The sequence below is a fragment of the Flavobacterium sp. 270 genome (assembly GCF_004368785.1).
Classification (GTDB): Bacteria; Bacteroidota; Bacteroidia; order Flavobacteriales; family Flavobacteriaceae; genus Flavobacterium.
Window position 1 is genome coordinate 230,685 of the sequence record NZ_SODM01000001.1, and the last position, 57,671, is coordinate 288,355.

Annotated in this window: 46 protein-coding genes and 1 tRNA gene (1 of these 47 only partly in view); 24 read left to right on the forward strand and 23 right to left on the reverse strand. The window is 31.2% G+C overall.

Annotated features, from left to right (window positions below; translation table 11 throughout):
- The 3 genes in view from EV144_RS01055 to EV144_RS01065 are tightly spaced (at most 34 nt apart) and all read left to right on the forward strand, a layout consistent with a single transcriptional unit that may run on beyond the window.
- Positions 1 to 51: the 3' end of a type I restriction enzyme HsdR N-terminal domain-containing protein gene (locus tag EV144_RS01055; RefSeq protein ID WP_134145319.1), read on the forward strand. Its footprint begins 396 nt before the window's first position; the window shows 51 of its 447 coding nt (coding positions 397–447); its start codon lies off the left edge, out of view; the stop codon is at positions 49 to 51.
- Between the two features lie 24 nt (positions 52 to 75).
- Positions 76 to 1,095, forward strand: a complete 1,020-nt coding sequence (locus EV144_RS01060) for a glycosyltransferase family 2 protein (protein WP_134145322.1) — start codon at positions 76 to 78, stop codon at positions 1,093 to 1,095.
- 34 nt (positions 1,096 to 1,129) lie between these two features.
- Positions 1,130 to 1,963, forward strand: a complete 834-nt coding sequence (locus tag EV144_RS01065) for a flagellar motor protein MotB (RefSeq protein WP_134145324.1) — start codon at positions 1,130 to 1,132, stop codon at positions 1,961 to 1,963.
- Between the two features lie 239 nt (positions 1,964 to 2,202).
- Here EV144_RS01065 and EV144_RS01070 read toward each other — a convergent pair whose 3' ends face one another.
- From EV144_RS01070 to EV144_RS01085, 4 genes are all read right to left on the reverse strand, one after another.
- On the reverse strand, positions 2,203 to 3,246 hold the full coding sequence (locus tag EV144_RS01070; protein WP_134145326.1) for a carboxypeptidase-like regulatory domain-containing protein: 1,044 nt from the start codon (positions 3,244 to 3,246) through the stop codon (positions 2,203 to 2,205).
- Between the two features lie 81 nt (positions 3,247 to 3,327).
- Entirely contained in the window at positions 3,328 to 3,948 is a 621-nt protein-coding gene (locus EV144_RS01075; protein ID WP_134145328.1) for an L-threonylcarbamoyladenylate synthase, read from the reverse strand.
- A 106-nt stretch (positions 3,949 to 4,054) separates the two neighbouring features.
- Positions 4,055 to 6,391, reverse strand: a complete 2,337-nt coding sequence (locus EV144_RS01080; protein WP_134145330.1) for an ATP-dependent helicase — start codon at positions 6,389 to 6,391, stop codon at positions 4,055 to 4,057.
- Between the two features lie 194 nt (positions 6,392 to 6,585).
- The gene (locus EV144_RS01085) at positions 6,586 to 7,353 is read right to left on the reverse strand and encodes a sulfite exporter TauE/SafE family protein (protein ID WP_134145332.1); all 768 of its coding nucleotides are present in this window, start codon (positions 7,351 to 7,353) and stop codon (positions 6,586 to 6,588) included.
- A 122-nt stretch (positions 7,354 to 7,475) separates the two neighbouring features.
- Here EV144_RS01085 and EV144_RS01090 point away from each other — a divergent pair, with 122 nt between their 5' ends.
- Complete coding sequence (locus tag EV144_RS01090) at positions 7,476 to 7,997, forward strand: hypothetical protein (protein WP_134145334.1); 522 nt, start codon at positions 7,476 to 7,478, stop codon at positions 7,995 to 7,997.
- A 76-nt stretch (positions 7,998 to 8,073) separates the two neighbouring features.
- On the opposite strand, the gene EV144_RS01095 is transcribed toward EV144_RS01090, so the two are convergent.
- On the reverse strand, positions 8,074 to 8,973 hold the full coding sequence (locus EV144_RS01095; RefSeq protein WP_134145336.1) for a patatin family protein: 900 nt from the start codon (positions 8,971 to 8,973) through the stop codon (positions 8,074 to 8,076).
- A 155-nt stretch (positions 8,974 to 9,128) separates the two neighbouring features.
- Complete coding sequence (locus EV144_RS01100) at positions 9,129 to 11,192, reverse strand: M1 family metallopeptidase (protein ID WP_134145338.1); 2,064 nt, start codon at positions 11,190 to 11,192, stop codon at positions 9,129 to 9,131.
- 129 nt (positions 11,193 to 11,321) lie between these two features.
- Here EV144_RS01100 and EV144_RS01105 point away from each other — a divergent pair, with 129 nt between their 5' ends.
- Genes EV144_RS01105 through EV144_RS01115 form a run of 3 tightly spaced genes read left to right on the forward strand, consistent with a single transcriptional unit; the run spans position 11,322 to position 13,296 of the window.
- A complete protein-coding gene (locus EV144_RS01105; RefSeq protein ID WP_134145340.1) occupies positions 11,322 to 12,065 on the forward strand; it encodes a diphthine--ammonia ligase in 744 nt (247 codons plus the stop codon).
- A gap of 30 nt (positions 12,066 to 12,095) precedes the next feature.
- A complete protein-coding gene (locus tag EV144_RS01110) occupies positions 12,096 to 12,602 on the forward strand; it encodes a hypothetical protein (protein WP_134145342.1) in 507 nt (168 codons plus the stop codon).
- Between the two features lie 4 nt (positions 12,603 to 12,606).
- Positions 12,607 to 13,296: an aspartyl/asparaginyl beta-hydroxylase domain-containing protein gene (locus EV144_RS01115; protein WP_134145344.1), complete on the forward strand. Its 690-nt coding sequence runs from the start codon at positions 12,607 to 12,609 to the stop codon at positions 13,294 to 13,296.
- Positions 13,297 to 13,300: 4 nt separating this feature from the next.
- Here EV144_RS01115 and EV144_RS01120 read toward each other — a convergent pair whose 3' ends face one another.
- Positions 13,301 to 13,843: a DUF1697 domain-containing protein gene (locus EV144_RS01120; RefSeq protein ID WP_134145346.1), complete on the reverse strand. Its 543-nt coding sequence runs from the start codon at positions 13,841 to 13,843 to the stop codon at positions 13,301 to 13,303.
- Positions 13,844 to 13,970: 127 nt separating this feature from the next.
- A complete protein-coding gene (locus EV144_RS01125) occupies positions 13,971 to 15,251 on the reverse strand; it encodes a phosphatidylserine decarboxylase family protein (RefSeq protein ID WP_134145348.1) in 1,281 nt (426 codons plus the stop codon).
- A gap of 366 nt (positions 15,252 to 15,617) precedes the next feature.
- Here EV144_RS01125 and recG point away from each other — a divergent pair, with 366 nt between their 5' ends.
- Complete coding sequence (recG, locus tag EV144_RS01130) at positions 15,618 to 17,726, forward strand: ATP-dependent DNA helicase RecG (RefSeq protein WP_134145350.1); 2,109 nt, start codon at positions 15,618 to 15,620, stop codon at positions 17,724 to 17,726.
- A gap of 77 nt (positions 17,727 to 17,803) precedes the next feature.
- Here recG and EV144_RS01135 read toward each other — a convergent pair whose 3' ends face one another.
- From EV144_RS01135 to EV144_RS01145, 3 genes are all read right to left on the reverse strand, one after another.
- Positions 17,804 to 18,406, reverse strand: a complete 603-nt coding sequence (locus EV144_RS01135) for a PAS domain-containing protein (protein ID WP_134145352.1) — start codon at positions 18,404 to 18,406, stop codon at positions 17,804 to 17,806.
- Positions 18,407 to 18,639: 233 nt separating this feature from the next.
- Positions 18,640 to 19,494 carry a hypothetical protein gene (locus EV144_RS01140; protein ID WP_134145354.1) on the reverse strand — a complete coding sequence of 285 codons (855 nt, stop codon included), beginning with the start codon at positions 19,492 to 19,494 and terminating at the stop codon, positions 18,640 to 18,642.
- A 29-nt stretch (positions 19,495 to 19,523) separates the two neighbouring features.
- A complete protein-coding gene (locus EV144_RS01145) occupies positions 19,524 to 20,123 on the reverse strand; it encodes a TlpA family protein disulfide reductase (protein ID WP_134145356.1) in 600 nt (199 codons plus the stop codon).
- Between the two features lie 643 nt (positions 20,124 to 20,766).
- On the opposite strand from EV144_RS01145, the gene EV144_RS01150 reads away from it, so the two are divergent.
- The 5 genes from EV144_RS01150 (at position 20,767) to pheT (ending at position 29,893) form a co-directional block, all read left to right on the forward strand.
- Positions 20,767 to 21,825 (forward strand): efflux RND transporter periplasmic adaptor subunit, encoded by a 1,059-nt coding sequence (locus tag EV144_RS01150; protein WP_134145358.1) that lies wholly within the window; start codon positions 20,767 to 20,769, stop codon positions 21,823 to 21,825.
- 88 nt (positions 21,826 to 21,913) lie between these two features.
- A complete protein-coding gene (locus EV144_RS01155; RefSeq protein WP_134145360.1) occupies positions 21,914 to 25,009 on the forward strand; it encodes an efflux RND transporter permease subunit in 3,096 nt (1,031 codons plus the stop codon).
- Positions 25,010 to 25,077: 68 nt separating this feature from the next.
- Positions 25,078 to 26,388: a TolC family protein gene (locus tag EV144_RS01160; RefSeq protein WP_134145362.1), complete on the forward strand. Its 1,311-nt coding sequence runs from the start codon at positions 25,078 to 25,080 to the stop codon at positions 26,386 to 26,388.
- A 29-nt stretch (positions 26,389 to 26,417) separates the two neighbouring features.
- Positions 26,418 to 27,281 carry a bestrophin family protein gene (locus EV144_RS01165; protein ID WP_134145364.1) on the forward strand — a complete coding sequence of 288 codons (864 nt, stop codon included), beginning with the start codon at positions 26,418 to 26,420 and terminating at the stop codon, positions 27,279 to 27,281.
- A gap of 191 nt (positions 27,282 to 27,472) precedes the next feature.
- Complete coding sequence (gene pheT, locus EV144_RS01170; RefSeq protein WP_134145366.1) at positions 27,473 to 29,893, forward strand: phenylalanine--tRNA ligase subunit beta; 2,421 nt, start codon at positions 27,473 to 27,475, stop codon at positions 29,891 to 29,893.
- A 71-nt stretch (positions 29,894 to 29,964) separates the two neighbouring features.
- Here the strand turns inward: pheT and EV144_RS01175 are convergent, their stop codons facing one another.
- Complete coding sequence (locus EV144_RS01175) at positions 29,965 to 30,729, reverse strand: hypothetical protein (protein ID WP_134145368.1); 765 nt, start codon at positions 30,727 to 30,729, stop codon at positions 29,965 to 29,967.
- Between the two features lie 10 nt (positions 30,730 to 30,739).
- A complete protein-coding gene (locus EV144_RS01180) occupies positions 30,740 to 31,252 on the reverse strand; it encodes an adenine phosphoribosyltransferase (RefSeq protein ID WP_134145370.1) in 513 nt (170 codons plus the stop codon).
- A gap of 115 nt (positions 31,253 to 31,367) precedes the next feature.
- Here EV144_RS01180 and EV144_RS01185 point away from each other — a divergent pair.
- Positions 31,368 to 31,441 (forward strand) — tRNA-Arg (locus EV144_RS01185).
- A gap of 266 nt (positions 31,442 to 31,707) precedes the next feature.
- The gene (locus EV144_RS01190; protein ID WP_134145373.1) at positions 31,708 to 32,652 is read left to right on the forward strand and encodes a hypothetical protein; all 945 of its coding nucleotides are present in this window, start codon (positions 31,708 to 31,710) and stop codon (positions 32,650 to 32,652) included.
- Positions 32,653 to 33,053: 401 nt separating this feature from the next.
- On the opposite strand, the gene EV144_RS01195 is transcribed toward EV144_RS01190, so the two are convergent.
- Positions 33,054 to 34,211 (reverse strand): IS3 family transposase, encoded by a 1,158-nt coding sequence (locus tag EV144_RS01195; protein WP_134145375.1) that lies wholly within the window; start codon positions 34,209 to 34,211, stop codon positions 33,054 to 33,056.
- Positions 34,212 to 34,227: 16 nt separating this feature from the next.
- Positions 34,228 to 35,328, reverse strand: coding sequence for an IS3 family transposase (locus EV144_RS01200; protein ID WP_134145377.1), 1,101 nt, complete (start codon positions 35,326 to 35,328; stop codon positions 34,228 to 34,230).
- Positions 35,329 to 35,491: 163 nt separating this feature from the next.
- Between EV144_RS01200 and hsdR the strand changes: the two genes are divergently transcribed.
- From hsdR to EV144_RS01230, 6 genes are read left to right on the forward strand one after another with little or no spacing between them, the layout of a single operon-like run.
- Entirely contained in the window at positions 35,492 to 37,939 is a 2,448-nt protein-coding gene (gene hsdR, locus EV144_RS01205) for an EcoAI/FtnUII family type I restriction enzme subunit R (RefSeq protein WP_134145379.1), read from the forward strand.
- A gap of 2 nt (positions 37,940 to 37,941) precedes the next feature.
- Positions 37,942 to 39,723: a DUF262 domain-containing protein gene (locus tag EV144_RS01210; protein ID WP_134145381.1), complete on the forward strand. Its 1,782-nt coding sequence runs from the start codon at positions 37,942 to 37,944 to the stop codon at positions 39,721 to 39,723.
- Between the two features lie 3 nt (positions 39,724 to 39,726).
- Positions 39,727 to 41,163: an N-6 DNA methylase gene (locus EV144_RS01215; protein WP_134145383.1), complete on the forward strand. Its 1,437-nt coding sequence runs from the start codon at positions 39,727 to 39,729 to the stop codon at positions 41,161 to 41,163.
- Positions 41,163 to 43,091, forward strand: a complete 1,929-nt coding sequence (locus tag EV144_RS01220) for a restriction endonuclease subunit S (protein ID WP_134145385.1) — start codon at positions 41,163 to 41,165, stop codon at positions 43,089 to 43,091. The genes EV144_RS01215 and EV144_RS01220 overlap by 1 nt, the downstream gene beginning before the upstream one ends.
- A gap of 49 nt (positions 43,092 to 43,140) precedes the next feature.
- A complete protein-coding gene (locus EV144_RS01225; protein ID WP_166670520.1) occupies positions 43,141 to 45,093 on the forward strand; it encodes an AAA family ATPase in 1,953 nt (650 codons plus the stop codon).
- Positions 45,080 to 46,078 (forward strand): hypothetical protein, encoded by a 999-nt coding sequence (locus EV144_RS01230; RefSeq protein WP_134145389.1) that lies wholly within the window; start codon positions 45,080 to 45,082, stop codon positions 46,076 to 46,078. Before EV144_RS01225 ends, EV144_RS01230 begins: the two co-directional genes overlap by 14 nt.
- Before the next feature lie 92 nt (positions 46,079 to 46,170).
- On the opposite strand, the gene EV144_RS01235 is transcribed toward EV144_RS01230, so the two are convergent.
- Positions 46,171 to 46,497 carry a CRISPR-associated protein Cas4 gene (locus EV144_RS01235; RefSeq protein ID WP_134145391.1) on the reverse strand — a complete coding sequence of 109 codons (327 nt, stop codon included), beginning with the start codon at positions 46,495 to 46,497 and terminating at the stop codon, positions 46,171 to 46,173.
- 162 nt (positions 46,498 to 46,659) lie between these two features.
- On the opposite strand from EV144_RS01235, the gene EV144_RS01240 reads away from it, so the two are divergent.
- Complete coding sequence (locus EV144_RS01240) at positions 46,660 to 47,430, forward strand: hypothetical protein (protein ID WP_134145393.1); 771 nt, start codon at positions 46,660 to 46,662, stop codon at positions 47,428 to 47,430.
- A 201-nt stretch (positions 47,431 to 47,631) separates the two neighbouring features.
- Here the strand turns inward: EV144_RS01240 and EV144_RS01245 are convergent, their stop codons facing one another.
- From EV144_RS01245 to EV144_RS01260, 4 genes are all read right to left on the reverse strand, one after another.
- Positions 47,632 to 51,186 (reverse strand): hypothetical protein, encoded by a 3,555-nt coding sequence (locus EV144_RS01245; protein WP_134145395.1) that lies wholly within the window; start codon positions 51,184 to 51,186, stop codon positions 47,632 to 47,634.
- 124 nt (positions 51,187 to 51,310) lie between these two features.
- Complete coding sequence (locus tag EV144_RS01250; protein WP_134145397.1) at positions 51,311 to 51,589, reverse strand: helix-turn-helix domain-containing protein; 279 nt, start codon at positions 51,587 to 51,589, stop codon at positions 51,311 to 51,313.
- 93 nt (positions 51,590 to 51,682) lie between these two features.
- Positions 51,683 to 52,459 carry a hypothetical protein gene (locus tag EV144_RS01255; RefSeq protein ID WP_134145399.1) on the reverse strand — a complete coding sequence of 259 codons (777 nt, stop codon included), beginning with the start codon at positions 52,457 to 52,459 and terminating at the stop codon, positions 51,683 to 51,685.
- Positions 52,459 to 53,793, reverse strand: coding sequence for a phage integrase SAM-like domain-containing protein (locus EV144_RS01260; RefSeq protein ID WP_134145401.1), 1,335 nt, complete (start codon positions 53,791 to 53,793; stop codon positions 52,459 to 52,461). Before EV144_RS01260 ends, EV144_RS01255 begins: the two co-directional genes overlap by 1 nt.
- A gap of 335 nt (positions 53,794 to 54,128) precedes the next feature.
- On the opposite strand from EV144_RS01260, the gene EV144_RS01265 reads away from it, so the two are divergent.
- Positions 54,129 to 54,533 carry a helix-turn-helix domain-containing protein gene (locus EV144_RS01265; protein ID WP_134145403.1) on the forward strand — a complete coding sequence of 135 codons (405 nt, stop codon included), beginning with the start codon at positions 54,129 to 54,131 and terminating at the stop codon, positions 54,531 to 54,533.
- An 88-nt stretch (positions 54,534 to 54,621) separates the two neighbouring features.
- Here EV144_RS01265 and EV144_RS01270 read toward each other — a convergent pair whose 3' ends face one another.
- The 3 genes from EV144_RS01270 to EV144_RS01280 form a co-directional block, all read right to left on the reverse strand.
- Positions 54,622 to 55,032, reverse strand: coding sequence for a hypothetical protein (locus EV144_RS01270; protein WP_208326825.1), 411 nt, complete (start codon positions 55,030 to 55,032; stop codon positions 54,622 to 54,624).
- 91 nt (positions 55,033 to 55,123) lie between these two features.
- The gene (locus tag EV144_RS01275) at positions 55,124 to 56,215 is read right to left on the reverse strand and encodes a protein kinase domain-containing protein (protein WP_134145405.1); all 1,092 of its coding nucleotides are present in this window, start codon (positions 56,213 to 56,215) and stop codon (positions 55,124 to 55,126) included.
- A 3-nt stretch (positions 56,216 to 56,218) separates the two neighbouring features.
- Positions 56,219 to 56,632, reverse strand: coding sequence for a DUF3010 family protein (locus EV144_RS01280; RefSeq protein WP_134145407.1), 414 nt, complete (start codon positions 56,630 to 56,632; stop codon positions 56,219 to 56,221).
- A gap of 274 nt (positions 56,633 to 56,906) precedes the next feature.
- On the opposite strand from EV144_RS01280, the gene EV144_RS01285 reads away from it, so the two are divergent.
- On the forward strand, positions 56,907 to 57,236 hold the full coding sequence (locus tag EV144_RS01285; RefSeq protein ID WP_134145409.1) for a DUF3892 domain-containing protein: 330 nt from the start codon (positions 56,907 to 56,909) through the stop codon (positions 57,234 to 57,236).
- Positions 57,237 to 57,671: the final 435 nt, after the last annotated feature.

Consider the following 57,671-nt stretch of genomic DNA (forward strand, 5'->3'; position numbering starts at 1 on the left):
GAAAACGAAAAATATGAGTTTTTAAGAAACCTTCCTGATTATAAAGAATAGTATTAAACAAAAAAGAAAACACTTTTGGATAAAATAGCAGTTGTCATCTTAAATTGGAATGGAGTTAAATTGTTAGAGCAATTTTTACCTTCTATTATTCAATTCTCAGAAGAAGCAAAAATATATGTAGCAGATAATGCTTCAACAGATGATTCGATAAATTTTGTCCGACAAAATTTTCCCACTATAGAAATTGTTAAAAACAGTGGTAATCATGGCTTTGCAAAAGGCTACAATGACGCATTAAAACATATTGATGCAGAAATCTACGCTTTGGTAAATTCTGATATAGAAGTAACTCAAAATTGGTTACAGCCAATTATCCACACTTTTGATTCTGAAAATCAAACTGCTATCATTCAGCCTAAGATTCTTGATTTTAAGAATAAAGAATATTTTGAATATGCTGGAGCAGCCGGCGGTTTTATTGATAAATATGGTTTTCCTTATTGCCGAGGCCGTATTTTTGATACAATTGAAAAAGACAACGGGCAATACGATGATAATTGCGAATTGTTCTGGGCTTCTGGCGCTTGCTTTTTTATTAGAAAAACAGTGTATCATGAACTAGGTGGTTTTGATGAAACTTTTTTTGCGCATCAGGAAGAAATTGATTTATGCTGGCGTGCTTTAAACGAAGGCTACATCATCAAATACAATTCAGCTTCAGTAGTTTATCATGTTGGAGGAGCGACTTTACAACAGGGAAATCCTAAAAAAACTTTTTTGAATTTTAGAAATTCATTGTTAATGCTTGTCAAAAATCTTCCAAAAAAAGGATTGTTTTTTGTCATTTTCTTTAGAATGATTTTAGATGGAATTGCTGGTATCCGTTTTCTTACACAAGGAAAATTTCAACATACTTTTGCAATTTTAAAGGCTCATTTTTCATTTTATTGTATATCTTTAAAATATCTAAGAGAAAGAAAAGATTTCCAGATTCAGCAATACTATACCGTAAAAAGCGTCGTTTACTTATACTATATAAAGAAATTGACGATTTTTAAAGAAATCTTTAACACTATTCAAAATATTAAAAACTAAATTTGTAATCAACGTTTAATTAAATATAATACCTATGAGAAAAATAGTTGTCGCACTATCAGTATTAATGGCTTTAACGTCGTGTGTTTCAAAAAAGGAATATGCAGCTTTGGAAGCTAAGAACAAAGAAATTCAAGACTTATTAAACTCTTGCACAGTAAAACTTAATACATGTCTAGAAGAAAAAGCAGGATTGGCAGCTACAGCAGAAAGCTACAAACAACATAATCAAGACTTAATAAGCACTTCTAAAGACTTAACTGTTTTAACTACAAAAGGAGCTGAAAACCTTGAAAAATCATTAGAAAGTTTAAAAGAAAAAGATTTAAAAATATCTAGACTTCAAGATGCTTTAACTAAAAAAGACAGTGTTACACTTGCTTTGGTTACTAGCTTAAAAGGAGCGGTTGGAATTAATGATCCAGACATCGAAATCAATGTTGAAAAAGGTGTTGTATTTATTTCTATTGCAGACAAATTACTATTTAAAAGTGGTAGTTATGACGTAAGTGATAAAGCAAAATCTGTTTTGGCTAAAGTTGCAAAAGTTGTAAATGATAAACCAGATTTCGAATGTATGGTTGAAGGTCACACAGATGACGTTCCATACAAAAGTAATGGTGTATTGCTAGACAACTGGGATTTAAGTGTTAAACGTTCTACTTCTATTGTTCGTGTATTGTCTAATGAGTTAGGTGTAAACCCTGCTAAATTAATTGCAGCTGGTAGAAGTTCTTATGTGCCTTTAGTTGCAAATGATTCTCCAGAAAACAAAGCTCGTAACAGAAGAACTCGTATCGTTGTTATGCCAAAAATCGATCAATTCTATGATATGATTGAAAAAGAAATGAAAAAACAAGCGAAATAATTTCGTAGTTTTCTTTATTATAAAAACAGAAAAAGCAGGTCAATTGACCTGCTTTTATGTATTCCTAATTTTTTAATAACCAATTAAATATAAATCAAGAATAGCATTATTTTTAATTAACTAACTAAATTTTAACTATACTAAAGTTAGTTATTTATTTTTTACCAATTACACGTTTTCAGTTTTTTTTTACAAAATTACCACTTGATGTATATTCGCACTCTTTTAGAAAAATAATATTACTTCATATTAAAATTTAAAGGAAGCATATCACCTACTTTTTTTTCTGAAATTTTACCTGAAAAAAGCACACTTTCAATATCAGAATTGTTTCCGTATTTATAAATTTTAAAACTATCTGTCAGGAAAGTAATTCTAGATTCCTGATCTCTGTTATACATTAGAAAATAAGACGCTACGATACCAGTTACATTTAAATCGTCATATTTTACCTGATCTTTTGGTTGGGGAAGCAAATCAACTTTTACAAAATCATCCTCTTTAGTCACTTTAAAACATTTCTTAGGATCAAGACTATGCTCTTCTGTAAATAATAAAAACTTTTTTTTGTCCCATACCTCATTAGCTAAATTTCTAAAAAACTGAAGTTGAGACCCTTCAAAAGTTTTTTCTCTTCGTTCTAAAATCTCGGGAGTATTTTCAATTTCTTCAAATCTGCTTACGCCGCCGTAATAATTTTTAATAACATCTATAGGAGCGATACTTAATTTCTTAAAAGCAATCTCAAAATCAACCAATTCAAAATCAATTTTATATCCTAATAAAGAATTTACAATAACAAGGGGTTTATCAGAGTAAGCAGTAAAAATAAATTTATCTTTATCATATTTGAAACGAATTTCATCTTCATTTTTTATTATAGTGCCTTTTGCATTTTTTGTTTTACCTATAAAATATTCTCTAAAAAGTTTTAATTTTTGAGCTCTTGTAAACAATTCATTCTTAGTTATCACAACTTCTTTTAGTTCGTTTTTTGCAACTGTCATTAAAACATTAAGATCTTTACTTGTGTCAAACGAAGTAAGGTATTCGGTTTGATAACCTATAGAACTTATTACCAAAATGTTATTTGTATTAGGCTCAAGTTTTATCTTAAAATTTCCATTTTCATCAGAAACTGTTGAAATTGTAGTTCCATCAAAAAAAACATTTACACCTTCTAGCGGCTTATTATCTTTATTAGTAATTTTTCCTTTTAAAATATTTTGCGCAAAAAGATTTACTGCAGAAAAAAGGAATACGAAAATGGTTAGTTTTTTCATGAAAGCGAAAATGGTTTGATTAATTATGAGCTAATTAACCAAACCATTTTATATTATCCAAGATATTTAATACTTTATTTTTTACAAAATATCGATATCCCCTTTTCCTTCTCTTATTACAACCGGCTCATGTTCTGATAAATCGATAATAGTAGAACCAACATTATCTCCATAACCACCATCAATAACCATATCGACAAGATTCTGCCATTTCTCAAAAATTAATTCTGGGTCTGTAGTATATTCAATTACATCATCTTCATCACGAATAGAAGTTGAAACAACCGGATTTCCTAATTGTCTAACGATTTCCAGAATAATATTGTTATCCGGCACACGAATACCAACCGTCGTTTTCTTTTTAAATTCTTTTGGAAGATTATTATTTCCAGGCAAAATAAAAGTATAAGGTCCCGGTAATGCTCTTTTTAGAATTTTAAAAGTCGATGTATCTATTTGTCTCACATAATCTGAAAGATTACTCAAATCATGGCAAATAAAAGAGAAGTTTGCTTTTTCTAATTTTACACCTTTAATTTTTGCAATCTTTTCCAATGCACGAGAATTGGTTATATCACAACCCAAACCGTAAACAGTATCTGTTGGATAAATAACCAAACCGCCGTTTTGCAAAACCTTTACAACTTTTGCAATTGCAGCTTCGCTTGGTTTATCGGGATATATTTTTATAAATTCGGCCATTATTTTGTTTAAGGTTTATTTGTTTAAGGTTTATTTGTTTAAGGTTTATTTGTTTCAGGTTTAACGTTTACTAAAGTTACGAAATACTTTGGCTTTAAAGTTACATTTATCCCACAACATCAAGTTTAGCAAATCTCAAAAGAAGTTTTTTAATCCCACCGACTTCAAATTTAATTTCGGCTTTTTTATCAGCTCCCACTCCTTCTAAATTTACAACTTCACCTTTTCCAAAACGTTCGTGCATTACAATATTACCAACAGTCAGTTTGCTGTCAAATAAATTTGTAGCACCACTGCTTGGAGCATTTCCTGAAACTGGTTTTAGTTTACGAATATTTAAATCCGGTTTAGGCTCATTATCTGTAATATATTTTGGGGGCGTACCTCCTACTGGTTTTGCTAATCTCAGTTTCGATTTATCAACATCACCAAAAATATCACCGTCAATAGGCGATTTATATCTGTAATTGCTTTCTGCAGGCGTTAAATGCTCTAAATACTGACCATCAATTTCTTCAATAAAACGTGAAGGTTCACTATCAGTCAATTTTCCCCAACGGTAACGTGACTGAGCGTAAGTTAGATACGCCTGATGTTCGGCACGTGTCAACGCTACATAAAACAAACGACGTTCTTCTTCTAATTCACTTCTTGTACTCATACTCATCGCACTCGGAAACAAATCCTCTTCCATTCCGACAACAAAAACGTGTGGAAATTCAAGTCCTTTTGCTAAGTGAATGGTCATCAAAGCTACACGATCTTCATCGCTTGTATCTTTATCTAAGTCTGTTGCAAGTGCTACATCTTCCATAAATTCAGAAAGAGCACCTCTTGCACCGTCAATTTCTTTTTGGCCTTCTGTAAAATCTTTTATACCGTTTAGCAATTCTTCAATATTCTGAATTTTTGCCATTCCTTCCGGCGTAGCATCTTTCTTCAATTCTTGAACTAAACCCGTTTTTTTGGCAACGTGATCTGTAATATAAAATGCATCCTGATTCTGATCAATTACCTGAAAACTTTGAATCATCGTTACAAAATCTTTCAATTTATTTTTTGTACCAGCATTCAGTTTCAAATCGATTTTATCAATATTTACCATTACTTCCCAAATCGAGCGTTTGTAATGATTTGCAGCAATTGTAAGTTTTTCAACCGTTGTATCACCAATTCCACGAGCCGGATAATTAATCACACGAATCAATGCTTCTTCGTCTTTAGGATTAATTACTAAACGCAGATAACACAAAACATCTTTAATTTCTTTACGCTGATAAAAAGACAATCCGCCATAAATTCTATACGGAATATCGCGTTTTCTTAAAGCATCTTCCATCGCACGAGATTGCGCGTTGGTACGGTACAAAATAGCAAAAGAACCGTTATGAAGCTGATTCTGCATTTTCTGCTCAAAAATTGTACTCGCTACAAAACGACCTTCTTCGGCATCTGTTAAACTTCGGTGAATCTTAATCCTCGGACCAAAATCATTTGCCGTCCAAACAACTTTATCCAGTTTCGTTTTGTTATGTTCCATTATGGTATTAGCCGCTTCAACGATATTTCTGGTCGAACGGTAATTTTGCTCTAAACGAAACATTACCACACCTTCATAATCCTTCTGGAAATTCAAAATATTGTTGATATTCGCACCACGGAATGCATAAATACTTTGTGCATCATCTCCAACCACACAAATATTCTGAAATTTATCAGACAAAGCCCTAACAATCAAATACTGAGAGTGATTGGTATCTTGGTACTCATCAACCAAAATATAGCGGAAACGGTTTTGATATTTAGCCAAAACTTCTGGAAAACGAGTTAACAATTCGTTGGTTTTCAATAATAAATCATCAAAATCCATAGCGCCTGCTTTAAAACAACGCTCTACATATTGTTGGTAAATTTCTCCCAATCTCGGCTTTTTCGCCATAGCATCGGCTTCGACCAATTCAGGATTATTAAAGTACGCTTTTACCGTAATCAAACTATTTTTATAACTCGAAATTCTACCTAAAACCTGTTTTGGTTTATAGATATCGCGGTCTAACTGCATTTCTTTTATAATAGAAGAAATCAGTCTCTGAGAATCCTGAGAATCGTAAATCGTAAAATTGGAAGGATATCCCAAATGCTCTGATTCTGAACGAAGAATACGCGCAAAAATGGAGTGAAAAGTTCCCATCCAAAGATTTTTTGCTTCAGATGCTCCCACAATATCCGAGATTCTGTGCTTCATTTCACGCGCCGCCTTATTGGTAAACGTAAGCGACAAAATATTAAAGGCATCAACTCCCTGAGCCATTAAATAAGCAATTCTAATTGTTAAAACACGGGTTTTCCCCGAACCTGCACCAGCAATAATAATCATTGGCCCGTCTTTCTTTAAAACAGGCGCTCTCTGCGCTTCGTTGAGCTGGTCAATATATTTCTGCATGTAATTTATCTCCTTTTATGCAAATTTAGCAATTAAAGATGGAAAAAGAAAGCTACTAAGATGCTAGCAGCTAAGTTTTTTTGAAAGGCTCAAAGCTTCAAAGGTTCAAAGTAACAAAGTAAAATTTTGCAAAATATTTTTTGGCTAAAAGAAGAAAACCTCTGAATCTCAGAACCTTTGAAGGTTAATACCTTCTAAGAAAAAAACACATCATAGCCAAAACGAATCAAAGTCCCAACTACAACAACCAAGAAGAAAACCCTAATAAATCCGTTTCCTTTATTAATCGCTAGTTTAGCTCCGACCCAACCCCCAAGTCCGTTGCATACGGCCATCGGAATTGCAATTGACCAAATAATTTTTCCTTTAATCATAAACAGGCAAATCGAACCAAAATTCGTTGCCAGATTTACCATTTTAGCATTTGCAGAAGCGTGCAAAAAATCAAAACCCAAAAGCGCAATAAAAGCCACAACGAAAAAACTGCCCGTTCCCGGACCGATAAATCCGTCGTAAAAACCAACAATTATACTTATTACAACTACATAAAATATTTGCGTTTTAACCGAATGATCTTTAGCTGAATGCTGTCCAAAATTTTTCTTTGCGTACGTATAAATAAAAAGTAACGATAAAACTATCAGCAAAAGCGGTTTCATAAAATCGTTGCTGACAAGAGTTAAGACTGTCGAACCTAAAAATGCAGACGGAACCGCCAGACACATCATAATCAATAATAGTCTCCACTGAATTACAACTTTTTTTAAATACTGAAAAGCAGCAAAAGCAGTACCGCTAAAAGCCGGAATTTTGAGTGTCCCGATTACTGTAGAAACCGGAAGATTAGGCAGTAAAATTAATCCCATTGGAGTTTGAATTAATCCGCCGCCACCAACAATAGCGTCAATAAATCCTGCGGCAAAAGCTGCCAGACAAAGTAAAATAATAATGTATGATTCCATTTATATTGGGTATCAATCGATTTTGAGATTGAAAAACAAAAGTAGGATTCCAATTTGTTATTACAACAAAATTAAAGTGGATTTCTCCTCAAAAAGTATATTTTTGTTGAAAAATTACTAAAATGGATTTTAATAAAATTATAGAATTAGCAAGTTATACTTTACCAGCCATTGTTACCGGATTTGTGGCTTACAGTTTTTTTGAATTGCACATTAAGAACAATGATAAAAAACGTAATTTTTTATTAAACAGAGAAGCGCACAAAGAATCATTACCAATACGTTTACAAGCTTACGAACGTATGACTTTGTATTTGGAACGCATCAACTTAACTAAATTATTGATTAGAATTGCTCCAATTTCTAACGAGAAAAGTGTCTATGAAAATTTTTTAATTGACCAAATCGAACAAGAATTCGAGCATAATTTGACACAGCAAATCTATATGTCAGACGAATGCTGGACAATCATTACAACAGCTAAAAACTCAACGATACAAATGATTCGCAAAGCTGCTATGAGCGATCGCGTTGAGAGCGCTGATAAATTGCGTGAAGTAATTTTGAATGATTTATTAGAAAAACAATCACCAAGCAATGCAGCTTTAGCATATATAAAAAATGAAGTTGCAGAACTTTGGTAACTTTTATATTTTAGAATGTAGATTTTAGATTTTAGATTTTTTGAGCAATCTAAAATCTAAAATCTACATTCTAAAATCATCTATTGTCACTCATAACTTCAGACTTATTCTGAGCATATTCGTAACCTTGTTCCCACCAATCTTTCATCACTTCTTTATTAAAAATCAGCGCATTATCAGTAAGTTTTGTCGGAGTATAATATAAGTTAAGCTTGACATTTTTATTGTTTGCCATAAGTTTTCCTATAGCAATGTCATGTTTTTCAACTTGATCTAAGGCAATTCGAAACAAATCAATCATTAGTGAAAATGGGTTTTTACCAATAACCATTTTATCCATATTCACCTCAGTTTCAAGTATAATTACATCAATTTCTGTTGCGCCGCGGTTGATGGCTTCGCGAATAGGAACTAAACTTGAAAATCCTCCATCACCATATTCATAATTATTTTTTTCGACCAAACTCATAAACGGAACATAATTACTGGAAATCCATGACCAATCACAGAATTCCTCATAAGTACAATCTTTTACAGATTTATATTCTGATTCATTTTTAGTAAAATTGGTTACGGTAATCACAACATCATTATCCAGTTTCTTTAATTTATTAAAATCGGATAACGAAAAATTATTCCTAATGTATTTTTTAAGTCCTTTGCTTTCGCCAAAAGTTCTTTTCCCTTTCAAAAACTGGCGCAGTACATTAAAATGATTAATGGTTACGATATCTACTCCATCTTTATTTTTAACTACAAAAGGGCAGATATTAAAAATACTGGCCATCGTAACATTGGTGTAAACGGAGTGAATTTTTTTGATATGCCCTAAAGCCAAATGCGGAATTAGAAGGCTTCCTGTCGAAGTTCCTAAAAATAAACCATATTCATGATTTTTTTCTTCTATTAAATACTGTGCAACACCACCAGCAAAAGCGCCTTTACTGCCGCCGCCAGAAATAACCAATGCTCTCATAAATTTAATCTAGGTATTATTTTTTTGTTTTTGGGGCTGAAAAGAAAATAGAGTAAAGAAAATAGATAATAGACCAAATCTATATTCTATATTCTATATTCTATATTCTATATTCTATATTCTATATTCTATATTGTATATTGTAAAATTAAACTCTAAACTTCTTTCAACAAACGATTCAATTGAAACTGCTCATCGGGTGTCAAATTAGTCAAAATTCTTTCAAACGATGCACGCATTTCAGGATTTTTTAATAAAATTCGAATTGTATCTCTTCCGAACTTAGAAAACTGCCACATATGATGCGTTGTCGAACTAGCTAAATTCGTTAGAACCTGATCGTTTATAATTTTAAAAGCAATTAATTTTTCCAGTGCATTTTGTCGCGTTCCAGCTTCATATTTACTGGAAGAAAAAGCAATCAATTCAGCAATTAAACCTTCTGGATTATCCGTATAATTTGGAGTTGACAACGCTAAAGAAAGCCATAAAGTACGAAGATTATAATCGTTAAAACCAATCCAGTTTTTTGATTTATTTAAATATTCTGTGCGATGATCTGGAAAATTTCTCCACAACCAATATAATGCAACTTCTTGTGTCTGATAGGATTTATCATCCAACAGCGTTTCATATTCCATTCGAAAATCTTCTGGAATTTTGGTCAGAGTTTCGGCAACGGTTTGACGAACCTGAACATTATTGGTATGCATTGCCAAAAGCAGTAAATCTTTTTTTGCTTCGTATTTTTCATTTTCTAATTGATCAACAATTGCTTCTTTTGCAGCATAAAAAACATCAGAATTTAAAGTCTTACTAAAGAAATCTTTTTTATCCGCCAAAGATGTTTTTTTCAATTTATCAACTTCTAATCTAAGCTGAATTGTTTTGTTTTTACTCAACAAAGCATTTGCTGTCGGTGTATCAAAAGCGGTAGATTCTAACCATGTTTTCTGGAATTTTTCCAAATCAAAATCAGATACTTTTTTTATTTCGCTAAAAAAATCGGCAGTGTTTACTGTTTGATAAGCGTATTTTTTGAGGTAGCTTTTTATTGCTTTTTTAAACGCTTTATCGCCGATAGATTCGTGCAAAACAAACAATGTCCAAGCGCCTTTTTCGTAAAAAGTAAGCGAACTTGCTTTGGCATTTAAAACAGGAATCGTATCTGTTCTTGAAGCAAATTTTATCTGCTGCGCCGTATCATATAATTTGGAATAAAAATAATCATCTCCATAAATATCCCGCTCTGCAAGAAGTGCAAAATAAGTTGCAAAACCTTCCTGAAGCCAATGATGTGTACTGCTTTCGGCTGTAATTAAATCACCAAACCAATGGTGAGCCAATTCGTGAGCGTCTACATTAGTGTAATTTCTATCCGTAAAACCAATTGAATCAACGACATATCGTGTTGCAAAAAGTGTAGATGTTGTATTTTCCATTCCGGCATACAAAAAGTCACGAACGGGAATTTCTCTGTAAATTTCCCAAGGATATTTAACTCCAATTTCTTTTTCTAAAAAATCAAAAATGCGTTTCGAATAACGATATGTTGGTTCAAAACGAGCCAAATCTTTGTTTTCCAGATAATATTCTAACGGAATATTCGATTTTGACTTTAATTCTTTTTTATCATATTTACCAACGGCAAGCATTAATAAATAAGAACTCATTGGTTTTTCCATTTGATACTGCCAATGAAATAAATCACCAATTTTAGTTTTTTCTTTTAAAATTCCGTTTGAAACTACTTGATAACCTCTGTCATAAGATATCCCTAAATTAAAAATTACTTTTTCGTTTACGTCATCAAAACTCGGAAACCAATTGCTGGTATATCTTCCCTGCCCTTGTGTCCAGATTTGCACTTCAGAATTCTCAATATCAACAAAATACAAAGCTTGTTTTGGCTTTACAGAATAATCAAAAGTTAAATGCTTTTTGCCTTTTCCAAAATTATTAATGATTTGCAATTGCTTGCCTGTGTTTACAAAAACTGCTTCTTTGCCATCAATTTTCACTTTCGTGAATTCCATGTTTTTAGCATCAATTTTAATCGTATCAATTGGCTGTAATACTTCAAAATCGTAATCTACAGCACCAGAAACTGTTTTTTCTTTAGCGTTTAATGATAATTGTGCAGAAACAGATTTAAAATCAACAAATTGGGTTTGTTGGGCAAAAGCAAAAGTGGTAATAAAGAGAAGAATATATTTCATTATTAATGTTTTGTTTTTTGACATCGTTATTAAACGTCATTTTTCGGCGCATAATATCTCCAAAGTTACAAAGGTTTGATCAACAAATCGAAGGATTTTTGTATGTTTACTATATAAAAATCTAAAATTGTGTCAACACCAATAAAAGCCTTATTCAACTGGAGCAGTGGCAAAGATTCTGCACTTGCTTTATATAAAATCCTGCAAAATCCTGATTATAAAATTGAATGCTTATTGACAAGTGTCAACGAAAAATACCAGCGTATTTCTATGCATGGCGTTCGAGTTCAATTACTTGAAGCACAGGCTAAAAGTTTGGCTTTACCTTTAAAAATTATGCAGGTCCCGGAAATGCCAACTATGGAAGTTTATGAAAATGTAATGACAGAAACTTTAAACGAATTAAAAAACGACGGCATTACACATTCTGTTTTTGGTGATATTTTTTTGGAAGATTTGCGAAAATACCGCGAAGATCAATTGACAAAAATTGGCTTTAAAGGTATTTTTCCAATCTGGAAAATCCCAACAAAAGAACTAATTCAGGAGTTTATACAATTAGGATTTAAAACCATTGTGGTTTGTGTAAGCGAACGTTATTTAGATAAAAGTTTTGTTGGCCGTGTTATCGATCAGGATTTTATAAATGATTTACCTGAAAACGTTGATGTATGCGGTGAAAACGGAGAATTTCATACCTTTACTTTTGATGGGCCGATTTTTTCTGAACCTATTGATTTTGAGATTGGTGAAATTGTTTATCGTAAATATGAAAAACCAAAAACCGATACTTCATCAAATACTGCCTGCGACACAAGCGCCTCGGATGCTTTTGATTTTGGTTTTTGGTATTGTGATTTGATTGGTAAATAAAAACTAATAATTAAATAAAATTATTTGATTATGATTGCACAAAAGCAATGTCTAGAAGTAAAAAAAGTTCTATCTTTCCTTGACGAAATTGGCATTCAAGTTATTGAAAAAGAATTAGAAACAAGTTTTCTGCCAGGTCTGGATTTAGGCCCAAATTGTATTTATATCGATTTTGAAAAATTATTATATCCTGGAGATATTCTGCATGAAGCCGGACATTTGGCAGTTACCACAAGTTTAAACAGAAGTTTGGCGGGAACTGGTAAAATTGAAGAAGAATGGCCGACAGCGGGAGAAGAAATGGGTGCAATACTTTGGTCTTTTGCCGTTGCAAAACATTTGAATTTACCTCTGGAATTTGTATTTCATCCTGATGGTTATAAGAATGAAGCAGATTGGCTGATTTCTAATTTTAGCAGCGAATGTTATATCGGACTGCCTTTTTTGGAATGGATTGGACTTACATTATCAAAAGAACGCGCCTTAAAAGAACAAAAAGAAGCATTTCCTGTAATGCAAAAATGGATAAGAGACTAATATTATGGATGAACTAGTGCGTTATATTAAATTTTCGATTGCTTTTGATACTGATAAACTTAAAAGTGATCTTGCCAAGATAATTAATAAAAACTGGATTGACCATTATAATACCAATGGTTACAGCGGCAAATGGACTTCTGTTGCGCTGATGTCTAAAGATGGAAAATCAGATTCTATTTATGCACTTCCTTCCGATGATGATAAAATGATGGATACTGAAATTTTAGATTCCTGCACTTATTTTAAAGAAGTTTTGGATGGTTTTCTTTTCGAAAAAACTGCTGTAAGATTATTACAATTGGCAGTTGGCGCCGAAATCAAACCACATTCTGATCATTGTCTGGGGTATGAAGACGGTTCGTTTCGATTGCATATCCCGATAATTACGAATCCCGATGTTGAGTTTATTTTAGATGATAAGCGTTTGATAATGAATGAAGGCGAATGCTGGTACATCGACGCTAATTTCATACACTCCGTTGCTAATAGAGGAAAACAGGACCGAATACATCTTGTTATTGATGGTATTAGAAATGATTGGAGCGATGCCTTATTTTTTAAAGAAGCTGCCGAAAATCGGTTTTTAAAACCAAAAGCAAAAATGAGCGAAGAACAGAAAGAATTAATGATTGCCGAACTTAAACGTATGGATACAACTGTAGCTCAGGAAATTCTTAAAAATTTAGAATAAATATTTATTCTTCGTACATTTTCAATAAATTGGTTACCGTATTCCAGTTTCTAATTGTGGCAGAAACGTTTAATTTTTTCTCAATATATTTTCCTTCCAATCTTGTTTTTCCTGCCCCTACAGCGTATTTAATAAAAATCCTGTTTCCGTCAATAGTGGCTTCATCTGGCTTAACCTGACTGATTTTTAGATCGTTTATACTTTCGCTTTTTAAAGCTATAGAAATAAAAGCTACATACAACTTTTTGGTATCAATATCTTTTTCTTTTAAATAAGGATTATTTTTAAAACACAATTCCAAGTCTTCTTTTGTAATGACAATTACAGGAACTTCATGACCAAAAACTTTAAAAATTTCCTGTTTGATCATAAATCCTACTTTTGATGCGCTTTCTTCTTCAGTATCAACAAACACATTTCCAGACTGCAGATAAGTTCTAACGTTTGTAAAACCAATATTTTCCAGCATTGTTTTTAATGCTTCCATTTTCATCATATTGTGTCCAGAAACGTTGATGCCGCGTAAAAGTGCTAAATGTGTTGTCATTTTTAAAAATTTTATTCAAAGATATTATTTTCTAAATTAACGTTTCAAAAATAAATTTCTATTAAAAATAAAAAACTCTGCCTTCAATTCAAGACAGAGTTTAATAGTGGAACTGCAATTAATAAATTTACAATACCGTCGCAATTTTAGATTTTAAAGGAATATTACTAGAATTAAGTCCAGGTTTTTGCCCGTGCATATCAAATTCAAGTTTTACTTGTGGTCCAAAAAACAAACAATGTGTAGAACCTCCAAAGTGGAACATTCCCAATTGATCGCCTTTTTTTACGTGCTGACCTTCGTAAACCGTAATATCACAAGACGAAACTTCTGCCATTCCAACTGGCATAAAGCACATTAAACCAATTTTCGGATTATCTGCCTGAATGTAAATAATCGCTCTCGCCGCCAATTCGGTAATGTATCCTTGTGAATCGTTTGGTCCCGCATCATCATAACCTTCAGAAATGGCTTCTGCATAATATGTTCCATCAACCGTATAAGCTTTTACAATGGTGCCGCTTATCGGGCTGTGCCAGCGGTGATAACTCAAAGCGCTCAAAAAGGCCTGATAAATCGTACCGCCAACAAATTTTTCAGTAAAAGGATCTCCAGCCATCATGTGTTCCAGAGAATAAGGCTGTGCTTTTATCCAAAATCGATCTCTAAGCTGTACATTTTTTGCAATTCTGTATGGAGCAGATTCGCAGGCATTTGTAATTACATTGTCATCGTTTGGACTTGCCAGCGGACGTTGCCCTGGTCTAAATTCGCGTGTGAAAAAGTTATCCCAAGAAGTAAAACCGTGATATTCCTGATCTGGCTGACAAATAAATTCGGTATCAAAATTAGGCATTGCTTTCATGGCATCTCTTCCTAACCAGCCACTTTTTGGATCTTTGTTTAAAACAGCGCGCGAATCTGCAGATTTAAGAAAAATTGCCCATTCGTTTAGCATCTTTTTTAATTGTTTATTTACTTTTTCGCTAAGAAAAGCAGCATAACCGGCTTCGGTTCCCATTGACCAATCTAAAATGGCATTTATCGGAAAACCAACAACTCCAGTGGTATTAAATTCAGGCGCATGAGTCATTATCGTATTGAATAACTGCAGCATATGATGATAATCACGAACCTGTCTGTGTCCGCTTGGGTCTTTTCTGTATTTCTTCGGCACTTGACTAAACATCAGATTAAAATACATAAAAGCCTCAGGATCATTTTCGATAAAAGCTTTCAGGTCTTCAATAACCGGCAGTAAAGCCATTTGTTTTTTATCTGTCACTTCAATCAAATTATTCATCCAGTCTTGAAGGATTTTTTGATCAGAAGGCAGCCAGCTTCCAACTCTAAATGGAGTTTCAATTCCATTATTTTCAACTGTTTCGGTAAATTGGGTTGTTTCCATAATTAAAGATTTAATGTTAGATTTAAAATGTTTTGAGTTTTTTGGGGCAAAAAGAGGTTTATTTTTTTTTAGCTAAAATCTTATAAAAACAAAGATACAAGTGATCAAAATTATAAGGAAATTTTTACAGTTAAATTTTTAAAAATCAGGTATTTATACCTGCCAAAAACAATAATGAACACAAAAAAACATTCAAATTATTTTCATTTTAAAAACAAAAAAACGCACTAATACTCTAAAAATATTACATTTTAAAAATTACCAGCAAAGAGTTATCTTCGCAATCCAAATAATCGATTTCAATAGCAATAGCAATATCAATTTCAAAAATCAACAATCTAAAATCTAAAATCTAAAATTCAAAAAATGTCCAATAATCTCCTAGAAACTCCTATTGAATACCTTAAAGGTGTTGGCCCAAGTCGTGGTCAATTGCTTCGTAAGGAATTGGGAATTCATAAATACGAAGATTTGGTTAATTTTTTTCCGAATAGATATATAGACAGAACGCGTTATTATAAGATAAACGAACTTCAAAATACGGGTTCTGAGGTTCAGATTATTGGAAAAATAATCAATATAAAAACCGTTGAATTTGCGAAAAACAAAAAACGTTTGGTTGCCACTTTTGTGGATGATACAGGACAGATTGATTTAAATTGGTTTCAAGGTCATAAATGGATTCGCGAAAGTTTAAAATTGAATGAAGCTTGTGTGATTTTTGGAAAATGTTCGTTGTACGGCAGCCAGTTTAGTATGGCGCATCCCGAAATTGAATTGTTGAGCGAGCATGAAAGAAGCCTTCGTTCTGCAATGCAGCCCGTTTATCCTTCTACAGAAACGTTGATGAACCGCGGTATTTCAAACCGAACGATTAATAAATTGATGGAGCAATTGTTTATTGAAACACAAAATTTATTTACAGAAACTTTTCCTGCCTATTTGGTTGAAGAATTGAAGTTAATTTCAAAAAAAGCAGCTTTATTCAATATCCATTTTCCGAAAAGTACTGAGATTTTAGCGAAAGCGCAATTCCGATTAAAATTTGAAGAATTGTTCTTTATCCAATTACAATTAATCACCAAAAATTTAATTCGAAAGCATAAAATAAAAGGGCATCCATTTTCTAAAGTAGGGGAATTTTTTAATGAATTTTACCAAAATCATCTGCCATTTAGCTTAACAAATGCCCAAAAAAGAGTAATAAAAGAAATTCGTTCAGACATGGGCAGCAATGCCCAAATGAACCGTTTACTGCAGGGAGATGTAGGTTCGGGAAAAACGATTGTGGCTTTTATGAGTATGCTTTTGGCGATAGACAATGGTTTTCAGGCTTGTTTGATGGCGCCGACAGAAATTCTTGCCAATCAGCATTTTATTGGTTTATCAGAATTGGCTCAAACTTTAAATCTTAATATCAAAATACTAACGGGTTCTACCAAAACTGCGGCGCGCAAAATTCTTCACGAAGAGCTGGAAAACGGAAGTTTACATATTCTAATTGGTACGCATGCTTTATTAGAAGACAAAGTTAAGTTTCAGAATTTAGGTTTGGCTGTAATTGATGAACAGCACCGTTTTGGAGTTGAACAACGTTCTAAATTATGGAAGAAAAACGAAATTCCACCTCACGTTTTGGTTATGACGGCAACGCCAATTCCGCGAACTTTGGCGATGAGTTTGTATGGCGATTTGGATATTTCGGTTATTGATGAATTACCGCCGGGAAGAAAACCGATTCAAACTGTACATCGTTTCGACTCGAATCGTTTGAAAGTCTGGAAGTTTCTGCGTGACGAAATTGCTTTAGGAAGACAAATTTATATTGTTTATCCTTTGATTCAGGAATCTGAAAAAATGGATTATAAAGATCTTATGGACGGTTACGAAAGCATTTCTCGTGATTTTCCTTTGCCTCAATATTCGATTTCGATTTTACATGGAAAAATGAAACCGGCAGAAAAAGATTCTGAAATGAAACGTTTTTCTGAAGGCAAAACCAATATTATGGTGGCTACAACGGTTATTGAGGTTGGTGTAAATGTGCCAAATGCAAGTGTTATGATTATCGAAAGTGCAGAACGTTTTGGTTTATCGCAATTACATCAATTACGCGGACGCGTTGGTCGCGGCGCCGAACAGAGTTATTGTATTTTAATGACAAGCCATAAATTAAGTCCCGACAGTAAAACCCGAATGGAAACGATGGTAGGAACGAACGACGGTTTTGAAATTGCCGAAGTCGATCTTAAACTCCGCGGTCCTGGCGATCTTATGGGAACACAGCAAAGTGGTGTTCTTAACCTGCAAATTGCTGATATTGTTCGCGATCGTGATATTTTATCTCTGGCAAGAAACTACGCTATGAAAATTTTGAAAGAAGATGCTCCACTCCAAAAACCGGAACACGCAATTTTAAAAGCGGTTTTTATAGAACTTACGAAGAAGAAAAATATTTGGAATTATATTTCTTAAAGGTGCTAAGGTTCTAAGCTGCTAAGCTTCTAAGCTTTTTAGCTCCTTAGAACCTTAGCACCTTAGAACCTTAAAAATCACTTTTTTGGTGGATTTTTCTTTTCAAAAATACCACTCAAAAATCCTTTACTTATTTTATTTTTATCGTCTTTTCCTGTTGCTATAAGATGATCGATGTATTCCATGTAGGTTTTCTTGCGTTCTTCCAGAAAGCCAACCAAATATTCTTCGGAAGCGTTTATACCGCTTGCTTCTTCTATTTGAAGCAGTTTTCTATATAAAGGTTCGATAAATTTGGTAATAATTTCTTCCGGAACCGATTTTCTCGTTCCGAAGTAGCCTACGATTTCGCCGTCGGTATCGGCTATGATTTTAAAATCGGTTACAACCCAATAATATCTTCCAGTTTTGGCCATATTTTTGAGGATCACATGAATGTTCTCACTTGATTTTATACTGTCCCACAAGAACTTAAAAATCACTTTTGGCATTTCCGGATGACGTACAATATTGTGTGGCTGACCAATCAACTCAAATTCGTCGTATCCAGAAACATCAATAAAATCTTCATTCGCATATAAAATTGTCCCCTTTGTATCTGTTTTACTCAATAATACTTTGTTTTTGTTCCAATCAACTTCTCTGTCTGATGGAGTTGGGCGTGTAGTTCTGGTGTCCATAAACTTTGCGTTTAAAATTAATATTCAATTATATCTCCTATAAAATGAATTGTTTTTAAGTATTATTTTAAATTATCGACTGTAATTCTAAGATCATTAGAAACACATTTTTTTTACCATATAAGTGATATAAGTTCATTTAAAAACATTATCTCAAAGCTTATATTGACTTATATAACTTATATGGTGAAATTTAACGTTCTTAAACTATATGCTTATAATAACAGCTATATTTAATTTCTGCTGTTGGTTGATTTCACATGAATATCGTTCACCAAATCATCAATTTTTTTGGCACTTTCTCTCATCATTTCCAGATAGGCAAGCAGTTTATCATTGTCTGTATGCCCTTTAGAAACATCAATAAGTTTTAAAACCGAATTTACAGGCAGTTTTAAGTCTAAAGTCGTTCTATGAATAAAATCATTGTAATCTTTGGTTGCAGACATTGAACTGTATTTCGCGGAAGCGAGCTTCATATTTTCCAATTCATATTCATCAGAAATTTTAGAAATATGATTCTGACTGTGCGTTTTAAAATAATAAGCCCAATAACCATTCATAAAAAATACAACGGCTGCCAAAACAACGTGCACGAGAAATGTTTCGACATCAAAATTTACCTGCGAAAAATAAATTTGAGGTCCTGCTGCTTCATTATAAACGTAGTTTTGTAAATACGCTAAACCTCCGTGATGCAGGATTACCAAAAGCGTAAGCGGAATTTGAAGTTTCCAGTTTTGATAAATAATTAAAATTGTACTGGCAATAAAAACGGTAAAGTGCATTTCGAACAAACCGTGCATCTGATAAATATACTGCGCCATAAAAACAGCTAATATTACCGATAAAACGTACTGATAAAATTTGGAATTTTTAAGGAAAAATTTTGCCGAATAATAGGCCAGCAAATTTATAGTACCCACGCCTACTCCAATCTCAAAAGTATCGTACTTAAAGGCCAAAGCAATTCCGAAAAGAAAATAAGCGACAAGAACATAATTAATAATTGTATCTGATTTTTGTGTCATTGTAGACATAAAATTGTGCAAGTAATCTTGCTCATTCAAACTGGCTTTTGTTTTCATAGATTTAGGTAATTTAGGTTAGTTTAGATTTATTTAGTGCATTTTGGTAATGAACATCCGTAGGCTCTTAGAGCCAAAGCATCAAATGAAGGGGCATTTGTTTTGTCGAGTAAAGAATCTATTGCCATTTGAGCATAATTACTGTCGGCATTGGTACAATATCTGGTTTTATTGTAATTGCCTCGATAATATAAGTTATGAGAAGCGTCTATAAGAACTGCCTGAGGCGTTGAGAATACTCCACATTTTTTGGCAATTCCATCATCAAAATAGACAGGAATTTTAGCATCAAATTTTTTCTGGATTTCTTCAATCGTAAAATTTTTCTGTTTGTTTAAAACAACAATTTTAAAATTGATTTTATCTCCGTACTTTTTAATCAGGCCGCTTACATGAGGTACATTAAATCGGGAACAAGGACAATCCGGATTAAAGAAATGTACAAAGACTGGTTTATTATCTGCAGCACAGCACGGCCCTAAATCGATTCTAGAACCCATGGCAATGTCATGATAATTTTTAGGAATTGGTGTTGGCAGGCTGTATTTAAATTCGTTCTGCCAGAACAAAACAGAAATTGCGGCAACTAGTAATGAAAACCATAAACCCAGGAGTAATTTTTTCGCCATAAATAAGTAGTTTTTGGGGTGTGATGCAAAACATATTTAAACAATTGTTAATTAATCTATTTTTTAAACCCGTAATTTTAACTTAAAAACAAATAAAAAACCTACATATTTTTACGCTTAACCACCAAAAACATTATTATTCTCACAAAAAAACTTTCATTTTGTTTAAGCTTATCAATGTTACGAATAAAATCGATAAACTGCAAAAAAAATCAGACAAAATGCAAATAATAAATTTAAAGTCAGAATTCATAGGAATTAGAGCTAACTTTCGCGCAAAAAAACGTGCGTAAAAACACACGAAAGTGACTCAAAACGGTCTCTACATTCTAATTTTTAATTAAAAATTAAAAAAAATCACTTCCTAATTAAACCTTTATTAAAAACCTGTATCTAACGATACAGACTTTAACATTTTTATAAATACCAATAATCTTTACAAATGATCCAAAATCAATCTTTTCACTTCAAAAAATCCATTATCAAAAATAAATAAAACATTGATTTACAACAGATTAAACACAATGTAAAGATTTGTACATACAAATGTTAAATAAACGCTAACGTCTTTAGTATTCAATACAAAAAGTTAATTTTGTAGACTTACTAAAAACACAATACCCAAAATACATTACCTAATTTTATGAAAGTAAAAAACCTAATTTACGCTCTTCTAATTATCGCAGTTGGAGGATTTATTGCCTACAGAGTCGTCTCTAACAAAAGTAAAAACGATGATTCTAAAAAATCCGGAGATAAGGACGCGCCAACAACTGTAACTGGAATTGTTGTAAAAACATCCACTTTTGATAATAATTTATCTTTATCAGGCTCTATTGAAGCAAACGAACAAATAGAAATTCACAGTGAAGTTTCTGGAATTGTTGAGGGGATTTATTTTAATGAAGGTACAAACGTAACTAAAGGTCAGGTTCTTTTTAAAGTTAACGATATCGAATTAAGAGCACAGCTTAGACAAGCTCAGACTAAAGAAAATTTAGCAGGCGAAAACGAAAGAAGAGCCAAATTACTGCTTCAGAAAGAAGCCATAAGTCAGGAAGAATTTGATGTTGCTAATGCAGATTACGCTTCCGCGAAAGCCCAAAGCCAATTGATAACTGCTCAGATTGCAAAAACTTCTGTAAGAGCGCCATTTTCAGGAAAAGTTGGTTTACGCTCTATTTCGCCAGGAACTTATATTACACCAACTGTTGTTGTGGCAAAATTGGTTAATACAGGAAAACTAAAAATTACTTTTTCAATTCCAGAAAAATACGCATCTCAGGTAAAATCCGGAACTTTTATACAATTTAATGTTTCAGGATCTACAAAAGTTTACACTGCAAAAATATACGCTATTGAGCCAGAAGTTGCTGTAGCGACTCGTACTTTACAAATTCGCGCCATTGCAGACAATGCCGACGGAAAACTTTTCCCGGGAACTTTTGCCGATGTACAACTTCCTTTAAATATTATTCAGGATGCTATTGTAGTTCCTTCACAAGCAATTGTGCCAGTTCAGAGCGGTAAAAAAGTTTTTATCGCCAATATGGGCAAAGCCAAAGAAGTTATGGTTGATGCTACTACAAGAACAGACGCTTCTATCTTGATTTTATCTGGATTAAAAGCCGGAGACACCTTAATAACAAGCGGTGTAATGTCATTAAAAAATGAGGCTCCAATAAAAGTTAAAGTTAAATAATTGTAGATTTTAGATTTTAGAGTTCAGATTTCAGGTAGAAGTATCCGAAATCTAAAATCTAAAATCATAAATCTAAAATCAAAAATATATGAGTTTATCTACTACAAGTATAAGAAGACCTGTTTTAACCATTGTACTGAATCTTTTGATTATTTTATTCGGTTTTATTGGTTATACGTTTTTGGGTGTTCGAGAATTCCCTTCTATTGACCCGGCGCAGGTTTCTATTAGAACCAATTACACTGGAGCCAATTCAGATATTATAGAATCACAAATTACAGAACCGTTAGAAAAAGCCGTAAATGCTATCGACGGAATTAGAAATATTACTTCGTCTAGTAACCAGGGAAGCAGCAGTATTACAATCGAGTTTAATCTGGATAAAAATCTGGAAGAAGCTGCAAATGATGTTCGTGATAAAGTTTCGCAGGCCGTTAGAAGTTTACCGCAAGACATTGATGCGCCGCCGGTAGTTTCTAAAGCCGATGCCGATAGTGAATCTATTATTTCGATGACGGTTCAGAGTGACACCAGAAGCTCTTTAGAATTAAGTGATTATGCAGAAAATGTTATTTCGCAGCGTTTAGAGACAATTCCGGGCGTGAGCGGTGTTCAGATTTGGGGACAAAAACGTTACGCAATGCGTTTGTGGATTGATCCAATAAAATTAAATGCTTACAATTGTACGGTTTCTGATGTTAGAGATGCTTTAAACGCACAAAACGTAGAACTTCCGTCTGGAAAATTGACAGGAAACAATACCGAATTAACGGTAAAAACAATCGGAAATCTTTCTAAACCAGAAGAATTTAACAATATTATCATTCGTACAGACGGAGATAAAATTGTTCGTTTAAGTGATGTTGGAGGTGCAGAATTAGGACCTGAAAATATCGAAACTTCTTTGACTTCATCAGGACTTCCTATGATCGGTTTGGCAATTGTACCGATGCCGGGAGCGAATTATTTAGATATTTCTGCTGAATTTTACAAAAAATACGACGCCTTAAAAAAGGATTTACCTAAAGATATCAAACTTAATATTGCTCTTGATAATACCCAATTCGTAAAAAAATCGGTATTAGAAGTTGCCGAAACTTTAGGGATTTCGATTATTCTTGTAATCATTATTATCTATTTATTTTTTAGAGACTGGGCAATTGCGTTTAGACCTTTAATTGATATACCGGTATCTTTAATTGCTACGTTTTTTATCATGTGGCTTTTCGGGTTCTCGATAAATGTATTAACCCTTTTGGCGATCGTTCTGGCAACTGGCTTGGTTGTGGATGACGGAATTGTGGTTACCGAAAATATCTTCAAAAAAGTTGAAGAAGGAATGTCGCCAATCGAAGCTGCGATTAAAGGCTCTAATGAAATTTTCTACGCTGTAATCTCGATTTCTGTGACTTTGGCTGCGGTATTCTTACCTGTAATTTTCTTAGAAGGATTCGTAGGCCGACTCTTTAGGGAATTTGGGGTCGTTATTGGTGCAGCGGTATTAATTTCTGCCTTTGTATCCTTGACTTTAACACCAATGTTGAACGCTTATTTAATGAAAGGCGGCGAACAGAAAAAATCGAAATTCTACGTTAAAACAGAACCATTTTTTGAAAAATTAAACAGCGGTTATGCAGAGGCATTATCTGGTTTTATGGCTAAAAAATGGATAAGTTTCCCGATTTTGATTGCGTGTTTTGGATTGATTTATTTGTTTTTTACCATACTTCCAAAAGAAACAGCTCCTTATGATGATCGTAGTTCTGTAACCATGCGTATGACTACGCCAGAAGGTTCGTCTTACGACTATACGAACCGTTTTATGCAGGAAATATCACAATTGGTTGATGATTCTATTCCGGAGAAAAAAGTAAGTTTAGTAATTACTGCCGGAGGTTCTGGAGGTTCTGCAACAAATTCTGGTTTTATCAGACTTTCATTAAAAGAACCAGATGAAAGAAAGAGATCTCAAAAAGATATTGCCGACAAATTATCAAAATGGACTAAAAAATATCCAGACGCAAAAACTGCTGTAATTCAGCAGCCTACAATTTCTGTAAACCGACGTGGAGGATTGCCGATTCAATATATTATTCAGGCTCCGAATTTTGAGAAATTAAGAGAAAAAATTCCTCAATTTATGGATGAAGTTGGTAAAAGTGATGTTTTCTCTACAACCGATGTGAATCTGAAATTTAATAAACCCGAAATCAACGTAAGTATTGACCGTGCAAAAGCCGAAAGTTTAGGGATTTCTATTATTGATATTGCGCAGACTTTACAGCTTTCTTTAAGCGGACAGCGTTTTGGTTATTTCATTAAAAATGGAAAACAATATCAGGTTATTGGGCAATTTGATCAAAAAGACCGTTCGAAACCATTGGATTTAACTTCGATGTTTGTAAAAAACAAAAAAGGCGAATTGATTCAGATGGATAACGTTGTAAATATCGAAGAACAAAGTAATCCGCCGCAATTGTACCACAATAACCGTTATATGTCTGCGACAGTTTCTGCAGGTTTAGCACCGGGAAAAAGTATCAGTGACGGTATCGAAGCTATGGATCAGATAAAAGCCAAAGTTTTAGATGAAAGTTTTACAACCGATTTAAGTGGAGAATCACGAGATTTTGTGGAAAGTAGCTCGAATACTTCTTTCGCATTTGGATTGGCTTTATTATTAATATTCTTGATTCTTGCAGCTCAGTTTGAAAGTTTTATTGATCCGTTAATTATCATTTTAACTGTTCCAATGGCAGTTGCCGGAGCATTATTTTCATTATGGTTATTCAACCAAACCTGGAATATTTTCAGCCAGATTGGAACCGTAATGCTTATTGGTTTGGTAACTAAAAATGGTATTTTGATCGTAGAATTTGCGAATCAGTTACGAGAACAGGGTAAACCGAAATTAGAAGCAATTTTAGAAGCTTCAGAGGCACGTTTACGTCCAATCTTAATGACGAGTTTGGCTATTGCTTTAGGAGCTTTACCAATTGCAATGTCGCTTGGTGCAGCATCTACCAGTAGAATTGGTATGGGAGTTGTAATTGTTGGGGGAACTATTTTCTCTTTAGCATTAACTCTTTTTGTAATTCCGGCAATTTATTTAATGTGGTCTAAAGCCAGAAAACATTATCCGGAATTTGACCATATCGAAGAATACGAAAAAGAAAGTAAATAATTTATTAGCCTGAAATTCAGTAATTTTAATTCGATTAATTATTGAATTTCAGGCAAAAGAAAACAAATATGAATACTAAAATTTTATTCCAAAGTTTAATATTATTCTTCCTTTGCCTTGTAAGTGTACAAGCACAGGAAGTTTTAACTATTGAAGATGCTATGAAAATAGCCTTGGAAAATAACTTTGACATTAAGATTGCCAAAAACAATTCTACAATAAGCGAAACCAACGTAACTATCGGAAACGCTGGTATGCTACCAACTGCAACAGCATCGGTTACAGATAACAACAGCATTCAAAACTCATCGCAGACACGTCAGGACGGAACTTCTACTACATTAAACAATGCCAAAAACAACAATTTAAATTATGGCGTAAGTTTGGGCTGGACTGTTTTTGACGGAATGAGAATGTTTGCGCGTTTAGATCAATTAAAAGAACTTCAAAAATTAGGCGACGCGCAGCTTAAAAGTACCATTTTGGCTAAAATCGGGCAGGTAAATTCTGCTTATTATGATTTGGTGCAGCAACAACAGCAATTATCTGCATTAGATACTACAATTGTAATTTCTAATCAGAGATTAACATTAGCCAAAAACCGTTTCAGCATTGGTAAAGCTTCAAAATTAGAGGTTTTAAATGCTCAGGTTGATTTAAATTCAGATCAGGTAGCTTTATTGAGACAAAAAGAATCGTATGCCAATGCTAAAATTTTATTGAATCAATATTTGGCGCGTGATCCACAAATCAATTTTAAAGTAAGTGATTTGGTAGCTGTTGATAATAAATTAGTTTTGGCAGATTTACTTTCTCTGGCCCAAAAACAAAATCCGGTTTTAGAATCGCAAGTGATAAACAAACGGATCGCCGAATTACAGCTAAAACAAGTTAAAGCAGATCGTTATCCGACTTTAAGATTAACTTCCGGATATAATTTTGCCGAAAGCGAATCGAGTTTAGGTTTTACAAGCTCCACTTCTGCAAGAGGTTTTAATTACGGTTTCAATGCTACTTTGAATATTTTTGATGGTTTTAATCAACATAGAAATGAAAAGGTTGCAAAACTTCAAATCGAGAACACACAAATCGCAATTGACCAGCAAAATCTAATTCTGAACACACAATTGAACACCGCTTTTCAGACGTATTTAACCAATTTAGAATTAATTGATTTAGAAGAAGATAACGAAGCAATTGCCAAACAAAACTTAGAAATCACTTTAGATAAATTCAGAATCGGTACTATAACAACAATCGATTTTAGAACCGCTCAGCTTAATTATGTAAACGCAAAAGTGCGTTACAGCAATGCACAATACGAGGCAAAATTATCTGAAATTGCTTTAAAAGAATTAGCAGGAAATATTAATTTTTAATTTAAATTTGTTTCAAAAAACAAATTTAAATGATATCATACGATACCAAAGAGTGGTTCACTTTTATATTTCGCTTTCATAGATCAGACACGATTAGGCAATTATTTCCAATAATGGTTGCTATTGGCGTTTACGCCGCAACAATCGGTTATTTTGAAGTCATTTATTTAGGAGTTGATGAAAACCATTACATTAAAAATATTCCGATTATGCACGGAATATTGGGTTTTGTGATTTCATTATTATTAGTTTTCAGGACCAATACTGCTTATGACCGCTGGTGGGAAGCCAGAAAATTATGGGGCGCTTTAGTCAACAACAGCCGTAATTTTTCGATTAAACTTTCGGCAATCTTAAAAGATGAAAACGACCGAAAGTTTTTCAGGAAATTTATTCCCGCCTACGCTTCTATTTTATACAAACATTTGAATAATTCTGAAACTGCAAAACAACTTTTTGATGATGTAGATTTAGAATTAGATCATCATAAACACAAGCCAAATCAGGTAAAGCGTATGATGTACCATAAAATTAATGATTTGTATGAAGCCAAAAAAATAACTGGCGATCAGCTTATTATTTTAAATAATGAACTGGTTGCTTTTACTGATATTTGCGGTGCCTGCGAAAGAATTAAAAACACACCTATTCCCTACTCCTACAGCGCTTTTATCAAAAAATTCATATTTTTTTACACGATGACACTCCCTTTTGGTTATGCCGTAAGTCTGGGTTATTATGCAGCTCCGGTCGTAGTTTTTATCTTTTATGTTTTGGCAAGTTTAGAGTTAATTGCCGAAGAAATTGAAGATCCTTTTGGTGATGATGAAAATGATCTGCCAATCAAAAAAATCTCAGAAAACATTAAAAAGCACGTTGAAGAACTTATTTAATCTCTAAACCTTTTTTGTCGCTGTTTTTTATAAATTCTGCTTTAGAATTAATCCTAAAACAGTAATAAATATCCTTTAAAGAATATTCAATTACCAAGGAAGTAAAACAGTTATAAAAAACCAAATAATTCTTTCTTACTCCAACGCGCAATCCTTATATTTGTATCCTTATTCAAGAATTAAAAGTTAACATGAAAATATCTTACAACTGGTTAAAACAATTTATTAAAACAGATTGGACATCTGAGCAGACTTCTGAATTACTAACAGATTTAGGTCTTGAGGTAGAGGTTGTCGAAAAATACCAATCTATTAAAGGCGGTTTAGAAGGTGTAGTTGTAGGACACGTACTAACTTGCGAAAAACATCCAGATGCAGACCGATTAAATATTACAACTGTAAATATAGGTTTGGAAGCTCCTGTACAGATTGTTTGCGGTGCATCTAATGTTGCTGCCGGACAAAAAGTACCTGTTGCGACTATCGGAACTGTTTTATATGACAAAGAGGGTGTTGAATTTACTATTAAAAAAGGAAAAATCCGCGGACAGGAAAGCCACGGAATGATATGTGCTGAAGATGAATTAGGCTTAGGAACAGGTCATGACGGAATTATGGTTTTGGCAGACGATTTAGTTCCTGGAACTGCTGCTTCAGAAGTATTTCAAATTGCAAATGACGAGGTTTTTGAAATTGGACTGACTCCAAACCGTGCCGATGCCATGAGTCATTTTGGAACTGCTCGTGATTTAAGAGCCGGAATGCTGCAACGCGGTGTAAACGTAGAATTGATTACGCCATCTGTAAGCAATTTTAGAGTGGATATGCGTACGCTTAAAATTGACGTAAATGTTGAAGAACCACATTTAGCGCCAAGATACTGTGGTGTTACCATTTCTGGAATTTCTGTACAAGAATCTCCAAGCTGGTTACAAGATCGTTTAAAAGCTATTGGATTAACTCCAAAAAACAATATTGTTGATGTTACTAATTATGTTTTGCATGAATTAGGACAACCTTTACACGCTTTTGATTCGACAAAAATCAACGGTAAAATCATTGTAAAAACACTTCCGGAAGGAACAAAATTCACCACTTTAGATGATGTTGAAAGAACATTACACGCTGAAGATTTGATGATTTGCGACGAAAAAGGACCGCTTTGTATTGCAGGTGTTTTTGGTGGAAAAAAATCTGGTGTTACAGACGGAACTACTTCTATTTTCTTAGAAAGTGCTTATTTTGATGCTGTCAGCGTACGTAAAACAGCAAAAAGACATAATTTAAATACAGATGCTTCTTTTAGATTTGAAAGAGGAATTGACCCAACCATTACAGAATATGCTTTAAAACGTGCTGCGCTTTTAATTCAGGAAGTTGCCGGCGGTAAAATCACGTCTGATGTTGTGGAAGTTTATCCTAAAAAAGTGGAAGATTTCTCTGTTTTATTGAATTTCAGCCACGTTTCTAAAATTATCGGACAGGAAATTCCAAAAGATACCATCAAAAAAATATTAGTTTCTCTGGATATCAAAGTAAACAGCGTTTCTGATTCTGGTTTAGGACTAACAATTCCAGCTTATCGTGTTGATGTACAACGCGAAATTGATGTTATTGAAGAAATCTTAAGAGTTTACGGTTATAATAATATCGAATTCTCTAAGAAATTTAATGCTACAGTTGCAAACTCACCAAGAACAGAAGATTACAAAGTACAGAATATCATCGCTTCGCAGTTAAACTCACAAGGTTTTCACGAAATGATGGCCAATTCTTTGACAACTGCTGCTTACGCGAAGTTATCTACTGTACTTAAAGAAGAGCATAATGTAACGATGCTTAATCCTTTGAGCAGTGATTTAGCAACAATGCGCCAGTCATTATTATTTTCCGCTTTGGAGGCTGTTTCTTATAATATCAACAGAAGAAATTCTGATTTAAAATTATTTGAATTCGGAAAAACATACCACAAATATCTAAACGGCTACGAAGAGCATAAACATTTAACCTTATCAATTTCTGGAGATAGAAATAAAGAAAGCTGGACAAACCCGCAAAAAACTACTGATTTCTTCTTATTGAAAGGATATGTAAAATCAATTTTGTCTCGTTTAGGAATTGATAAAGTATCCAATGCCCCTGTACAATCTGATGTTTTTTCTGAAGGAACCTCAATTTGCTACAACAATGATACTTTGGTTGAAATGGGTGTTATTAAAAAACCGATTTTAAAACATTTCGGAATCAAACAAGATGTTTATTATGCTGATTTTAACTGGGATTTGATTTTAAAAATCATTACCGGAAAAATTAAATATTCTGAAATTCCGAAATACCCGGAAGTTCGTAGAGATTTAGCGTTGCTGATTGATCAAAAAACAACTTACGAGAGTATTTACAACTTAGCAAAACAAACGGAGAAAGCACTCCTTAAAGACATCAATCTATTTGATGTTTATGAAGGAAAAAATCTTCCGGAAGGCAAGAAATCATACGCGTTGAGTTTTACGATTCAGGATAACACAAAAACGCTTACAGATAATCAGATTGACAAAATCATGTCTAAACTGCAGCAAACTTTTGAAACAGAGCTTGGAGCAACTTTAAGATAATCTGTTTTAAATTACCAATAAAAAAATCCCGATTCTTAATTGAATCGGGATTTTTTATTTTGAACTCTTCGTTATTTAAATTCTATAAGTTTTTCATTTGCAAGATCATATTCGTATAAATTTCTATTTTCACTATCCAAATACAACCATTGAATTATGCTGGTACGGTTTTCAAACTCATTTGAAATTCCCAAAACCGTATAAGAATGTCCGCCTAAATTTCTATCTTCTATGGAATAAATAAGTGAAGCATTTGGATCTTGGATAGTAGATTTTACAAGGTCTTTTTTAGAATTTGCCAAATAATATTCAACCTGCGTATAAAGATAATCTTTATAATCTGTAGAATAATGATCTTCTTCTCCCCAATAAAATTTGATCGGTTTTTTATATTTTTTTCTAAATAAACTAACCGGTCCGTCTTTTACTTTTTTAGCACTAACAAGCCATTCTGTAAAATCAAGTTTTTCTCCCTCTCCAGCAATAAAAACACTGTCAATTTTCCATTTTACATCAATTATATCACCTCTTTTATACAAAGAATCGATTGTCTCATTGGTTGTTAAAGCAATTGTTTTATTGTCTTTTTTGATTGCAACATACGCATAATCGCCTTCATTATTAAATTCAACAAATTCTGCAGTATCAGTATAGACTTGTTCTAGTTTCAACTTTTCATTCGGTCTGATGTCACTTTTATAATCCTTTGCTGATTCTACAACTTGATTGGTTGCTTTTTTTTGAGAAACAGTATCTGCATTTGTGTTTTCGTCTTTACTTTTTTCATTACAAGAAGATAATAATACTAGAAAAGCTAGAGAATAGAGTACTTTCATTTATTTCAACTTAATAGGTTAGAACAGCAAATATAGGATTATCCTTTATTTTTTCTCTACCGTTTAAGAAAGTTAGTTCCATTAAAAAATTGCACTGTACAATTTCGCCGCCAAGTTTTTCTACCAACTCACAAACGGCTTTTGCAGTTCCGCCTGTAGCCAAAACATCATCGTGAACTAAAACACGATCTCCCGGCTTAATCGCATCAGTATGCATCTCTAAACTGTCTGAACCATATTCGAGTTCATACGAAGCCGAAATAGTCTCGTACGGAAGCTTTTTTGGCTTACGCACAGGAACAAAACCAGCATTTAGTTCCTGTGCAAGTAAAATTCCGAAGAAAAAACCACGACTCTCCGCTCCTACCACTTTATCAATTTGCTTTCCTTTTAAAGAATCAACTAAAATTTTCAGGCATTCTTTTCTTGCAATTGGATCATTTAACAACGGAGTGATATCTTTAAACAAAATTCCTTCTTTAGGAAAACCCTGAATATCACGCACATAATTTTCAATCTTCATTTTTTTTTATTTTTATGTTATTTTTTGTTTGCGTATCTAACATTTATGCCTATATTTGCACCCGCTAACAGCAACCAACAAAGCTACGAAAAATTAGTGAAGTTGAAAAAAATAAGGCCTCGTGGCGCAACTGAATAGCGCATCTGATTACGGCTCAGAAGGTTACTGGTTTGAATCCAGTCGAGGTCACAGAACAAATCCCTAAACACTTGACAATCAAGGTTTAGGGATTTTTTATTTTTCTATCTAGTCCATATTTAGTCCACTATTCAAAATTGGATCAATGCAAAGAGTTGTATGGAGCATTAAAAATTAAATAAAGTTCATTTCTCCATTAATTTTAAATCTTTTTAATCAAATATCATTTCACCCTTCATAATTTTAAAATAGCAACTACATCTTTATACTTTTTATTTTCAGGTAAAATAGACGATTATTTTTGTAGATTAGCAATTATGAAATCGAAATTATCGGAAATACAGAAAGAATTTAAAAGTAACCCTGTATTATTTATTAGAGAAAACCTAAGTCTGATCATTATAGTACCTACATTATTGGGAGGTTTGTGGCAAGTCGTAGAATTATCTAGATTATCATTTTCGTTCTTACGCTTTTTTTCGATTTCACAAATTGTACCAGATGGACTTTTAATTATTATTGTAACAATAATCATATTGTTAGTTTTCCTCTTTTACATAAAAATTTTAAAAGTTGAGGACGCTGAAAAAATTAATGAGAATGATAAATTCTTAAAAGAACATTTTGAAAGAAAACGTCCTTTTTCAATTTACATTATAGTGTTTCTCATTTTGATCTACTGCACTATAATAATTTTCAACTTAATTGCAATTTATAAATTTAAAATCAATAGTATATTTGATCTTATAATGACTATTTTGTTTACCATTATGGTTTCTACAATTGCATTTTCAATTATAGAACTTGCCTCGATAAGAGCTCGTAGTGAATATAAAGAAAATATATCTATACTAAAGGGACTTATTACTATTCCCTTATTATTTACATGTTATTCATTATTAATTGGCTTTCATGATATGTATATTTTTCCTAAAGAACTTACTAATATGGAAAACATTAAATGCTACGTAGAAAATTCTAAAAATGTGAATGTTAAAATTAAAATAAAATATCTCAATGATAAATATATTTTTCTGGATGTTACTCAATATGACTTCAAAGAAAACAAGACTGATACATTATTTTTCCCTAGTAAATACCAAATAATCTCATTTGAAACTATTCTTGATGAAAGTTCATGCTTAACTTTAAGGAAAGAGAAACTAAGAATTCAAGATAGTATAAAATTTAGAATACAACAAAATGAATTAAGAGCAAAAAAGAATTTAATATTACTAGATTCAATTAATTCAGCTAAGTGATTATAAATAAAAATTCTTAATTATAAATATATCTAAAATGTTATCCCTTACAAAATGCAAGAAAATCTTAAATAAGAATGGAATTATCTATACTGATGAAGAAATTATCATGATAAGAAATGTACTTTATAAATTTGCTGAAGTATATTACAAACATCAGATAAAAAAAGAAAGTTACACTAACACTTCGAAATTGCAACAATAACATTATTGTGACAGTACATCAAGGATTTTGATAACGTATTTAGACTTCGTTTGAATGATAATGATTACAAAGGCTGAATCAAATTGATCTTTACTTTAGTATTTTATTAAAAGTAAAGATCAATACTAATTATATTAATATTTATAAATTCTACTTAAACAAAAATGATCTAACTATAATTAATCTACGTAGCTTTTTATATTAAATTAAATTTATCAAACTCTTCTATTGTTTTATAACCGAGATATGAATGTCTTCTCTTTTTATTATACCAATTTTCAATGTATTCGTGAACTTCGATTCTCATCTGTTTTCTAGATAACAGTTTATTCCCAACAAGTAACTCAGCTTTAAAATGCGTAAAAAAGCTTTCACAAACAGCATTGTCAGCGTGGTTTTCTCTACGGCTCATACTTCGTTTAACAAATTCATTGGAGTCTAATGAATTAGTGAACAGTTTATTCGCGTATTGAACACCTCTATCGGAATGGAATATTAACTCTTTAGTGATTTTTCTACTATTAACTGCCATTTCCCAAGAAGGCAAAGTTGTTGCTTTAGTACTCATGTTGGAACTTAAATTCCATCCTACTATTTTCCGATCAAATAAATCCATAACAATTGTAAGATATAAAAAGCCTTTAACTGTTTGTATATATGTTATATCTGAAGCCCAAACTTTAGCAGGATCATTAACTTTAAATTCCCTGTTTAAAAGATTTGGAACTACATAATGATTATGAAAGGAATCAGTAGTGACTTTAAATTTCCTTTTAATTTTTCGACGTAGGCCTAACATTCTCATGTATTTTTTTACTGACGAATTTTTTATTTTAAATCCTCTGTTTTGAAGCTCTCTCGTAATTTTGAAACATCCATATCTTCTCTTAAATTCATAATATATGGAGGTAATTTCTTGTTTCAATAAAATTACTCGAGATTCTGTATCTGTAAGTTCCTGTTTTTTTGTTCTATAATATGTTGTTTCTGACACTTCTAATACAGTTAACATTTTAGCAATTGTAAATTCAGATTTGTTGTTTTCAATGAAATTTTTAGACGGTATTTTTCCTTGCGAAACGTATTTAGTTCCTCTTTTTAAAATTTGAAGAGAAATTTTAGAATCTTTAATTTTTCTTTCAAGCTCTCTAATGACGGCTTGTTCTGGAGTTAAATTTGGATGACCAGCTCCTGAAAAGCTTCCTGCGCCAAATTTTTCAAAGTCTTTTCGCCATTTATACAAATTATCTGGACTTATTCCCAACTCTCTTGCAAGACACGCTAGTTGTCCTTTGCCTCGCTCGTAACTTAATTTAACTGCATTCACTTTGAAAGCACGTTCGTATGTTTTCATAGGTTAAACTTTATGGTCAAAGGTTTTCAAAATATTCAGAAACTTTTTCTTGCATTTGTTTTCTGGTAAGAAGCATATTTAAATTAACCAGTTCAGATTTAAAGGATTTAAAAAAACTTTCTGATACAGCATTGTCAGAATGATTGCCTGTTCGACTCATACTTCTTTTAATAAACTTATAAGAGTCTAATTTATGACTGAAGATTTTGTTAGCATATTGAATGCCTCTATCGGAATGAAATATTAACCCCTTCTCTGGTTTTCTATTTTTGACAGCCATTTCCCATGCTGGCATTGTTGTTTCATTTATAGTTAATCCATTACTAAGGTTCCATCCAATAACTTTTTTGTCATATAAATCCATAATAATTGTTAAAAACAAAAATCCGTTGGCTGTTTGGATTCGGGCTATGTCACATATCCATGCCTTATTTGGTTCTTCGAATGTAAATTGCTGATTTAAAATATTTGGAAACTTATATGGGCTATTAAGTGAATTTGTTTTAAGTCTGTAATTTCTTCTAATCTTACTAACTAGACCTAGTTTTCTCATATGAATACATACTTGACCTGTTTTTATTTTAAACCCTCTACTCTGCAATTCTGCGGCAATTTTTGCTCCACCGTATAGCTCTTTATATTCATAAAATATGGAAGTTATCTCTTTCTGCAACAAATTTACTCTATGTTGTCTTGGCGAAATTGCCTGACTTTTCCATTTATCAAATGTAGTTTTATCTGTACCCAAAACTTTACACATTTTTGTAATTGTGTATTTGTCGGAATGGTTTTTTATAAAGTCATAGATGGTAAGGTTTGCTTCAGAAGTGTATTTACTTGCATTTTTAAATATTTCAAGCTTAAGTTCTGATTCTTTAAGCTCATTTTTAAGCTTCCTTTTTAGTTTGGAAAATTCTGTTTGTACTTGATTTAATCTCCAATTGCCACGTCCACAGAAACTTGTTTTTCCAAATTCAAGAAACTCTTGTCTCCACCGAGTCATAAAGGAAGGATTAATACCAAGCTTTATTGCACCTTTTGTAAGACCTATTTCGTATCCCAACTGGACTGCTTTTTCTTTAAAATTACGGTCGTAAATTCTTCTGTCTCTTTTCATTTCTTACAGTTCAGATTTTCTTTTAGTGAATTTAAAAAATATTAATTACTTAAATAAAAAATGCACTGGAATAAAGGATATGTTCTTATTTCCATATTAGTTAATCAAAAAAATATTTTTTTCAATATCTTAGCAAAAATTCTATTTACGTAATATAAATCTTATGGGCAAAAAAGATCTTTCAGAAAGGGATATTTGTACAAAATTTATAACACCTGCTTTAGTAAAAGCGGGTTGGGATTTGCAAAAACAAATTTTGGAAGAAGTCTTTTTTACAGATGGTAAAATATACGTAAGAGGAAAACTTACTGCAAGAGGTGAACGGAAAAGAGCTGACTATATTCTTTATTATCAAGATAATCCAATTGCAATAATTGAAGCAAAAGACAACAAACATTCTATTGGTTCGGGAATTCAGCAAGCTCTAGGTTATGCAATTATTTTAGATATTCCTTGTGTCTTTAGCAGTAATGGTGATGGTTTTTTATTTCACGATAAAACTGCAAATGACTTCAAAATCGAATCTGAATTATCTCTTGACGAGTTTCCATCACCTGAAGTGTTATGGAATAAATATAAAAAGTATAAAGGAATTGTAAATGTTGAAGGTGAAAAAATAGCTTTACAAAAATATTTTTCTGATGGTTCCGGTAGAAAACCTCGCTATTATCAACAAAATGCTATTAATAGAACTGTTGAAGCAATTGCGAATGGTCAAAATAGAATTTTACTGGTTATGGCAACTGGTACAGGAAAAACATATACTGCTTTTCAAATCATTTATCGTTTATGGAAATCAAGAAGTAAAAAGAGAATTTTATTTTTAGCCGACCGAACTGCATTAATAGATCAAACAAGAAAAGGTGATTTTAAGCATTTTAAAGATAAAATGACCATTATTAAAAAGAAAGTTTTAGAATTTAATAATGGAAAAGAAGAATTAATTAGTAATAAAAAAAGAGGCATTGATACTTCGGATAAAGCCTATGAAATATTTTTGGGACTTTACCAAGGTTTAACCAACAATGAACCAGGAATTGAAGATGCGTACAAAGATTTTTCTCCAGATTTTTTTGACTTAATAATAATTGATGAGTGTCATCGTGGAAGCGCAAATGAAGATAGTTCTTGGCGTGAAATTTTACGTTATTTTAAAACAGCTACTCATGTTGGTCTAACAGCTACACCCAGAGAAACTAAAGAAACCAGCAATACCGAATATTTTGGTGATCCAGTTTATACTTATTCTTTAAAACAAGGGATTGATGATGGCTTTTTAGCTCCATACAAAGTAATTCGTGTTGCACTAAATGTTGATACCGAAGGTTATCGACCGCAACGAGGAAAAACGGATAAAGAAGGAAATCTTATTGAAGACAGAATTTACAATCGAAGAGATTTTGATAAAAAACTTGTCATAGATGAACGTACCGATATCGTTGCGCAAAAAGTAACTGAATATCTAAAAGGTCTAGATCGTTTTGCTAAAACTATTATTTTTTGTGTAGATATTGACCATGCTGAACGAATGCGTAATGCAATTGCTAAACACAATGCTGATTTAGTTTCTGAAAATTATAAATATGTAATGCAAATCACAGGAGATAATGACGAAGGAAAGCGTGAACTAGATAATTTCATAAACCCTGAAGAAGTTTATCCTGTTGTAGCTACCACTTCTGAATTGATGACAACTGGTGTGGATGCACAAACCTGCAAAGTAATTGTTTTAGATACTAATATTAATTCGATGACCAAGTTCAAGCAAATTGTTGGTCGTGGCACAAGAATTAATGAAGAGTTTGATAAACTTTATTTTACCATTTTAGATTTCAGGAATGCAACCGATAACTTTGCTGATCCAACTTTTGATGGTGATCCATTGAGAGTTAAGCCAATTACTGAAGAAGCTGATTTAACTCATATTATTGATGAAGAAGAAAATGATTACTCTCCAATAATTGATGATATAAGTGGTGAAGAAATCGTGTTGGAACCGAAAATTAGAAACCCATTAAATGAACCGGAAACAGAATACAAAAAAAGAGAAAAGCAATACATAAATGGTATTGACGTATCTGTTTTAATAAGTCGTGAATTGTATTTTGATTCTAATGGCAAACCTATTACTGTTAGTTTACAAGATCACACAAAAGAAATTATTAAAGGAAAATATGCTTCTTTAAATGATTTTTTACTGATCTGGAATCAAGCTGATCGAAAGGAAGCCATCATAAAAGAATTACAAGAACAAGGTATTTTAGTTGAAGCTTTATATGAAGCCGTTGACAAAGATGTTGATTTATTTGATTTAATTTGTCACGTCGCATACGACCAAAAACCTTTGACAAGACAAGAGCGAGCAAATAATGTAAAGAAGCGAAATTACTTCACTAAATATGAAGCTAATACACGTAAAGTTTTAGAAACATTATTAGACAAATATGCTGACGAAGGTGTAGAAAACATTGAGAGCATTGAAGTTCTTCGTGTAAAACCTTTTGATGATTTTGGTTCAACATTAGAAATTGTAAACGGAATTTTTGGTGGTAAAAGCAGTTATATGGAAGCAGTAAAAGATTTAGAAACAGAATTATATAGAAAAGTTTAAAAATGATATCACCTTTAAAACAAATTGAAAGTGGCAAAATGTTTATCCAAAACGTTTTTGGAAATTACAACAACCACGAAATGTGGTACAAAATTCCCGAATATCAAAGACCATATGTTTGGGAAGATGATCAAATTATTGCCCTACTAGAAGATATTTCAAGTGCTCAGCAATTTACACAAGATTCTGAATATTTTTTAGGTTCTATTGTATTTCATAGTAAATTATCAAAAAATGAACAATATAGAGATAATGAATTATTAGATGGTCAACAAAGACTAACAACTCTTTATATGTTAATGGCTGTTATAAGAGATTTGTCTGGCAATGAGGATTTAAAGAAAACTTGCAGAGATGCTATATTTCAAAAAGAAAATAAATTTAAAGGAATTCCTGAAAGGATGCGTTTAACTTTTGATATACGTGAAGAAGTTCAGGATTTTGCAGAAGAATTTATCAAAATTGATGAAAGCACTACAAGAAAAGACCATTTAGCAAATATTATTTCTACCAGTCAAGATATCAACATAAAAAATATGGCAAGAGCCATTATAACAATGAGAGAATGGTTCTTAAAGAATGATTCCATTGATGTTGAAGATTTTTTCATTCATTTAATGAATAATGTTTTATTGATTTTTGTTTCTAGTCAAGAACTAGATGATGCTTTCCGATTATTTACCGTACTTAACGATAGAGGTGTAAAATTAAGAAATAGCGACATTTTAAAAGCAGAGAACCTTAAATTTGTAACAGATGATAATAAGAGGAAAAATTATGCCATATTTTGGGAAGAGCTTGAAGGCGAACTACAAGAAGATTTTGATCAGTTCTTATCTTATATCAGAACAATTTTAGTTAAGGATAAAGCTAGATTAAGTTTACTGAAAGAATTTGAGCAAAATATATATAATCCAAAAGAATATAATAGAGAAACAAAACAATCGATTCCAAAAACTCCTTTATTAAAAAAAGGTATAGACACTTTCGAATACATAAAAAGGTACAAAAAGCATTACGATTTTATTTTTAATAATACCAATTCATCTCTTGGAAGCACTTTCGAATTTGAGAATTTGATAGCATTATTACAAGACAATAGCATTGCAGATATATGGATTCCACCATTATTAAGTTTTAGAGAAAGTTTCGGGGATATTCAAATTTTTAATTTTCTAAAAAAACTCGACAATAAGTTTTCTGCTGATTTAATTTCAGGAGAATCGCCTACAGCCCGAATTGAATCAATGAATAGTATTATTAAAGAAATTGAAATTTTAAAAAATAAAGAAAACCTCAATGATGATGAAAAAATAATTTTATTGTTAAACTCTAAAGTTTTTAATTTTAATTCTTCATCGTTTCTAAATGAAATTCAATCGGGACAAATTTATAAAAGAAAATTTGCGCGCTATATCTTATTGAAACTGGATTATTTAAATAGTGGAAATACTCAAAAATGGAATACTCCATCCAAAATTAGTATTGAACATGTTTTACCGCAAAGACCCGCTCCAAATAGTCAATGGAACAAAGATTTTACTAGCGAAAAACATGCTGAATGGATCAACAAACTAGGAAATTTAGTTCTTATTAGTCGAGCCAAAAATTCTTCTCTAAGTAACTTAGATTATATAGACAAAAAGAAAAAATATTTCAACACAACAATGGATGTTTTTCCTAATTCATTAAAAATGATTCAGAATACTCATTGGGATTTAACAACACTAGATACAAATCATGAAAGAGTTGTACAATTACTAAAAGATCATTACCAAATATAACACATGTCCAACATTTCAAGCATACTAAAAAGCATACAAAACATAATGAGGCAAGACACCGGTCTAAACGGTGATGCACAAAGAATCGAACAATTGGGTTGGATGCTTTTTCTTAAAATATTTTCAGATAAAGACAAAGAATTAGAACTTCTAGACGACAATTACACCTCACCAATTCCTGACTTATTTCATTGGGTAAACGAAAAAGGAAATTGGGCTGGAGATCCAGAAGGAATAACTGGTGAAGAATTATTGGAATTTATTGACAGACAATTATTTACTGCACTTCGCAATATTGATGTTAGCACAGGAAATCGTCGTGCCTTGATAGTTCGTGAAGTATTCGACGGTAATAATAACTATATGAAAAGTGGTACAAACATTCGTAAAGTTTTGAATAAACTGAACGAAATGGACTTCAACATAGCCAAAGATCGCCATGCATTTGGGGAATTATATGAAACAATTTTAAAAGGACTACAAAGTGCAGGAAATAGTGGAGAATTCTATACACCTCGCGCCATTACAACATTTATTACTGAAATGATTAACCCACAATTGGGAGAAAAAATATTAGATCCTGCATGTGGTACGGCGGGGTATTTAACTTGCGCAATTGAACATTTAAAAAAACAAGCTAATAGTATTGAAGAGAGTCAAAGCATTGGCGAAAATGTAATTGGTTGGGAATATAAACCACTACCCTATTTATTAGCTACAACCAATTTAATTCTACATGACATAGAAGTTCCAAACATTCGTTTTGGCGATGCATTAGATCAGCCTCTAAGCAATTTTACAGAAAAACATAGAGTAAATGCCATTTTAGCAAATCCTCCTTTTGGAGGTATTGTTGCTAATAATAACGAAACAAACTTTCCTCAAAACTTTAGAACAAAAGAAAGTGCTGATTTGTTTTTAATTTTAATGATTCATTTATTAAAAAAAGACGGTCGTGCTGGTATTGTTTTACCTGACGGTTCATTAACTGGTGATGGTGTAAAGCAACGAATTAGACAAAAACTTTTAGAAGATTGCAATTTGCATACTATAATAAGATTACCTAATTCCGTTTTTCAACCTTATGCTTCGGTATCAACCAATTTATTATTTTTTATAAAAGGAAAACCTACTAAGGAGGTGTGGTATTACGAGCACCATTTGCCTGAAGGACAAAAAGCGTATAATAAAACCAAACCTATACAAGTCAAAGAGTTTGATCCAATTAAATTATGGTGGAATAATCGAAAAGAAAGTAATATCTCTTGGAAGGTAAATATAAAAACTATTATTGACCGTAAGTACGACTTAGATATAAAAAATCCAACACAGCCAAAGGAAACTCATGAATACAATAGTGATGAATTGATAGAAATGTTGCATAAATCTTTTGGAAAAAGCAATTCATTATTAACTGATTTAAAAAACAGAGTAAAGTAATGAGCTGGAAAAAAGTAAAATTAGGACACTTTTTAAAGAATCGTGAAGGAAGGTACAAACCAAATGATATTGCCATTCAAGGTCTCAAACGTATCGATAAAATCAATTTTTCAGGAACTATTTTTTTATCTGATAAGCCATCTAATACCGATATGATATTAGTAAAGAAAGGTGATCTAGTTATCTCTGGAATAAATGTTGAAAAAGGCGCAATGAATATTTATCAAGGAGATGAAGATGTTGTTGCAACAATTCATTATTCATCTTATCATTTTGATGAAAAGCAAATTGACATCAATTTTTTAACTAATTTTTTAAAAAGTTTAGAGTTTAAAAAAGCGCTTAAAGATCAAGTGCCTGGAGGAATAAAGACAGAAATCAAGCCCAAACATATTTTACCTTTATTAGTTGAAATTCCAACTGATGTTAAGGAACAAAAGAAGATAGTAACTAAGTTGATTTCAAACAATTCTAATGTTCAAAATATTAATTCTGAACTCAATCACCAACTTCACTTAATAAAACAATTACGTAAAGCCTTTTTACGTGAAGCAATGCAAGGAAAATTAATAAAAAGCATTAATACTTCGGAGACTGGTCAACAACTTTTAGCAAAAATAAAAGCTAAAAAAGCAAAGATAATTGCAGAGAAAAAACTCAAAAAAGAAAAAGAGTTATCATTGATAAAGGAAGAGGATATTCCTTTTGAAATACCTAAACATTGGGCTTGGTGTAGATTGGGAGATACTGGTAATCTAAAAAGAGGTAAATCAAAACATCGTCCACGAAATGATCAAGAATTGTTTGTGGGAGGTAATATTCCCTTCATCCAAACTGGTGATGTTTCAAAAGCCAAAAACAATAACAATCTAATTACTACTGTAAATGGATATTATAATGATTTTGGACTAAAACAAAGCGAACTACAAAAAAAGGGAACATTATGTATAACCATTGCTGCAAATATTGCTGAATGTGGATTCTTGGATTTTGATGCTTGTCTTCCTGACAGCATTGTATGCTTCTTATCCATTGATAAAATAATAGAAAAGTATATTTATTATTATTTAGTTACAGCGAAAGATGAACTAGAGAGATATGCACCAGCTACGGCACAAAAAAACATTAATTTAGGAATACTAAATGATTTAAAAATTCCATTCCCGCCAATTCACGAGCAGGAACAAATTGTAGCTAAATTAGGAGAATTAATGGCATTTTGCGATGGTTTGGAACAAAGCATCAAAGAAAGTCAAGGCTATAATGAAATGTTATTGCAACAGGTTTTGAGAGAAGCTTTGCAACCCAATCAGAAAATAAATGATATTTCCATTGAAAGCAAAAAAATAGAAAGTCCATTAAAAACAATTCTCGCTGGACATATTATTAACTTAAACAACACCACTGATTTTGGTAGAGTTAAGTTTCAAAAATTACTATTCTTAACTGAATACATATGCAAAATCGATTTTGATTCAAATTATATTAAAAAAGTTGCCGGGCCATATGATGATTTTTTGATCAAAAGTATTGAAGCTGATTTTAATCGTATGCGCTTTTTTAATGTTGTTCAAGACAAAACAGATAACAAAAGAGTACGTTATACTGCGCTTGCAGGGGCAAACGAATTGGAAAGTTTATTTCTGGAAAACTTTGCTGATGAATCATTAAAAATAAATAATACTCTTTTAAAATTCAGACCATTAAGCTGGGGAGAATGTGAACTTATTGCAACACTTTATGCTGTTTGGAACAATCGTATTATAAAAAATGAACAAATTACTGATGAATTACTTTATAGTGATTTTATGGCTTGGGATAAACAGAAAAGTAAATATCATAGTGTATTTCATAAATGGCTATTTTGGATGAAAGAGGAACGAATAATTCCTGATGGTTGGGGGAAATATATTGATAAACCACAGTAACACAAATAACCAACATTTTTTTTATAGATATTTAAAATGCTTTGAAAATATGGAATTAAAATTTATTTGGATTGAAGATTATAAAAATGTAAAACAAACTGGATTTAATTTTAATCATAGTATTGCGCAGGAATTTCAATACATTAATGATGAAATAGCAATTAGCACTGACAAAATTCAAACTCCAGAGTTTTTCTTTGCAGAAAATATTTCAAGTGTTACCGCCATTGTTGGTAAAAATGGCTCCGGTAAAACAAATTTAGGAGAATTCATGAATTTCAATTTAGCTCACGTCACAAATGGAGCACTTACAGTTAATTTCGTAGGATATAAAGGAATTTTAATTATTGATAAGCTTATTTTTTTTCAAGAAAGCATTAAAATTAAAAATATTGAAGATCTTGAAAGTATTGGTTATGAGCTTCTTGATTATAAAAATGCACCTCTAGATAATCAAGGAGGACGAAAATGGGCTGAGATGAGTAGAAATAAATACATTTATTATTCACCTGTATTTGAATTCAGGTACATAAATATAAGAGAAAACCTGACCAATATTTCAACAAGTTATTTAGCTTTTAACGATATTAATAAAACCGCAAAACATTACAATCTAAATAGAGATTTTGATACTTCATATGATAAAACAGATTTTTTGAAGGCTCACTACGTTAATGAAATGGTTCGTCAATCTGATTTCATTTTAAACTATAATACAAAAGAGTTTATAGGGGAATCTCCAACTAATCTAGAGATATCTATTGATCTGGTTGAAGAAAACAGATTACTTCAAACTCCTTCTTTTTACAAAAAAGAAGATCCGAAAGAAATTTATGAAAATAATTTATGGGATGAATTAAATAACTTAGAAGGTAATATCTGGAATCGTGGATATGCGGAATTAAGCAATTACAAACTACCTGAAAAAGATGAACAGAATAGGTTTGAATATTATTTAATTCCAGTTGAAAATCAAAAGGATATTTTTAGGCGATTATTTTTAATTAATTTTTTCAAAATCGTACTAAAAACAAGTGATTATAAATTTGATGTTGGATTTTTTACAAGTTTTTTACACGAACCAGAAAAATTAGTTTCAATAGGATTTATAAAAAAAATATTTTTAGTAGACAATAAACTCCAGTCACTCATTAATGATTGTAAATGGGATGCTGAGAAAAAACGAATTATAGTTGAATCTGACTTTAATTCAAGAGCCAAAGCCTATTCCAGTTTAATTCATAATGCAAAATTAGACACTAGTATTTACAAGAATAAAAAGGACTTTCTAGATCTTTTGAGGTTAATAAAAGAAATCACTCAGAATAGACTTTCTTTTCACTATCAGTTTTCAAATAATTACAGTTCCGGTCAACAACACTTACTCAACTTTTATTCAAGATTTTATTGGGCAAAAAATGATCTTTTAGATTCTGAAAAAAATATAACATACGAAATGTTTAGAGATAGAATCATAATCTTTATTGACGAAGGTGAAGTCGCTCTACATCCTGAATGGCAAAGATTGTTTTTCAATAAAACTGTAAAATTTTTGAGCGAATTATTTCATGATAGAAAAATACAACTGATTCTAACTACGCATAGTCCATTTGTACTATCAGATATTCCCAAAAATAATGTTTTGTTTTTGGATAGAAACGATGATGGTAATACAGAAATATCCGACATGGAAAGAGATAACACATTCGGAGCAAATATTTACTCATTACTATCAGATTCTTTCTTTATGGAAAACACTATTGGGAATTTTGCAGAAGAAAAAATGAAAAGTGCGCTGGATATGCTTAAAACTAAACATAATGATTATAGTAAAGAAAAAATAAACGAATTAAAATATATAATTGATTCTATTGGGGAGCCAATGATTAAAGAACAATTTGAATATTTGTTTAATAAAAAATTTGGTTATGATGAAATTTCGGAGCTAAAGAAAAGAATTATTGAACTTGAAAATAAAAACAATCAAAATGATTCCAATTAAATTTAATAATTCTAATGTATCCCAATATTACAAAAAAATAGATACTACAGATGGTAATTATAAATCTATTTCAAGCAAACTTCAAAAATGGATAAATGCAAATTCTGGCAATTCTGATATTGATATTGCAAGAGATATTAAAAAAAAATTAAAATCAATAATAACTAGTACCCCTAAAGGACTAGAATTAATAATTAATGAGTACAATACAAATGGTTTTCAATCAAGAGTTTTTGATCCGGCACTAGGGAAAAATGGAGAATTAACCAGTATAGGAAAAGCATTAAAGGATATTTTTAATTACAAATCTTTTAGACAAAGTAAAAAAGCAATATGGTTTTCAGATTCACTTAGCATCAAATCATGCGCAACTTGTAATAGTCAATATACTTTAAAAACTAGCCAAATAAAGAGCGTAAAACTCTTATTTCATCTTGATCATTACTTCCCAAAAAGTGTTTATCCATATTTAAGCTTGTCTTATTACAATCTAATACCTTGTTGCGCAAGTTGTAATATGAGCAAATCTAATAAGCCTTTTTCACTGCTTGAAAATATACATCCATACATTGAAAGTTTTCACAATATTGCAAAATTCAATTTAGATAGAGCTAGTCTTGCTGATTTTCTTATTGATCCGAATAAAAATGAAGATAAAATAAATTACTGCGTTGAAATTAGAGCAAAATACTTTGGGAATTCCATATTTGAAACAAAACTTGAAAACTACTTAAGAGAATTTAGAATAAACGAACAATATGAACAATTTAAAGATATTGCTTCAGAAACTTATTTAAGATCCCGATATTATCATAAGAAAAGAAGAAACGAAGTTAGAGATTTTTTTCATGGTAGCGGTATAAACATTGATGACGAATTATTTAGAAGATTTGTTTTAGGAAATTATCACCAAGATAAAGATTTGTTAAAAAGACCGTTAGCTAAATTCATGAGGGACATCGGGGAAGATTTAAATATGTTTTAACATAAGTAATTTTTCACCTTCTGGCATCTTATGTGAATTTTAAAATTGTAAAGGACTCCTAGTGCATCACATTAATTTAATAGATTTTCTAATTAATCTTTTTTTTTCAAAAGTTCGTTATACTCTTCAAGCAATTTTAAATACTTATTTTTCCAATATTCTAAATTTGCTTCCTCACTTTGGTAATCAAAAGCAGATTCGTTTGATGAATTCTTATAAGAGTTAAATGCCTTTATTTCATTTTTAAAATCATAATGAATGATTTTACCTATTTGCAAGACTACATCTAATGAAAGATTTGCATTCTCAAACTGAAGGTATATGTACCTCCTGCTTTTTGATAATTTCTTGGCTAACTCCGTAATAGGATATCCACTTTTATACACCGCTTCTTTTACTATTTCACCTCTGTGTTCCATACTTCAAAGATTGATACTTTAGTGAGAAATTATTTTTACAATAAATACACATAAGTGTGCATTTATGTCTATTTTTGCGAATAAAAAGCAAGTAAAAAGATTCACATATGTGTATTATGTGTGTAATTAAAATTCATTATTATAAATTCTAAAATATCGAGCATGAAGAAAGCATTACTATTTACAATTATTTTTATTTTAGCACAACAAGTACAATCTCAAGCCTCTCCACAAGAAATTAAATGGAACTATACTGATATTACTCCCAAGACATTTATTTTTAACAAAACTATAGTTGGATATTTTATAGAAGAATATAAGGATTCTCCAAGAATAGCTATGGAAATTTTTTCAGACTCTACTGCGACAAATAAAATTGGTTCTATAAAACTAAACGAAATAATACCTACAGAAATCTTTGATGTTCTAGCATATAGTTATAAGGATAAACTTTATTTGATTAAAGCGACGAAAGACAACAAAATATGTTTAATACATGAAGATGTAATGTATTATCAGAATTGGGGAAAGGGCAATGGTCTTACACTAACTAAAGATTATACAAAACCACAAATACTTGCAAAAGAAAAATTGATCTTAGATAATTACCGTTTAAAACTGAAAAATGCATTGTCAACCGTTAGCAAATTAGAGGCAATTAATAATAAACATTTAGTAAATATGGTTAATGCTTTTGGCGTAGTTGTAGAACAAAAATATGATCCAAATAAGTTCACAAAGGACGAAAAAATCATTTACAAACAATTGATACAAAAATTGAAATCACAAAATGAAGAAATAAAAACCGAATTGGAGAAAAAAATTGATTCTAAAAAAACATTAACCGAATTGATTAGTATTACTGACATAAACAAACAATTGCAAATAGAACATGCTTACAATGATTACTCATATCATACTTTAAATTGGTAGGCAAAAAAATACCCATACGGAAATGTATGGGTATTTTTTTTTTATTTTACTACTCTTTCAAAAGCATAATATCATGTAAATGAAGAAGATAATTTAAAAAATCCAATAATTTGATTTTACATCTGCTTTTTGTCACTGTTTTGCTTAAATATATTATTATTTTATATTTAGTAGAAAAAAGTGTCAAAAAACAGATGTAAATTATAAGCAATATCTAGTTTCTCTAACCCCTTTTATCATTTTTGGAGTAGATTTTAACCCGCTAAATTTTGATTTAACAAATCCACCAACACTCTTAACAGGTAGACCAGTTATTTCAACTATAGCATTTACTGTTATAAAACCATCAGTTGATACTTTTTCAGATACTGCATTAATCATATCGTCGGTAATATGTTCATATGCTTTTCCTATACTTAAACCTACAGCAACTCCTTTTCTATTTCTAATTAATCTTTTATTGATTGGCAAGTCTTTCTCCAGTTTATCTCTCAAAAATTCTTCATACCAAAGAATTGCGTCACTTCTCCATGATTGAGTATAACGCTGTTTAAATTCTACTTTTTTTCCATATTTAATTATATAACAGATATTCAGTTTTTTTCTAAAATTTTCTTGTAATTTCAACTTAGTCTTTTGATCCATCGCCATATATGCTTTATTGATATATTTTGGACACAAAGTATCTAACATCTTTTGATATTCTTGTTTAGATAGACTACCGACTCCATCAATCATATTGACTATTTTGTCTACCTCATCAATAAAATTGTTATCTAAATCATCTACTAAATCACTGTTAACAAACTTCGTAAATTTGAGTCTGTTATCGAACTCTTTAAGATTCATATTGCAATGTTCCATTAGTTCTTTTATCCAACTAAAGTCACTAATAAAACCACTTATATCTAAACATCTCCTTACTAACAATCTTATACTTCTAAAGATCTGTTCATTTTCCAGTGTTAAAATTTTGTCTTCCAATGCAATTGAATAATCACCTAATTTTATTGTATAAACAGTAAACTTTCTTATTAAATTTAGAACATCACTAAGAATAAATTCTAAAGCTCGAATTTTCATTTGTTTTTCCAAATCATTTTGCTCTACTAATAGTTCTTGATATTTTTTCATCACATAACTATCTGTATGAGAACCTTCTTCAACATTTACTATATATCCAAATGCTTTTAAATTTCCTCCAATACAAATAATGTTACTATGGTGTTCTTTGAGCTTTTCGTTTAATACCTTCCATCTAACCTTATCTTTATCGACTCCAAAATCATCCTCCATATTCTCAAATTCCTGATCTGCAAAAAGATCTGTAGCTATATCATTTTGTATTAAACTGATGGTTGTAAAATCTTCTACATAATTAAAGACAAAATCTTTTTCATACTCAATATTATTTGGCACAATGAAAAAGACAACAATCATAACATTTGTTTTTCTAAACCTGTTAGCGTACTGCTCAATTTCTTGCCATGTAATTGAATTTTTGTTGTCGGTGTAGATAACCATAACCGTTTGTTTGTCAGTATTATTTATATCAATGCCAACATTTCCTAGGGAAGTAGCAAAAAGTACTTGAGTGTTACAATCTACCATAGACATTTTATTTATATCATCACTTACTTTATTGTATTTCTGATTATTTGAATAGATAGCAAAGTTTGGATATCCAATACTTCCCACAACACAATTTATCCATTTTTCGCCCATATTTGTGGGAATAAACACTCTATAATTGTTGCTTAAAAATTCTTTTGTACGATTTACTAATGATGTGTAGCATTGATCTCTATCCTTACAACCAACAAAAGTTACCATTCTTTTTTTATGATTAATAAACTCTTTTTTTTGTACTAGTGGCTTACCTTGATCATCTGTTTCAAAATAAATTTCCTCACCAGTAGGAATACCGCTCATTAAAACTAAAGTTGTTTTGCTTTGCGACAAATACTGATCTCTTCTCACGTTTAAGATGTGATCTTTAATTTTTTTAAGCAAGGGCACTATAACATTCATTCTATACCTTTCCGTAAACAAAAGATGAGACTCATCTATAAAAACGTAATCAAATTTTTCAAAATCTTCAACTTCTATTTGCGCCCCTTTATCAAATGTGCAAATAATTGAATCTGTGGTATTAATATATTTCTTTATACTAATTGTATCAGAAACTTGTACAAAATCTTTTAAATTTTTATTTTTTATTATTGCTTTTGTTGGGACTATAAGTAAACATCTTTTATTTTGTTCGTTTAGTTTTTCCACCATGCTAGTTTTACCACTTGATGCAGGAGAAACCAAAATGTTTATATGCAATCTTGAAAAAAAATCAGTTAGTAAATCAAGTTTATCACTTAGGTATCCAGTCAGCACCTCGCTTTCAATCCTTTTAAATTTTTCAATTTCATTTTTGATGTCGCTAAGTTTAGTGTTAAGCGAAGAAATATCAATAATGCTGATAGATTTTTCCTTCTCAGTTTTTTGTTGTACAGAGTAATTCTTGTGATTTCCTATCTCTTTTAATTCAAATTGAATTATTCCATTCTCAAATGAAGTACAAAAATTTTTATAGTCAATATTATTTCTTTTAAGGAAACTTAATGAATCATGACCTCGTGTCCACCCAACAATATTGTTAACCTCAGCAAAATTTTGAACATGTTTACACTCTTCTTTACTAGCCCAGTGAGCAAATAGTAGATCAGAAGAGTCGGTTACAAGCTGTATTTTGCTTGCTTCGTCATGTGTCCATCCAAAACCGCATAGAGTAGTAATATATTCTTGTTTGCTTTTCCACGTATTTCTGTTGTTTTTCAGGTTTAATATAGTATTAAATTTACGTTTTGCTTCATCCCGAGTAATATTGTATTCACTAGCATAAATCTCATATGCTCTTTTTGAAACGTTAGATCCGACATACAAATCTAAATATGATAAATTACCGCTTTTTACATCGTATTCTATCATTTCAAAAGGCTGAACTTCACGCAGAGTCCGTGCTGTTTGTATAAATTTATTATATAACCTATAATTATAAATAACCCCGTCCTTTGTTGGATATTCATATTTGTAATTTTTGCAAGTTCCTAATGTATTTGCTAAAATATCTAACACACCATAATACCAATTATTAAGTAAAGTATCTCTGTTAAATTGAACTGGTCTTTTTTTGAATTTTGTTGGATTCCTTTGCCATTCTCTAAATTTATCAATCTTTTCGAATGCACTTTCAAGTCTCTCTTTTTTCACATCATTTTGTAAAATTTCGCCAGTCTTTTGATAATGATCGACAGCTTCAAAATAAGGATGTTTTCCAAAGCGGTTTGAACCAAAAAAATAAGCTGTCTGAATTATTAAATAACATTCCGTGAAATAACTTGAGTTGAACAATTCCACATCTTCAGTATTATTAATAATTTCTATAGGAGTATATGGTGTGTAATTACAAGCATCAAGTATTGCTTTAATTTCTCCTATATTACTTGATCTTACCTTCTTGTACTTATGTTTTTTAGTTCTACCGTTATCTTCTCTTTTAAAAGAAACATATATTTGGTCATAAAAATAATTTATTGCCAGATATGTAAGAGCATCGAAAGAAATACCTTTTTGTGTATCTTGATTTTTCAGATTTGCAATGCCGTTAATTAGTGCCTCTTCTGTATTTTGATTATTTTTTAAATAAATTGACAGCATCTGGTCTATATTTTTCCTAGCATCAATGACGTTGAATTTCAACATCTTATTTGAAAATTTAAGATAGTGAAAATCTTACAGTTGTTTTTTTCTTTAAGAACATTGCATAATGCTCTAACCCCATCATTTTTTTGACAGGGTTTAAGTTTTAATTCTACACTCATAGCCTTTAATCGTTTAAAGGGATTAAAGAGGCTTCAATGTCTGAGCGTAAAAAATAGACCCGTGATCCGAGGCCTAAAGGTTTTAGCTTATTGGATTTACACCAATTGTGAACCGTGGATAAATCCACATTAAACATTCCGGCTACTTGTTGTCGAGTTAGGTACTCTGCTGGTTGAATTGGTTTAAAATTTTTTAAGAAATCATTTAAGATAACTTTTACGTCTGCCGTAATTTCATTTTTTAACTCTTGCGGTGTAGTCGCTACGAATTGTATTGCACTCATAATAATTAATTATTGATTAGAGTGCAAATCACAATTAGGGAATCATTAGGGATTCCCTAGAAAGGTTTAAAGGCATAAAAAAACCTCTTTTAATTAAGAGGTTTTGGGTTTAATATTTTTACTGTTTAGTGTTTGAAGTACTTTGTTTACTGTACTTTTTGTATTATAAGGATGGTTCTTATCTTCTATATCATTACTAATTAATCGATTTAAACTGGGTTGTAATGTTGACGCTTTCTCGCCTGTAATAGAACTCAAAATGGTAGCCATTAAATTTGTACTTGCGATAAATTCAGGTTTTCTTTTTAAAAAATCAATAATTCCTAACTCATTTAAATAAATTATTTTCTGCACAACTGATGTATTAGATAAATCATAAATTTCAGATTCATTTCCATTTTCGATATAATTAATGTTTTCAAAAACAGATTCAATAAATTCAACATCAGTGAGGGACATTTCCATTTTTGTATTTTTTACTAAATAATTTATATTTATGTTAGTTTCTTTCCCATATTGTTCATTTATATTTTTTATCATTGAATCTAATTCTTTTTTTCGATCGATATTTGTAGTACCTAACTTAAAGGTAGATACATCTCGTATGCCAAAATTCATTTCTAAGATTAAAGGATTTATTTTTTTATCTATTAATAAATTAATACCATTGCGAACATGTTCTTTTAATTGGTCAACTGCAATTTCACAATTATCTAAAAATTCCTTTTTTGTTATCAAGCCAGATTGTTCTTTCTGTTTTTCTAATATTTTTTCTTGGAAATATTTTCTTTTCGATTGAATTGTTGATAGAGCAATTGGTTGTAATTTTTCAAAAACATTAATTATTAATGCTAAATAATTATATTTCATTATTCTGTTCCTGTATTATGTAAAACTTTCATTGATGCTGGCTTTTTATTTAACTCATCAAATTTTGCGAATCCCTTAGCTAAACTCGTAGCGTTAGTTTTGTCAGCCTTAGACACATAATCCATAAATTGCTTAGTACTTTTATGTCCTGTTTGACTCATTAATAACATGGTATCTATATGTGTATAGTAATTTGTGGCAAAACTTCGTCTCCCTATGTGTGTACTCACAGCAAGATATTTTTTAACCTCTTTCAATTCGTAACGATTGGTTTTTTTGTTTTTAATGCTCACAGTAACCAATTCATTTATCTTGGCTTCTTTACAAACTAATTTTATGAGTTTATTATAAATAGTACTATTACTCCCAGCTTTATCTGAAAATATGGGCGGGAACTTCCCGCCTCTCTTTTCGATGATTTTTAAAACTGGTTCCCGCAAAATTATATAAACAGGCGTATCCGTTTTTTGTTGTCTAAAGTCAATGAATTTACTGCCTTCAATATCTACGATATCTTCAACTTTAAACCTTAAAAAATCACTAACGCGCTGTGCAGTATGTAAACTAATAACAAGCCAATCCCTAGCAATATCTAATTGTTTGTCATCTAATTTAACCGTTTCAACTCTTTGTATTTCATCTTCATTTAAAGTAATATGTTCAGCTCTTTTATAAACATAGTCTTTACCTAAACCAATTTGTTCAACTTCAGGATTTACTTTAATCCCTCTACTTTTTGAGTGATAACATACTTCTTTAATCGTTTTGATAGTTTTTATAATTGTATTTTTTGCATAACCATCATCACGTAACCAATCTTCAAAGCGAGTAATAAACATTAAATCAATGTTCTCGATATAGATTGGTTTTATTGTTTTTTCATATTTCAAAACCCTGTTTTTGAAAACTCGAATTTTCTTAACTGTTGAGGTTGCAATGTCACTCCCTTTACAATCAATATAATGTTCAAAATAATCCACCAATTTTGATGGAGCCATCCTTTCAACTTTAGGATTTATAACATTTTTTAACCAATCGGAATTTATAATTTCAAAATCTTCTCTCTCGTTTAAAAGTGTTGTTATTTGATTAGATAATTTAGCAAGGTCTTTTTCTAAATTAATCAAAGAGCTGTTCTCTTTTTGAACTTCTGCTTTTGATTCCGCAGTTGCACCATTCGGCACCTTTACCTTTTTGATTTTACCTTTATCAAATCTTTCCGGATTAATAGATAAGTTCGTTTTTGCTTTTGCATCAATATCCCTTCCCTCACGAATTCTAACATAAATTGAAGCTGGATTTTTTATTGATTGCAGGTAAAATGTTATTGCCATATATTTAAATTTTTATTTTATAAAACAAATATACTATAGTTAGTCCATATTTAGTCCACAGTTAGTCCACCTTAGTCAATATCATTCAATTTTATTCAATTAATTTTTAACATTAAAAAACACTGCAAAGCATTGAATTTACTAAGTTTTAATTATTAATATGTTGGTTTTTAATATGAACAAAAAACGACTAAGTGGAAACGTTCGTAGTCCAGTCGAGGTCACAAAAATCCCATTTCTAACGAAATGGGATTTTTTTTTTTAATTTATAAAACTCAGGGTTTTAATTCAAAAAATGGTTTTATCTTTAAGCCTTTAGAAAATTGATATTCATTATGGAACAGAAAATACATCAGGGAAGAAACGTAAAACGTTTTAGAGAAATGCTTAACATAAAGCAGGAAGCATTGGCTTATAATCTGGGCGAAGACTGGAACCAAAAGAAAATTTCTATGCTGGAGCAAAAAGATGTAATTGAAGACAGTTTACTGAAACAAATTTCTGCCGTATTAAGAATTCCTGTGGAAGCTTTTCAGAATTTTGATGAAGAACAAGCGGTGAATATTATTTCTAATACTTTTGGAGATAATGCTTGTGTTGGAAATCCTAATTCTACATTTAGCTTCAATCCTATCGAAGAGTTAAAAAAACTTCATGAAGAAAAGATTGCTTTGTATGAGCGTATGTTGAAGGAGAAAGATGAGATGATGGTTAGGCTTGAGAAATTGATTGGTAAATAATTATTTTTAAGATATATTGATTTTGGAAAAGAGACTTTTTGAGTCTCTTTTTTTGTTTTGGAAATGTTTATTCATGAATGAAACCGCTTTAAATACGGCTGACAAATCTCTTTTCTTTCTCGCTATTCCATTGTACATGATATGTTTTCCCATTTATTTGGTCAAGTAATATGAAATTATATGTGTTTTTGGTAGGATAAAGTGTAAACCTTCCATTTACTTCTTCTGTTGTCAATACAAGTGAATCTGGATTTAATATTAGTTCTCCCTCGTAACCTTCTTGTGATATAGTAAAATGTACTTGCCACATTTTTCCATTTCGAGTATCCAATTTAATAAAAGTCCAATAGTTATCAGTTGAAAATAATCGATAAATCGGAGATTCAACTTGCTTATCTATCTGTTTTATTATACTTGCGCTATTTTGTTGTGTTTGTCCTTGTAAAGACAAAACAGACAAAATCCCCAATATAATCAACATAAAATTTTTAGTCATCATATTCAATATCATATTTTATAAAATTTGTTATTATTTTAAATCAGACTTTTAACTTCAATCAATTATTAAAATTTTTGTTAACAAAAATTACTTAATCTTTGTGTATTCGACTTATAATTGATTCCAAAGTTCCATTATGTTTGTTGTCTCTTGTCCAATTTATTTGATTCTTACTTACTTGTAAACAATATCCTTTTTTATCATCGCTTATTTTGTAATATTTTTTATTTCCTTTATTTGCATAAATTTCTTTGTTGTCAATCCACCAATCTTTATTTTGTTTTTTCAAATCAAACAATTCTTTAGTAAATTCTGAGCACGTAAAATATCTTTTATTTAAATCTTTATTGGTAGCCGTTTTAATTACTGTCTTAATTTTATTATTTACATATACTGGTAAAGAATCATAATCAAGTAATTTATTTTTTACTATTAAATTATCTATTGCTGAGTCTATAAATTGCCATTTTTCAAATTCAGATCCTGTAATTTTTAAAAATTTAGATTTTTGTCTTTCATCTAACCATTCAAATGGTGCTTCTGGAAATTTCCCTCCTAAAAGTTGAAAAAGAATTATCCCAACTTGATAAATATCAGATTGTCTACTGTAGACATTTTGAAGAACAGACTCATTTGGTCTATAAATTTGCGTGGATTTTGACGCAACCACAGTATTTTCTGTATTTGAAATAAATTTTACTGAACCAAAATCAGCAATATAAGGTGTTTTAGTTTCTTGATCTATTAGGATGTTTTTTGGTTTTAAATCTCTATGAAGTAAATTATTTGGGTTTCTATGTAATTCGTTCAGACCATTCAATATTCCTTGTGTGATATTTATTGCATCATAGAGAGTTACGATATTATTGTCTTTGAAATTTTTCAAATCACCACCGCTAATTTCGGGTGTTAAAAAATAAGCGTATTGCTGATGAATTATTTTTGCGTCATAAATTTTTAGAATATTTGAATGCTCAATACTTTTAAGAATTAATGGTTCATTATGAGTTGAAACATCTTTGTTATAATAGTAAAACTTTAATGCAACTCTATCGGATAATAACTCTCTTTTACCAAAATATAATTCTCCGTTTGCACCACTATCAGAATATCTATCAATTACAATGTCATTTTGTAATAATATAAAATCTTTAATTATTTCGTCAACATTTTCGTCACCCATTATTTAAGAATTTAAAATGTAGTACGCCAATTTTGATGCTTCAGATTGATAACTAAATTGTGGAGTTATACCTAAAGTATTCTTTTTATAATAAGCACTTAAAGTTTTTGGAGAAACAAATTCGACAGGCTTATTTTTATACGCTTGAATAAAACCTTCCAACTTAAAAGAAATTCCAGAGGATGAAAATTGACCTTTTGAACTTCTTGATAGAATTGCAATTTTATCAATTTCTAGAGAATTAAAATGAGAATGAATAGTTTCTATACAATCAATCACTTGAGAATGATTATGATCGTCATCAAGTATAATAGATTTTACTTTACCAGTACTTTCCGTAATTTGATTTTCTGAATCTTTTTCCAAAACAACGAAGATTATTTTATTGGATTTTATTTCAATTGCGCATACTTTCATAAATCAATTTATTTAGTTTAATTTTTATTTTATTGTTTGCCTGTTTTTATTTTATCAAACATATAAAACCCCTTTTATTTTATTTTACGGTTTTCCATAATTGCACATTTTAAGTGGAAAATTAGCTTTTTAATATAAAAAAAAATCCCGTATAAATACCTGTTTTTAAATTAAATTATCTATATATATTTATCCCATACATATTGTAATTAGTTTTTATTATTACAAGCATATTCCTTAGAGCATCTTAATAATTAACAAATAAAAAAATAGAATGGCTGAATATAGAATTTCGGGAATTTGGAAAAATGATGACAATGTTATAACTCATTATGCAGTTCATTTAAGAACTAAAAATTCAATTGGTACAGGTTATTCCATCGGTAGAGCAGTAAAAATGACAAAAGCTGCTACAGTAGCATTATTACAGAATAATCAAAACAGTGCAAAAACATATATTTGGAATTATACCACTGCCGGATGGTCTGCTGGTGGAGATATACACGTCGTAAACGCTAATCCACCATTTCTAAGAACAACTCATGATAGTACAATAAAAGATAATTTACTGCATTTGATAGACTTCGATTATGTATATTATTAAAAGATTGAAATTACCCCCGCTCTACAAAGTGTTATTACTTGAGACCGTCGCGCAAACGTCTCTGACTTTGCGCATTTCACCCCCGCTAGCGCGAGCGTCTCGCTCGTGCCCGTAACGATTATCAATTAATATCAATTTCTAAACAGCTTAATCATTATCGCCATAATTCCTTGCTGAACTGTATTTCCAATCTACAGTATTAGTAACAAAACCTGTTTCCAAAGGATTATTATAAATGTAGTTTAATTTCTGCTCATTAATAATTTTTGAGCTAATATAAATACTTTACGTTCACAAGCGGGACGCTCGCGCTAGCAATGAAGACAAACTAATTTTTGGAACAAATAACTACATGGAATTTGAAAAAGTAAAAGCCAGTTGCCAACAATTGTTAGCTTAGCTTGTGCTTTGAATTGTGCTTTGAATTTTGCTTGA

Bases quoted from the DNA above. Each gene is read 5' to 3' on its own strand.
- EV144_RS01065 (WP_134145324.1), top strand. From the start codon at position 1,130: ATGAGAAAAATAGTTGTCGCACTATCAGTATTAATGGCTTTAACGTCG.
- EV144_RS01070 (WP_134145326.1), bottom strand. From the start codon at position 3,246: ATGAAAAAACTAACCATTTTCGTATTCCTTTTTTCTGCAGTAAATCTT.
- EV144_RS01075 (WP_134145328.1), bottom strand. From the start codon at position 3,948: ATGGCCGAATTTATAAAAATATATCCCGATAAACCAAGCGAAGCTGCA.
- EV144_RS01080 (WP_134145330.1), bottom strand. From the start codon at position 6,391: ATGCAGAAATATATTGACCAGCTCAACGAAGCGCAGAGAGCGCCTGTT.
- EV144_RS01085 (WP_134145332.1), bottom strand. From the start codon at position 7,353: ATGGAATCATACATTATTATTTTACTTTGTCTGGCAGCTTTTGCCGCA.
- EV144_RS01090 (WP_134145334.1), top strand. From the start codon at position 7,476: ATGGATTTTAATAAAATTATAGAATTAGCAAGTTATACTTTACCAGCC.
- EV144_RS01095 (WP_134145336.1), bottom strand. From the start codon at position 8,973: ATGAGAGCATTGGTTATTTCTGGCGGCGGCAGTAAAGGCGCTTTTGCT.
- EV144_RS01100 (WP_134145338.1), bottom strand. From the start codon at position 11,192: ATGAAATATATTCTTCTCTTTATTACCACTTTTGCTTTTGCCCAACAA.
- EV144_RS01110 (WP_134145342.1), top strand. From the start codon at position 12,096: ATGATTGCACAAAAGCAATGTCTAGAAGTAAAAAAAGTTCTATCTTTC.
- EV144_RS01115 (WP_134145344.1), top strand. From the start codon at position 12,607: ATGGATGAACTAGTGCGTTATATTAAATTTTCGATTGCTTTTGATACT.
- EV144_RS01120 (WP_134145346.1), bottom strand. From the start codon at position 13,843: ATGACAACACATTTAGCACTTTTACGCGGCATCAACGTTTCTGGACAC.
- EV144_RS01125 (WP_134145348.1), bottom strand. From the start codon at position 15,251: ATGGAAACAACCCAATTTACCGAAACAGTTGAAAATAATGGAATTGAA.
- recG (WP_134145350.1), top strand. From the start codon at position 15,618: ATGTCCAATAATCTCCTAGAAACTCCTATTGAATACCTTAAAGGTGTT.
- EV144_RS01135 (WP_134145352.1), bottom strand. From the start codon at position 18,406: ATGGACACCAGAACTACACGCCCAACTCCATCAGACAGAGAAGTTGAT.
- EV144_RS01140 (WP_134145354.1), bottom strand. From the start codon at position 19,494: ATGAAAACAAAAGCCAGTTTGAATGAGCAAGATTACTTGCACAATTTT.
- EV144_RS01145 (WP_134145356.1), bottom strand. From the start codon at position 20,123: ATGGCGAAAAAATTACTCCTGGGTTTATGGTTTTCATTACTAGTTGCC.
- EV144_RS01150 (WP_134145358.1), top strand. From the start codon at position 20,767: ATGAAAGTAAAAAACCTAATTTACGCTCTTCTAATTATCGCAGTTGGA.
- EV144_RS01155 (WP_134145360.1), top strand. From the start codon at position 21,914: ATGAGTTTATCTACTACAAGTATAAGAAGACCTGTTTTAACCATTGTA.
- EV144_RS01160 (WP_134145362.1), top strand. From the start codon at position 25,078: ATGAATACTAAAATTTTATTCCAAAGTTTAATATTATTCTTCCTTTGC.
- EV144_RS01165 (WP_134145364.1), top strand. From the start codon at position 26,418: ATGATATCATACGATACCAAAGAGTGGTTCACTTTTATATTTCGCTTT.
- pheT (WP_134145366.1), top strand. From the start codon at position 27,473: ATGAAAATATCTTACAACTGGTTAAAACAATTTATTAAAACAGATTGG.
- EV144_RS01175 (WP_134145368.1), bottom strand. From the start codon at position 30,729: ATGAAAGTACTCTATTCTCTAGCTTTTCTAGTATTATTATCTTCTTGT.
- EV144_RS01180 (WP_134145370.1), bottom strand. From the start codon at position 31,252: ATGAAGATTGAAAATTATGTGCGTGATATTCAGGGTTTTCCTAAAGAA.
- EV144_RS01190 (WP_134145373.1), top strand. From the start codon at position 31,708: ATGAAATCGAAATTATCGGAAATACAGAAAGAATTTAAAAGTAACCCT.
- EV144_RS01195 (WP_134145375.1), bottom strand. From the start codon at position 34,211: ATGAAAACATACGAACGTGCTTTCAAAGTGAATGCAGTTAAATTAAGT.
- EV144_RS01200 (WP_134145377.1), bottom strand. From the start codon at position 35,328: ATGAAAAGAGACAGAAGAATTTACGACCGTAATTTTAAAGAAAAAGCA.
- hsdR (WP_134145379.1), top strand. From the start codon at position 35,492: ATGGGCAAAAAAGATCTTTCAGAAAGGGATATTTGTACAAAATTTATA.
- EV144_RS01210 (WP_134145381.1), top strand. From the start codon at position 37,942: ATGATATCACCTTTAAAACAAATTGAAAGTGGCAAAATGTTTATCCAA.
- EV144_RS01215 (WP_134145383.1), top strand. From the start codon at position 39,727: ATGTCCAACATTTCAAGCATACTAAAAAGCATACAAAACATAATGAGG.
- EV144_RS01220 (WP_134145385.1), top strand. From the start codon at position 41,163: ATGAGCTGGAAAAAAGTAAAATTAGGACACTTTTTAAAGAATCGTGAA.
- EV144_RS01225 (WP_166670520.1), top strand. From the start codon at position 43,141: ATGGAATTAAAATTTATTTGGATTGAAGATTATAAAAATGTAAAACAA.
- EV144_RS01230 (WP_134145389.1), top strand. From the start codon at position 45,080: ATGATTCCAATTAAATTTAATAATTCTAATGTATCCCAATATTACAAA.
- EV144_RS01235 (WP_134145391.1), bottom strand. From the start codon at position 46,497: ATGGAACACAGAGGTGAAATAGTAAAAGAAGCGGTGTATAAAAGTGGA.
- EV144_RS01240 (WP_134145393.1), top strand. From the start codon at position 46,660: ATGAAGAAAGCATTACTATTTACAATTATTTTTATTTTAGCACAACAA.
- EV144_RS01245 (WP_134145395.1), bottom strand. From the start codon at position 51,186: ATGTTGAAATTCAACGTCATTGATGCTAGGAAAAATATAGACCAGATG.
- EV144_RS01250 (WP_134145397.1), bottom strand. From the start codon at position 51,589: ATGAGTGCAATACAATTCGTAGCGACTACACCGCAAGAGTTAAAAAAT.
- EV144_RS01255 (WP_134145399.1), bottom strand. From the start codon at position 52,459: ATGAAATATAATTATTTAGCATTAATAATTAATGTTTTTGAAAAATTA.
- EV144_RS01260 (WP_134145401.1), bottom strand. From the start codon at position 53,793: ATGGCAATAACATTTTACCTGCAATCAATAAAAAATCCAGCTTCAATT.
- EV144_RS01265 (WP_134145403.1), top strand. From the start codon at position 54,129: ATGGAACAGAAAATACATCAGGGAAGAAACGTAAAACGTTTTAGAGAA.
- EV144_RS01270 (WP_208326825.1), bottom strand. From the start codon at position 55,032: ATGATGACTAAAAATTTTATGTTGATTATATTGGGGATTTTGTCTGTT.
- EV144_RS01275 (WP_134145405.1), bottom strand. From the start codon at position 56,215: ATGGGTGACGAAAATGTTGACGAAATAATTAAAGATTTTATATTATTA.
- EV144_RS01280 (WP_134145407.1), bottom strand. From the start codon at position 56,632: ATGAAAGTATGCGCAATTGAAATAAAATCCAATAAAATAATCTTCGTT.
- EV144_RS01285 (WP_134145409.1), top strand. From the start codon at position 56,907: ATGGCTGAATATAGAATTTCGGGAATTTGGAAAAATGATGACAATGTT.